Annotated in this window: 40 protein-coding genes; 28 read left to right on the forward strand and 12 right to left on the reverse strand. The window is 33.6% G+C overall.

The genetic code is table 11. The annotated features are described in order from the left end of the window. Nucleotides 1-247: 247 nt before the first annotated feature. The 7 genes from ACUSJC_RS15270 to rsfS all read right to left on the reverse strand — a co-directional run bounded on the left by ACUSJC_RS15270 (nt 248) and on the right by rsfS (nt 5,861). Nucleotides 248-1,021 (reverse strand): superoxide dismutase, encoded by a 774-nt coding sequence (locus tag ACUSJC_RS15270; protein ID WP_449270432.1) that lies wholly within the window; start codon nt 1,019-1,021, stop codon nt 248-250. Continuing rightward, nucleotides 1,018-1,317, reverse strand: a complete 300-nt coding sequence (locus ACUSJC_RS15275; protein ID WP_449270433.1) for an acyl-CoA-binding protein — start codon at nt 1,315-1,317, stop codon at nt 1,018-1,020. Before ACUSJC_RS15275 ends, ACUSJC_RS15270 begins: the two co-directional genes overlap by 4 nt. A 1-nt stretch (nt 1,318) precedes the next feature. Then, nucleotides 1,319-1,969, reverse strand: coding sequence for a phosphatidylserine decarboxylase family protein (locus tag ACUSJC_RS15280; protein ID WP_449270434.1), 651 nt, complete (start codon nt 1,967-1,969; stop codon nt 1,319-1,321). Beyond that, nucleotides 1,959-2,777 carry a phosphatidate cytidylyltransferase gene (locus ACUSJC_RS15285; protein ID WP_449270435.1) on the reverse strand — a complete coding sequence of 273 codons (819 nt, stop codon included), beginning with the start codon at nt 2,775-2,777 and terminating at the stop codon, nt 1,959-1,961. The genes ACUSJC_RS15280 and ACUSJC_RS15285 overlap by 11 nt, the downstream gene beginning before the upstream one ends. 1 nt (nt 2,778) lies before the next feature. Then, nucleotides 2,779-3,387 (reverse strand): lactate utilization protein B/C, encoded by a 609-nt coding sequence (locus tag ACUSJC_RS15290; RefSeq protein WP_449270436.1) that lies wholly within the window; start codon nt 3,385-3,387, stop codon nt 2,779-2,781. A gap of 111 nt (nt 3,388-3,498) precedes the next feature. Further along, nucleotides 3,499-5,487 carry an ATP-dependent zinc metalloprotease FtsH gene (gene ftsH, locus ACUSJC_RS15295; RefSeq protein ID WP_449270437.1) on the reverse strand — a complete coding sequence of 663 codons (1,989 nt, stop codon included), beginning with the start codon at nt 5,485-5,487 and terminating at the stop codon, nt 3,499-3,501. Between the two features lie 2 nt (nt 5,488-5,489). Further along, entirely contained in the window at nt 5,490-5,861 is a 372-nt protein-coding gene (gene rsfS, locus ACUSJC_RS15300) for a ribosome silencing factor (protein WP_449270438.1), read from the reverse strand. A gap of 95 nt (nt 5,862-5,956) precedes the next feature. On the opposite strand from rsfS, the gene ACUSJC_RS15305 reads away from it, so the two are divergent. Further along, entirely contained in the window at nt 5,957-6,688 is a 732-nt protein-coding gene (locus tag ACUSJC_RS15305) for a biotin--[acetyl-CoA-carboxylase] ligase (protein WP_449270470.1), read from the forward strand. Nucleotides 6,689-6,791: 103 nt separating this feature from the next. Beyond that, the gene (gene ccsA, locus ACUSJC_RS15310; RefSeq protein WP_449270439.1) at nt 6,792-9,929 is read left to right on the forward strand and encodes a cytochrome c biogenesis protein CcsA; all 3,138 of its coding nucleotides are present in this window, start codon (nt 6,792-6,794) and stop codon (nt 9,927-9,929) included. 272 nt (nt 9,930-10,201) lie between these two features. Here ccsA and ACUSJC_RS15315 read toward each other — a convergent pair whose 3' ends face one another. Next, nucleotides 10,202-10,576 (reverse strand): potassium channel family protein, encoded by a 375-nt coding sequence (locus ACUSJC_RS15315; protein ID WP_449270440.1) that lies wholly within the window; start codon nt 10,574-10,576, stop codon nt 10,202-10,204. A gap of 102 nt (nt 10,577-10,678) precedes the next feature. On the opposite strand from ACUSJC_RS15315, the gene ACUSJC_RS15320 reads away from it, so the two are divergent. Both ACUSJC_RS15320 and ACUSJC_RS15325 read left to right on the forward strand, forming a co-directional pair. Beyond that, nucleotides 10,679-11,266 (forward strand): glutathione peroxidase, encoded by a 588-nt coding sequence (locus ACUSJC_RS15320; RefSeq protein ID WP_449270441.1) that lies wholly within the window; start codon nt 10,679-10,681, stop codon nt 11,264-11,266. 6 nt (nt 11,267-11,272) lie between these two features. Further along, nucleotides 11,273-12,127 (forward strand): sulfurtransferase, encoded by an 855-nt coding sequence (locus ACUSJC_RS15325; protein ID WP_449270442.1) that lies wholly within the window; start codon nt 11,273-11,275, stop codon nt 12,125-12,127. Here ACUSJC_RS15325 and ACUSJC_RS15330 read toward each other — a convergent pair. After that, nucleotides 12,124-12,618 carry an N-acetyltransferase family protein gene (locus tag ACUSJC_RS15330; RefSeq protein ID WP_449270443.1) on the reverse strand — a complete coding sequence of 165 codons (495 nt, stop codon included), beginning with the start codon at nt 12,616-12,618 and terminating at the stop codon, nt 12,124-12,126. The genes ACUSJC_RS15325 and ACUSJC_RS15330 overlap by 4 nt on opposite strands. A 77-nt stretch (nt 12,619-12,695) precedes the next feature. Between ACUSJC_RS15330 and menD the strand changes: the two genes are divergently transcribed. The 6 genes from menD (at nt 12,696) to priA (ending at nt 19,847) form a co-directional block, all read left to right on the forward strand. Further along, the gene (gene menD, locus ACUSJC_RS15335) at nt 12,696-14,351 is read left to right on the forward strand and encodes a 2-succinyl-5-enolpyruvyl-6-hydroxy-3-cyclohexene-1-carboxylic-acid synthase (RefSeq protein WP_449270444.1); all 1,656 of its coding nucleotides are present in this window, start codon (nt 12,696-12,698) and stop codon (nt 14,349-14,351) included. 96 nt (nt 14,352-14,447) lie between these two features. Next, on the forward strand, nt 14,448-14,789 hold the full coding sequence (locus tag ACUSJC_RS15340) for a DUF2853 family protein (protein ID WP_449270445.1): 342 nt from the start codon (nt 14,448-14,450) through the stop codon (nt 14,787-14,789). Between the two features lie 108 nt (nt 14,790-14,897). After that, entirely contained in the window at nt 14,898-15,755 is an 858-nt protein-coding gene (gene nadC, locus ACUSJC_RS15345; RefSeq protein WP_449270446.1) for a carboxylating nicotinate-nucleotide diphosphorylase, read from the forward strand. Between the two features lie 3 nt (nt 15,756-15,758). Then, nucleotides 15,759-16,685, forward strand: a complete 927-nt coding sequence (locus ACUSJC_RS15350) for a YihY/virulence factor BrkB family protein (protein ID WP_449270447.1) — start codon at nt 15,759-15,761, stop codon at nt 16,683-16,685. Between the two features lie 21 nt (nt 16,686-16,706). Continuing rightward, on the forward strand, nt 16,707-17,270 hold the full coding sequence (locus tag ACUSJC_RS15355; RefSeq protein ID WP_449270448.1) for a chalcone isomerase family protein: 564 nt from the start codon (nt 16,707-16,709) through the stop codon (nt 17,268-17,270). 99 nt (nt 17,271-17,369) lie between these two features. Next, a complete protein-coding gene (gene priA, locus ACUSJC_RS15360; RefSeq protein WP_449270449.1) occupies nt 17,370-19,847 on the forward strand; it encodes a replication restart helicase PriA in 2,478 nt (825 codons plus the stop codon). Here priA and ACUSJC_RS15365 read toward each other — a convergent pair. Next, complete coding sequence (locus ACUSJC_RS15365; RefSeq protein ID WP_449270450.1) at nt 19,844-20,539, reverse strand: LytR/AlgR family response regulator transcription factor; 696 nt, start codon at nt 20,537-20,539, stop codon at nt 19,844-19,846. The genes priA and ACUSJC_RS15365 overlap by 4 nt on opposite strands. 153 nt (nt 20,540-20,692) lie before the next feature. Between ACUSJC_RS15365 and rpsF the strand changes: the two genes are divergently transcribed. The 7 genes from rpsF to ACUSJC_RS15400 all read left to right on the forward strand — a co-directional run bounded on the left by rpsF (nt 20,693) and on the right by ACUSJC_RS15400 (nt 25,842). Further along, a complete protein-coding gene (gene rpsF / locus ACUSJC_RS15370) occupies nt 20,693-21,034 on the forward strand; it encodes a 30S ribosomal protein S6 (RefSeq protein WP_449270451.1) in 342 nt (113 codons plus the stop codon). A gap of 2 nt (nt 21,035-21,036) precedes the next feature. Then, entirely contained in the window at nt 21,037-21,333 is a 297-nt protein-coding gene (gene rpsR, locus ACUSJC_RS15375) for a 30S ribosomal protein S18 (protein ID WP_072785428.1), read from the forward strand. A gap of 66 nt (nt 21,334-21,399) precedes the next feature. Next, entirely contained in the window at nt 21,400-21,843 is a 444-nt protein-coding gene (gene rplI / locus ACUSJC_RS15380; RefSeq protein WP_449270452.1) for a 50S ribosomal protein L9, read from the forward strand. 116 nt (nt 21,844-21,959) lie between these two features. Then, nucleotides 21,960-22,433 (forward strand): DUF6495 family protein, encoded by a 474-nt coding sequence (locus ACUSJC_RS15385; protein WP_449270453.1) that lies wholly within the window; start codon nt 21,960-21,962, stop codon nt 22,431-22,433. A 6-nt stretch (nt 22,434-22,439) separates the two neighbouring features. After that, nucleotides 22,440-24,437: an NAD-dependent DNA ligase LigA gene (ligA, locus tag ACUSJC_RS15390; RefSeq protein ID WP_449270454.1), complete on the forward strand. Its 1,998-nt coding sequence runs from the start codon at nt 22,440-22,442 to the stop codon at nt 24,435-24,437. Next, nucleotides 24,437-25,132 carry a hypothetical protein gene (locus tag ACUSJC_RS15395; RefSeq protein WP_449270455.1) on the forward strand — a complete coding sequence of 232 codons (696 nt, stop codon included), beginning with the start codon at nt 24,437-24,439 and terminating at the stop codon, nt 25,130-25,132. The genes ligA and ACUSJC_RS15395 overlap by 1 nt, the downstream gene beginning before the upstream one ends. Then, nucleotides 25,129-25,842 (forward strand): hypothetical protein, encoded by a 714-nt coding sequence (locus tag ACUSJC_RS15400; protein WP_449270456.1) that lies wholly within the window; start codon nt 25,129-25,131, stop codon nt 25,840-25,842. The genes ACUSJC_RS15395 and ACUSJC_RS15400 overlap by 4 nt, the downstream gene beginning before the upstream one ends. Here the strand turns inward: ACUSJC_RS15400 and ACUSJC_RS15405 are convergent. Both ACUSJC_RS15405 and ACUSJC_RS15410 read right to left on the reverse strand, forming a co-directional pair. Beyond that, nucleotides 25,832-26,746 carry a bifunctional metallophosphatase/5'-nucleotidase gene (locus ACUSJC_RS15405; protein ID WP_449270457.1) on the reverse strand — a complete coding sequence of 305 codons (915 nt, stop codon included), beginning with the start codon at nt 26,744-26,746 and terminating at the stop codon, nt 25,832-25,834. The genes ACUSJC_RS15400 and ACUSJC_RS15405 overlap by 11 nt on opposite strands. Before the next feature lie 7 nt (nt 26,747-26,753). Further along, a complete protein-coding gene (locus ACUSJC_RS15410) occupies nt 26,754-27,542 on the reverse strand; it encodes a 5'-nucleotidase C-terminal domain-containing protein (protein ID WP_449270458.1) in 789 nt (262 codons plus the stop codon). Nucleotides 27,543-27,585: 43 nt separating this feature from the next. On the opposite strand from ACUSJC_RS15410, the gene ACUSJC_RS15415 reads away from it, so the two are divergent. From ACUSJC_RS15415 to ACUSJC_RS15465, 11 genes are all read left to right on the forward strand, one after another. Continuing rightward, on the forward strand, nt 27,586-28,104 hold the full coding sequence (locus ACUSJC_RS15415; protein WP_449270459.1) for a DUF6913 domain-containing protein: 519 nt from the start codon (nt 27,586-27,588) through the stop codon (nt 28,102-28,104). Next, nucleotides 28,104-28,982, forward strand: coding sequence for a 4-hydroxy-tetrahydrodipicolinate synthase (dapA, locus tag ACUSJC_RS15420; RefSeq protein WP_449270460.1), 879 nt, complete (start codon nt 28,104-28,106; stop codon nt 28,980-28,982). The genes ACUSJC_RS15415 and dapA overlap by 1 nt, the downstream gene beginning before the upstream one ends. An 89-nt stretch (nt 28,983-29,071) precedes the next feature. Beyond that, a complete protein-coding gene (locus tag ACUSJC_RS15425) occupies nt 29,072-29,872 on the forward strand; it encodes an outer membrane protein assembly factor BamD (RefSeq protein WP_449270461.1) in 801 nt (266 codons plus the stop codon). Between the two features lie 3 nt (nt 29,873-29,875). After that, nucleotides 29,876-30,190 carry a DNA-directed RNA polymerase subunit omega gene (locus ACUSJC_RS15430; protein WP_449270462.1) on the forward strand — a complete coding sequence of 105 codons (315 nt, stop codon included), beginning with the start codon at nt 29,876-29,878 and terminating at the stop codon, nt 30,188-30,190. 11 nt (nt 30,191-30,201) lie between these two features. Then, nucleotides 30,202-31,413, forward strand: a complete 1,212-nt coding sequence (gene coaBC / locus ACUSJC_RS15435; protein ID WP_449270463.1) for a bifunctional phosphopantothenoylcysteine decarboxylase/phosphopantothenate--cysteine ligase CoaBC — start codon at nt 30,202-30,204, stop codon at nt 31,411-31,413. Further along, entirely contained in the window at nt 31,406-32,296 is an 891-nt protein-coding gene (porD, locus tag ACUSJC_RS15440) for a type IX secretion system protein PorD (RefSeq protein WP_449270464.1), read from the forward strand. Before coaBC ends, porD begins: the two co-directional genes overlap by 8 nt. A gap of 15 nt (nt 32,297-32,311) precedes the next feature. Further along, nucleotides 32,312-33,964, forward strand: a complete 1,653-nt coding sequence (gene recN, locus ACUSJC_RS15445; protein WP_449270465.1) for a DNA repair protein RecN — start codon at nt 32,312-32,314, stop codon at nt 33,962-33,964. 40 nt (nt 33,965-34,004) lie between these two features. Then, nucleotides 34,005-35,198, forward strand: coding sequence for an enoyl-ACP reductase FabV (gene fabV / locus ACUSJC_RS15450; RefSeq protein ID WP_449270466.1), 1,194 nt, complete (start codon nt 34,005-34,007; stop codon nt 35,196-35,198). Between the two features lie 172 nt (nt 35,199-35,370). After that, nucleotides 35,371-38,094 carry a choice-of-anchor J domain-containing protein gene (locus ACUSJC_RS15455; protein ID WP_449270467.1) on the forward strand — a complete coding sequence of 908 codons (2,724 nt, stop codon included), beginning with the start codon at nt 35,371-35,373 and terminating at the stop codon, nt 38,092-38,094. A gap of 206 nt (nt 38,095-38,300) precedes the next feature. Continuing rightward, entirely contained in the window at nt 38,301-41,906 is a 3,606-nt protein-coding gene (locus tag ACUSJC_RS15460) for a GEVED domain-containing protein (RefSeq protein ID WP_449270468.1), read from the forward strand. 216 nt (nt 41,907-42,122) lie between these two features. Further along, nucleotides 42,123-44,845, forward strand: a 2,723-nt coding sequence (locus ACUSJC_RS15465) for a GEVED domain-containing protein (RefSeq protein ID WP_449270469.1), incomplete at its 3' end; no start/stop codon positions are given.

Below are 44,845 nucleotides of genomic sequence, written 5' to 3' on the forward strand. Positions count from 1 at the left end.
AAATGCTTTTACAACTAGTAAATACAATACTTTAAGCGCTTTACTTTTACTGAAAAACATGCACAATTTGGCAATTTTTGCTCTTTTTTGAGGCTAAAAACCAGACTTTTTTCTAGTATTTTTAAGAACGTTTTGTTGTTCAAATTTATAAATAAATTATTTCAAAAAATTAGAATAGTAATTTTTTTTAGAATTTTGAAGAATATGCTATGACGATTGAAAAACATTAATAAATAAAAAAATCCGCTTAACGTTGCGGACTTATTGGAATAAATATTTCATATTTTTCAGAAACTTTTTCCCAATTGATATAATTGAAAAAAGAATTGATATAGTTTTTTTTGCTAGGCTTTTCATTTAAGAGATAAGCATGTTCCCAAAGATCTAAACAGAGTAGAGGAGTGCCTTTCGTTGCGCTGTGCTGCATCAAAGGATTTTCTTCGTTCAGGGTAGTTACAATTTCTAATTTTTGATTGTTATTTACAATAAGCCAAACCCAATTGGAACCAATTGTAGCAATACTTTTCTCAATAAATTGGTTTTTGAAATTAGCAAAAGAACCAAAGTCTCTAACAATAGCTGCTTCTAAATCAGTAGAACGCTTACTGTCTTTTTTAGGTGTTAGATTTTCAAAGAATAAAGTGTGATTATAAAATCCTCCTGCTGTATGAAGAAAAGTTTTATCCTCAGGATTTATTTCTCTGCAAATTTGGCTTACTTTTTTAGTTTCCCAATTTTTCTCTGTTACCCATTTGTTTAAATTATTGGTAAAATTCAAATACACTCGAGTATAATGAAATTCAAACGTTTTTCCATCTATAAAATCAGGAAAATCTTCAAAAGTATAGTCGATAGAAGTTAGTTTAAATGGAAGTCCTGTTGCTTTAAAGTCATTTGGATTGGCAAATTTAGTCTGTACAATAACTTCCGGTTCAGGAATTTGTACTTCTTCCAAATGATTGTTTTCTATACAAGAACACATTGCTAAAAGAGAAACTAAAGCAAGAGCATTTTTTTTCATAATAAACCTCTTTCTCGCATTAATTCGTTGATAATATCAATATATTGTTGTTTTGCCTCTTCAATGCTAAGATGCTTAACCTGCATCCATGCATTCAATTTAAAAGCATTGCGCAAGTCTTCACTTAAATCATTATTGTCATTATTAGTAGAAGACGCATTTATTCTTCCTGAAGTGGCATGCTTGTAAAGAGCATATAAAACCAATTGTACGTTTTGAGGTACCGATTCTTTAGGAACTAAATTGGCATTTTCAAATGCTTCGTCAAATAAAGTATCTAAATCTTTTAAACTCATTCTATTTTTTACAAATAACAGTTTTTGCTCCTATGGCTTTTTGTCCCAATTTTACATCAACTGGGGTGCCCAAAGGTAAATAAATATCAACACGTGAGCCAAATTTAATAAAACCGGCATCTTTTCCTTGAGTAGCACGCATGCCTTCTTCGGCATAATTTACGATTCTTCTCGCCAGAGCACCGGCAATTTGACGGTACATTACTTCTCCGTACACTCTATTATTAACAACAACAGTTGTTCTTTCATTTTCCTCACTGGCTTTCGGATGCCAAGCCACTAAGTATTTTCCTGGATGATATTTGCTATATTTTACTACTCCGTTTACAGGATATCTTGTTACGTGAACATTTAAAGGTGACATAAATATGGAAACCATCAAACGTTTGTCTTTGAAATATTCGGGTTCAAAAACTTCTTCAATAACCACCACTTTTCCATCAACTGGAGCCAAAATATGATTGTCGCTGTTGTCGACTTCTCTTTTAGGGTTTCTGAAGAATTGCAGAATCAAAATTAAAAACACAATAGCCAATAGAATTAAGCTATTTCTAAGCCATTGCAAAGTGATGAAGTAATCACTTAAAAAAATGATAGCTACAGTTAAAATGACTGCTCCAAGGATGATTTTTCCGCCTTCTTTATGAAACATAACTCCTTAAAAGATTTAAAGTTAAATAAAATAAATATATAAATGGTACAACAAAGATAATACTATCTAAGCGATCTAGTATGCCTCCGTGACCGGGCATTATTTTTCCGCTGTCTTTTACTCCTGCAATTCTTTTAAACTTGGACTCAATCAGATCGCCTAAAGTACTGAAAATACTAACAATTAGCGCTATGATAATCCAGAAGTAAAATTGCTCAGTTTTAATATAATATTTTGCCAGTAAATAACCACTGACTAGAGAAAATACTATTCCGCCAATAAAGCCTTCTATCGTTTTTTTAGGTGAAATACTGGGAAGTAATTTTAGCTTTCCGAAGTTTTTACCTACTAAGTAAGCGAAAGTGTCGTTAGTCCAAATAAGGACAATAATGGAAATTAATATTTTAGGATTATAGCCTTTTACGCCTAAAGGAACTTTGGTGAGCAAAACAAAAGGGAAAATAATGTAACCAAATAAAAAGTAATATTTTGAGAAAATAGATAACTCTTTAGCGTTTTCATTGAATAAGAACCGAATCAGTCGTAAGGAAATAGCAATGGTAAATCCGGTAATGATTGAATCTAAAATAGGATTGAATCGGGTATTGTAAAAAAAACTATAAATAAAAGTGGCTAATAATAAAGGAAGCCATTTTGAAATAGAAACTAGTTTACAGAATTCATAAACAGCAACAAGCAAAAAAAATCCAAATAGCAAATAGAAACTTTCTTCTGAGTACAAAACGCAACTTAAAAGCAGAGTAACATAAATGACACCTGTGATGCCTCTTTTTAAAGTTTCATTCATCCTAAAGATCTTCTAAAAGAAGCAGATACAAGTTTTTATGGCAACTTCCATAATGTAAAAAATCTTGTTCTTTTACTTCTTCAAAGTATTTAATAGTTGTAATGTTAGACGGGTATTCTCGATCGTATTTTTGTTTAATACCTCTTAAACCATCACTTTTATTAGCTACAATCTGACTAGTAGTGGCTAAAACAACCATGTTAGTTGGTAATTCTGTTGGTTTAAAATGTTTAAACTGATTGGAAGAGAATAGAATTGAACCTTCATCAGCAATGAGATTTTCACAAGAGGATAAGATGAATTCGGGGGTCTTTGGGGTGTTGTGAGGAAGCTTATTTTCGTCTAATAAATAGTTTAAACGATTATCAAAACACATGGCTTCTTTTTCAAACCAATCGTTTTCTTCCAGAATGTTCATGAAATTTTCACTAACTTCTTCCAAGTTTTCACAATAGATAAATTTTCCGCCATTTTTTTTAAAATGCATGATAAACATTTCATCAATAGGTAAATTCACCTCAGGAGTGTAAGGACTTTTTTCAGTTTCATTTTCCTTATTACTCTTAGATGTATCGCTTGATGTACCAAAAATTTTTCTAAAAAGACTCATTAATTTTTAGAGGGAATGTTTTATTCTTGTGAAGTGTCAAAGATAAAAAAATCTTGATTCAAAGAATAGCCTGAATCAAGATTTTTTTAAAAAATATAACTTTATTTTATATTATTCTGATTTTTCTGTGCTTTCAGAAGTGTTATCTACTCGGCTATTAATATCAGTCTCAGCAGAGTGTATTTCTTTTTCAAAAGGTCTTTTTCCAAAAATATTTTCCAAATCATCTTTAAATATCACCTCGCGATCAATTAAAATATCAGCAAGTTCTATTAATTTGTCTTTATTTTCAGTAAGAATAGCAATTGCTCTTTGGTATTGTCCTTCGATTACCTCTGAAATTTCTTTGTCAATCACTTGAGCGGTTTCTTCAGAATACGGTTTTGAAAAATTATAATCACTTTGTCCTGACGAATCATAATATGTGATATTTCCCAATTTATCGTTCAATCCGTAAATGGTAACCATGGCACGAGCTTGTTTGGTTACTTTTTCTAAATCACTTAGAGCTCCGGTTGAAATTTTATCGAAAACTACTTTTTCTGCAGCACGACCACCCATGGTAGCACACATTTCGTCTAACATTTGTTCTGGTCTAACAATTAAGCGCTCTTCCGGTAAATACCAAGCAGCACCCAAACTTTGACCTCTAGGAACAATAGTCACTTTTACTAACGGAGCGGCATATTGTAGCATCCAACTTACAGTTGCATGACCTGCTTCGTGAATGGCAATAGCACGTTTTTCATCCGGAGTAACAATTTTGTTTTTCTTTTCTAAACCACCAATAATTCTATCAACAGCGTCAAGAAAATCTTGTTTACCGACGGCTTTTTTATCTTTACGAGCAGCAATCAAGGCAGCTTCGTTACAAACATTAGCAATATCGGCACCGGAAAAACCAGGTGTTTGTTTTGCTAAAAATTCGCTATCAATATCTTCTGCTTTTTTGATTGGTTTCAAGTGAACTTCAAAAATTTCTTTACGTTCTCTGATGTCCGGAAGGTCAACATATATTTGACGATCAAAACGCCCGGCACGTAATAGAGCTTTATCTAAAATGTCAGCTCGGTTTGTTGCCGCTAATACAATTACATTTGTATTCGTTCCGAAACCGTCCATTTCTGTTAGTAACTGGTTTAGTGTGTTCTCTCTTTCGTCGTTAGAACCTGACATATTGTTTTTTCCTCTGGCACGACCTACAGCGTCAATTTCGTCAATGAAAATGATAGAAGGTGATTTTTCTTTCGCTTGTTTGAATAAGTCACGAACGCGTGATGCTCCGACACCTACAAACATTTCCACGAAATCAGAACCTGAAAGTGAGAAGAAAGGAACTTTGGCTTCGCCGGCAACAGCTTTTGCCAATAAGGTTTTTCCTGTTCCCGGAGGTCCGACTAATAATGCCCCTTTAGGAATTTTACCTCCAATAGAAGTGTATTTTTCTGGGTTCTTTAAGAACTCAACAATTTCTTGGATTTCTTCTTTAGCACCTTCTAGACCGGCAACATTAGCAAACGTAACTTTTACATCGTTCTTTTCATCAAAAAGTTTAGCCTTCGACTTTCCGATGCTGAAGATTTGACCTCCGCCTCCTCCGGCACCACCAGACATTCTACGCATCATGAATAACCACAAACCGCCAATCAATAAGAATGGTAATAATATAGAGAGTAATTCTCCCCACATGCTTTCCGGTTCTTTAGTGTATTCGGAAATTTTATGCTCGTCTAAAGCCTTTTTCAACGTTTCCTGAAAATCTTTTAAATCACCGATTTCTGTAATATAATGAGGTCCTTTAACATTTAGTTTGTTAAAAACATCCTTGCTAACTAATTTGTGAATTGTATCCTTAAGAGCTGCTTCTTTTAGATAGATTGTAGCTTTGCTATTAGTAAAACTAACTTTGTCAACCTGATTAGAATCTAAATATTGGTAGAACTTAGACAATGAAATAGGTCTTGGGTTACTAAAATTTAATCCGTTACTAAAAACAGAAATAAGAATAAAGAGACTAATAAAGAGACCGTAGAAAACCCACGGATTTATCTTAAAATTAAATCCCTGATTGTTATTATTTTTTTTATTGTTGTCTGCCATGATTAATATTTGCTTTCGATTGAAGTTATTTTTGCATCACCCCACAAACTTTCAATGTTGTAATATTCTCTAATGTGTTTTTGAAATACATGAATTACAATGTTTACATAATCCATTAATACCCACTCAGCATTTTCCATACCTTCAACGTGCCAGGGTTTTTCTTTTAACTCTTTAGAAACAACTTTTTGAATGGAGTTTGCAATTGCCGCAACTTGCGTATTGGAGTTACCGTTACAAATAATAAAATAATCGCAAACGGTGTTTTCTATTTCTCTTAAATCTAAAATATCGATATCGGCTCCTTTTACATCTTCAATGCCTTTTAAAATGGCTGCCAATAAATCGTCGTTACTATAATTTTGCTTCGTCATTTAAAATTTTTAAGTTTATGCAAAGTTATCATTTTTTGTATTTATTTTTGAAACTTAACATAAGATTAAAATAAAATCTTTACTTTTTGTATCCGATGAATATCATCAAACTCAATGCCACAGCTTCAACAAATACCTTCTTAAAGGAGTTAATCATAGAAACTAACCTAGAAAATCTGACCGTTGTCACTACCCGAAATCAGTTTCAGGGAAAAGGACAAAGAGGGAATGGATGGCAAGCTGAGGAGGGTAAAAACCTGACATTCAGTGTGTTTTTAAAAGATTTTATAAGTCGGTACAATGATTTGTTCTTGTTGAATATCATAGTTCCGCTTTGCATTTTAAAAGCGTTAAAAAAAATGACGGTTTCTGATGTGAGTATAAAATGGCCTAATGACATTTTGTCGGGAAATAAGAAAGTTGCAGGTATTTTAGTGGAGAATCTCTTTAAAGGAAATGGAGAAGTGTATTCTATTATTGGAGTCGGGCTGAATGTAAATCAGGAAAAATTTGAAAATCTGCCACAAGCTTCGTCTTTAAAAAATGTTACAGGTCAAGAATTTGTTATTGAAGATGTCTTAGATGCAATTCTAAAAGAAATGACCGTTTTTTTCTCAGAAGATTGTAGTGTAGATGAAGAAGAAATTTGGAATGAATATCACAAGTTTTTGTTTCGAAAAGGGATTCCGACAGTTTTTGAGACGCCCAATCAGCGTAAATTCATGGGAATAATCCTTGAAGTAAACCGAGAAGGGAAGCTGTGTATTCAATTAGAAGACGATTCTATTCGAACTTTCGATTTAAAAGAAGTGAAGATGTATTATTAATGCAAGCAAATCTTAAAACTTAGTAAAGCTTTGTTAAATTACCTGCATTTATTTTGTTTTTGAGTACATTTGCATCCTGACTAACTTTTCGAATTTCTCCAAAATGGATAAAAAAATATTTTCCTTTTTATTTTCTACTCGATTAATGGCTGTTTTATTTTTAGTTTTTGCAGCAGCCATGGCAGCAGGAACTTTTATTGAAGACGCTTACAATACGGATACTGCAAGAATTATTATTTACAACAGTTGGTGGTTTGAAACCATTATGGTACTTTTTGTAATCAATTTTATTGGAAACATTAAAAGATATCAATTATATAAAAGAGAAAAGTGGGCAACACTTTTATTACATTTGTCTTTCATCTTTATTTTAGTCGGAGCATTTATTACGCGTTACATCAGTTACGAAGGAATGATGCCTATTCGCGAAGGAGAAACGGAAAACCGCGTGTATTCGGATAAGCCTTTTTTAATAGCTTTTGTTGATGGCGATTATAAAGGTGAAATGAAACGTAAAACGTTTGAAAAACCACTTTATCTTTCTCCGGTAACCAATAATAATTTTACCATTAAGGGTGAATTCAGTGATATTCCGTTTACCATTGAATATGACAATTACATCATGAATGGAACTGAAATCATCGAAGAAGATGAAAACGGAGAATTGTTTATCAAAATGGTGGAATCCGGTGGAGGAAGCCGTCACGAACACTTTTTGAAGGAAGGTGATGTGCAAAATATTCACAATGTGTTATTTGCTTTTAATAAACCTACTAGCGGAGCTATTAATATTTCACTTCAAAATGGAGCTTATTTCATCCAATCGCCTTTTGAAGGAGATTTTATGCGAATGGCAGACCAATTTAAAGATAAAGTAGTCAAAGATACCACTCAAGTGTTGTTTTTACGTTCATTGTATAACTTGGGTGGAGCGCAATTTGTGTTTCCGGAATTGGCTAAAAAAGGAAAAATTGCCTATAAATCAAATGGTGATTTCAAAGATAAACAGTCAGATGATGTCTTGATGGTAAAAGTGAAATCGCAAGGAAAAGAAGAAAAATTCACTTTAGTAGGTTCACGTGGAAAAATGGGAATGCCTCAAACTGTCACTATTGGCGATTTAGATTTTACGCTTTTCTTTGGAAGTAAAGTGTATGAGTTACCATTTTCCATCAAATTAGAAGATTTTATTGCCGATAAATATCCGGGAACCGAAAAAAGTTATTCGGCTTACAAAAGTAAATTGGAAATTATCGATCAAGAAGATAGTAAAGTTTTTAAAGACAGTGTTTTCATGAACCATATTTTGGATTACAAAGGATTCCGTTTCTTCCAGGCAGGTTTTGATCCGGATGAAAAGGGAACAAATCTTTCGGTAAATCACGATTTTTGGGGAACTTGGTTAACATATATAGGTTATTTCTTGCTGTATTTTGGTTTGATGATGATCTTATTCGATAAAAACACTCGTTTTGGCGATTTAAAGCGAAAAATTCAAAAACTCAAAGAGAAAAAGAAAACTTTAGCTATCATAGCTGTTTCTTTCTTTACATTAGGAATGCAAGCTCAAGACTCGCACGATCATGCGCCTAATGATGAAACGAAAGTTTTAGAGTTTTTAAATAAATTTAAAGTATCACAAGAACATGCCGATGCTTTCGGTAAAATTGTAGTTCAGGATCAAGGCGGAAGAATGAAGCCTATCAATACTTTTGCTTCTGAATTGTTACGTAAAGTTCATCAAAGCGATAATTATAAAGGAATGGATGCCGATCAAGCATTTATTTCCATGACGCAGTTTCCGCAATATTGGTTTTCATTACCAGTGGTTTATTTGAAAAGAGGAAACGATAGTATTCGTAAGATTATAGGTGTTCCAAAAGAAGCGAAATATGCGTCGTTAATTGATTTCTTTGACGATAAAGGGAATTATAAATTGTCATCCTATTTAGATGTTGCTTATAGAGAACCGGTACCAAATCAATTCCAAAAGGATTTTATTGATGCCGATAGGAAAGTAAACTTGTTGCATTCTGCTTTAAGTGGCGATATTTTAAAAGTGTTTCCTGTTCCCAATGATGCCAACAACAAATGGGTTTCTTATTTAGAAGTGAGCGAACCAACAGGAACACAGTTAGATTCAATTAAAAACATTATTCCGTTTTATTTAGATGCTGTTAGTAAATCGGCAGTTTCTAAAGATTACAAATTACCCAATAGCTTATTAACCGGTCTAAAAGAATACCAAAAGCGTTTTGGAGGTAATGTGATGCTTTCTGATAAAAAAATAGAAACAGAGGTACTATACAACAAATATGACATCTTTAAAAAGCTACATTATTACTATATGTTAGCCGGGATTTTGATGTTGTTTTTTACCATTTTACAGCTATTTTCTACCAAAAGATGGGTAAACATGGGAGTTAATATGTTCCATGTATTTATTGCGATTTGTTTTGCGTTGCATACTGCGGGGTTAATTGCACGTTGGTATATTTCAGGGCACGCACCGTGGAGTAATGCTTACGAAAGTATGATTTATGTAGGTTGGGCCACTATGCTTTTCGGGTTGTTGTTCGGCAATAAATCAAAAATGGCAGTAGGAGCAACAGCTTTCGTAGCATCTATGATTTTAATGGTGGCACACTGGAGTTGGTTAGATCCCGAAATTGGAAACTTACAACCGGTATTAAATTCCTATTGGTTAATGATTCACGTAGCAGTCATTGTAGGAAGCTATGGGCCGTTTACTTTAGGTATGGTTTTAGGTTTAACAGCATTGTTCTTGATGATTTTTACGAATGAAAAAAATAAAGTCAAAACCAAATTAGCGATTGATGAACTAAGTTATATCAACGAAATGGCATTAACTATAGGTTTGGTCATGTTGACAATTGGTAACTTCTTAGGTGGACAATGGGCTAACGAAAGTTGGGGACGTTATTGGGGTTGGGATCCGAAAGAAACTTGGGCATTGATCAGTATTATGGTGTATGCTTTTGTAATTCATGCGCGTTTAGTTCCGGGATTAAGAGGAAGATGGGCATATAATTTCATGAGTGTATTAGCCTTTGCATCGATTGTAATGACCTACGTTGGAGTAAATTTTCACTTAAGCGGACTACATTCTTACGCTTCCGGAGAACGCCAAAACGTAACCTATTATTTCTACATTCTTACAGTAGTCATTATAATAGCCTTGTTAGCCTTGATGAAATATCGAAAATATTTAAAAAAATAAGAATACAGAAAAAGACAGCGTAGCAGTTGTCTTTTTTGTTTTATGAGCTTTTTTAGTTATTCTATTTTTAAGTAATGACGAAAAACTTAGTGATCTTAGTGCTTTCTTGGTGTACTTTGTGGTTAAAAAACTTCAAAATTCGTTTTTCAACATTCAACGTTCGTTATTTATAATTGAGACTTTGATAAAAAGATTATGAGATTCTTCACTTCGTTCAGAATGACAAAAAAAGAGTTTTTTTGGGTTAAAAATTAACATTTGATTTGGAATTTTTAATTTGAAGGCTTCTTTTTTCTACTGTCAGTAAAACCACTTCGCTTCATTTTACCAACGATTTCTCTTTTCTCTTGGTGTCGCATAACCGTATAATGGTGTTGTACTGTGTTGATAAAACTCAAAATCATTCCAATACCCATGACGATGTAAAAAATAGTAAAAATTTTTCCACCATCCGTTTTCGGAGTAAAATCACCAAAACCAATAGTGGTTAAAGTTACCACTGAAAAATAAAGCGAGTCTAATATTGTCCAGCCTTCTAAATAATGATAAGCAATAGTTCCCACAATAATAATGACCATAGTAGTTATTAATAAATCACGGTATTCATCGTCCTGTAGAAAAGAAATTAGCGTTTTAAAGAAAAACATAAGCTATCATTATTAAATTAAACTTCATTTCTTCACAACTTTTTAAGAGTTGTTTAGTAGGGTAAAATTAAATATTTTGATAAATTTGAGAAAAATAAAGTCATGTTTAGAAAAATAGCTCAATTATTTGTGTTTGGTTTAACCCTAATTGGTTGTAAACAACAAGAAAGTTTAAATAAGAAATTAACAGGACAAAGCGATATGGAAAAAGCATCAATTCATCAGTTTACGGTCGAAGATATTAGTGGAAGTGATTTTAAATTCAGTGATTTAGCAGGTAAAAAAATCATGGTAGTCAATACGGCATCTAAATGTGGTTTAACGCCTCAATATGAACAATTAGAAGAAATTTACGAAAAATACAAAGATCAGAACTTCATTATTGTTGGTTTTCCTGCCAATAATTTCTTAGAACAAGAACCCGGAACCGATTCTGAAATAGCTTCTTTTTGCCAAAGAAATTATGGTGTTTCTTTTCCTATGATGAGTAAAATTTCGGTAAAAGGTGATGATATGCATCCGATCTATCAATTTTTGACTCAAAAAGCTAAAAATGGAGTAGCAGACAGCGAAGTAGAATGGAATTTCCAAAAATATTTATTGAACGAAAAAGGAGAATTAGAAATGATTATTTCGCCTCGTACGTTGCCAAACGATGAAAAAATCATCCATTGGATTGAAGGAAAATAATTCATAATGATGTTGAGTCCAATTATCTCTGCAAGCGAACTATTGAAGCTCACTGCAACAGAAAAAAAACTGTTTATTGCTGATGTTTCCAATCACAAAGAGGCTAAAAGCAATTATGAAAGCAAGCATTTACACGGTGCTGTTTTTGTGGATTTAAATACCCAATTGGCTGATATTAAAACCGATTTGAGTAACGGTGGAAGGCATCCGTTGCCTGAAATTAAAGCTTTTTCAAAAACGTTAGGGCAATTAGGGATTTCCAAGGCGACTCACATTGTGATTTACGATGATAAGAATGGAGCCAATGCTGCAGCTCGCTTTTGGTGGATGCTGAAAGCTGTGGGGCACGAAAAAGTTCAGGTATTAGATGGTGGAATTCAAATGGCAGAAGAACAAGGTTTTACTCTGGATAACCAAAAAGTAATGATTGAGGCTGTAGAAGACTATCCGGTTTCACATTGGCAATTGCCTATCGCTTCAATGGACGAAGTGGAAACTATTAGTCAAAATAAAGATTTTTTGGTTATTGATGTTCGTGAAGAAAGTCGTTACCAAGGTATTGCCGAGCCTATTGATCTAGTAGCGGGACATATTTCGGGAGCGTTTAATGTTCCTTTCGTTAAAAACTTGAGTACTAATGGAACTTTTTTAAGTCCGGAAGTATTAAAACAACAATACATTTCAGTTTTGGAGAATCGACCGTTAGAAAATGTAGTAGTACATTGCGGTTCGGGCGTAACAGCTTGTCACACCTTATTAGCAATGGATTATGCCGGATTAGGAATACCTAAACTCTATGTAGGTTCTTGGAGTGAATGGTCAAGAAATGAAAAAGAAATAGCTACAGGAACAGCCAGTTAAAGCATAATCTGCATAAAAACCGAATGAAGCCAGCGGTCAAATTTATAGCCACTGTCTTTAATGGTTCCCACAATTTCAAAACCCATTTTTTCGTGAAAGAAGATACTTCCGGTATTTTCGGCATCGATAACGCCAATCATAGTGTGAAGTTTTTGTTCGCGTGCCAACATGATTAAGTGTTCTAAAATTCGTTTACCAATGGCTTGTCCCTGGTAATCTTTATGTACATAAACCGAATGTTCTACTGTGAATTTGTAGGCATCTCTAAAACGAAATTCGCTATAATATCCAAAACCAACCACTTCGTTGTTTTTTTCGGCAACCACAATAGGAAAACCTTTGGCTAATTTATCTTCAAAAATGTGTAATTGCGTCGCTAATGTTCGCGGTTCATAGTCATAAATCACCGTAGAATGTAAGATATTATAGTTGATGATGTCTAAAATAGCTTGACAATCGGCCGTAGTGTACTTTCGAATATGCAAAGACATAGCGTAATTATTTATACCGTAAATGTACTAAAAAGCAGGGCAACTTTTGTAAATTTGCTCTTTATACTGCATAAATTATGATGTACCCAAAAATTCCTTTGGCTCAAAGCATTTTAGAGATTTTAAAAAATAAAGGAGTTCAAAATATAGTAATTTCACCGGGTTCCAGAAATGCCCCGTTAACCATTGGTTTTTCCAATAATCCATTTTTTAATTGTTATAGTATTGTTGACGAACGTTGCGCAGCTTTTTTTGCTATGGGAATTGCTCAGCAAAAGAAAGAGCCGGTTGTGGTAGTGTGTACTTCGGGTTCGGCTTTACTCAATTATTATCCGGCGGTGGCTGAAGCTTTTTACAGCCAAATTCCGTTGATTGTATTGAGCGCTGATCGTCCGCATGAAAAAATAGATATTGGTGACGGACAAACCATTCGTCAGGAAAATGTATATGCCAATCATATTTTGTTTAACGCCAATTTATTAGAAGAAGCTTCATTTGAAAACGATACTATAATTTGCGAAGCCATTGATACGGCTGTGCAAAAAAAAGGTCCGGTGCACATCAATGTTCCGTTTGAAGAGCCTTTGTATGATACGGTAGAAGCGCTTTCGGTTTCGCCCAAAATAAGCGTTATTTCAGAACCTAATCGTAGTTTTGAACTTTCTGATGCTGTGGCTGATGTTTGGAACAATAGTACAAAGAAATTAGTTTTAGTAGGGGAGTTGTTTCCTAATGCTATTGAGGAAAAAATAGTAAACTTTTTGGCAAAAGATCCGAGTGTGGTTGTGTTTACCGAAAAGACATCCAATTTACACCATTCGTCTTTTGTGTCCAATATTGATACGATTATTACGCCTTTTACGACGGAAGATTTCGAGAAATTTCAACCAGAACTTTTAGTGACGTTTGGCGGAATGGTGGTTTCGAAACGAATTAAAGCCTTTTTAAGAAAATTTCAACCTAAAAAACATTGGCACATTGATCCATTACGTGCATACGATACGTTTGGCTGTTTGTCAAATCATTTTACGGTTTCGTCAAAATTGTTTTTTAATGAATTAATGACTAAAGCAATAGTTGTAGAGAGTAGTTATAAAACTGAAATTAGTCAAATTCAAGAACAGCGCGCTCAAAAACATTATGAATATGTAAATGCTATTCCTTTTTCAGATTTTAAAGTTTTTGATGTGTTGAGTCAAAAGTTAGCCGGGAAAATGCAATTGCAAGTCAGTAATAGTTCGGCAATACGCTATCTGCAGTTGGTCGATATTCATCCGGAAATCCAAGTGTTCTGCAATAGAGGAACCAGCGGAATTGACGGAAGTACTTCGACAGCCATTGGCGCAGCTACAACTACCGAACTGCCAACAGTTTTACTGACAGGAGATATTAGTTTCTTTTACGACAGCAATGCACTGTGGAATAATTACATTCCTAAGAATTTCAAAATTATTGTAATTAATAACGGCGGTGGCGGAATTTTTAGGATTTTACCAGGTCATAAAGAAACGCCAACATTCAACCGTTATTTTGAAACGTCGCATCAATTAACGGCTCAGCATTTAGCGGCTATGTATGGTTTTGAGTATCAAAAAGCAGCTAATGAAGCGGATTTTACACTTGGTTTAAACCAAATGTTGCAGCAAAACAAGCAACCGCAAATCTTAGAAGTTTTTACACCGGAAAAAGAAAATGACAGTATTTTGAAAGGCTATTTTAAGAAATTGTTATAAAGTAAATAAAGTCTCATATTTTGTGATTCTTTTATTGCGATTTAATTTTTGATTTATTATATTTGAAGAGTTAAACAACTGTAAACTTCTAAAAATATGAGTAAAAGAGATGAATTAATCGTAAAATATGCTGCAGATTTAAAAGATAAATGTGGTGTTACTCCAGATATGGATTTACTTACAAAAGTAACTATTGGTTGTGGCCCATCAATTTATAATGCAGATTCTTCTACTGTTTCTGGTACTGACGACAAAGAATTGGCAACAGTTAAAAATAATTTCTTGATTAAGAAGTTAGGTTTAAAAGATGGACCTGAGTTAGATGCTGCAATTGCAGGTGTAATTGATCAATATGGTAAATCAAATAAAAATAAATACAGAGCAGTGTTTTATTATTTGTTAACAAAACATTTCAAAAAAGAATCTGTTTACAAATAGGATTAATACAAGGCAATTATAGAAAAAAGCTCTTTGAACCACGTTTTACACGTGGTTTTTTTGTAAATGCTTTCTAATTGTTACCTTAGCAAAACTAATTACATTTTTATGATATCAGCCGAACAATTTCAAAAAGAGTTAGATATAATTATTACAAACGCTATTCGAGAGGATGTAGGAGATGGTGATCACAGTTCATTAGCATGTATTCCTGCTTTAGCACAAGGAAAAGCAAAATTATTAGTAAAAGATGAAGGTATTATTGCCGGAGTTGAATTTGCTAAAATGGTCTTCCAATATGTAGATCCTAATTTAAAAGTAGAAACCTTGATGAACGATGGTGATTCAGTAAAATATGGAGATATTGTGTTCACAGTTCACGGAAGTTCACAATCTATTTTAAAAGCCGAACGTTTGGTGTTAAATGCCATGCAGCGCATGAGTGCTATTGCTACAAAAACACGTTTCTTTGCTGATTTATTAACAGGAACAAAAGCTAAAATTTTAGATACGCGCAAAACCACTCCGGGAATTAGAGCTATCGAAAAATGGGCTGTTAAAATTGGCGGAGGTGAAAATCACCGTTTTGCATTGTACGATATGATTATGCTAAAAGATAACCATATTGATTTTGCCGGTGGAATTACTAAAGCTATCGAAAAAACACAGCACTATTTGAAGGATAATCAAAAGGATTTAAAAATTATCGTGGAAGCTAGAGACTTAAACGAAGTGAAAGAGATTTTACAGTCAAAAGGTGTTTTTAGGATTTTGTTAGACAATTTTGATTACGAAATGACCAAAGAAGCTGTAGCGTTAATTGGTAACCAATGTCAAACAGAGTCTTCTGGAAATATTAATGAAAAAACCGTTAGAGCGTATGCTGATTGTGGGGTGAATTATGTTTCATCGGGCGCTTTAACCCATTCAATTTATAATATGGATTTAAGTTTAAAGGCTTTTTAATCGATGTCTGAAAAAATAGAAAATAAACTGAATCAAATTCCGGTTGTCAAGCAATTGATAGCCATTGCCAAGCGAATTACACTGAAATCTTTGGAGGGACTTTCTCTTTATGATATCATTGAACTTTATGTTACTGGAATTCTAAAAGGAGCGTTTTCCTATCGCGCCAGTGCTATTGCGTTCAGTTTCTTTATGGCGCTGTTTCCATTTGCGCTGTTTATTTTAAACTTGATTCCTTATATTCCTATCGATAATTTTCAAGATGATTTTTTAGGATTCATTGCCGAAAACGTTCCTCCCAATACTTTTGAAGCTATTCATGCTACCTTAACAGATATTTTGAATAACAGTTACAACGGCTTGTTGTCATCGGGTTTTATTTTATCTATCTTTTTGATGACTAATGGAATAAATGCTATTTTAGGAGGTTTTGAAATGTCTACTCATATTACCATGACTCGAGGTTTCTTTAGGCAATATTTTGTAGCTTTGGCCATTTCCTTGAGTTTGTCTTTTATTCTATTGTTTACCGTGGCGGCTATTGTTACTTTTGAGATAATCATTCAAAAAATAAAAATGCAGGGTTTCATTAATGATGATGTCGATTTGATTGTTTGGGGAAGATATTTGTTCGTCCTTTTAATGGTTTTAATCACGACTTCTATTTTGTATAAATTTGGAACCAAAGAAACTTATACCATTTCTTTTATAAGCTATGGAGCAGCTTTTACTACGATTCTAATTGTTCTTTCTTCTTATGTTTTTGGTATTTATGTAGAAAAATTTGCTAGGTATAATGAACTCTATGGATCAATTGGTACGCTTCTTGTATTAATGTTCTATATATGGATCAACTGTATGGTTTTATTGTTAGGGTTCGAGTTAAATGCTACAATTAGTAAATTAAAAAGAAAAAATTTATATATTTAGCAAAAATTAAAATCAAAAATTATGAAAAAACAAATCGTATTCTTTTTGTTTGTGGCTTTGACTTCTTTAGTGTCAGTTGCGCAAACAACTATAAGTGGTGTAAAAGTAGATAATAAATTAACTATTGACGGACAAGATTTAGTGTTAAATGGTGCTGGTTTAAGAGAAAAAATGTGGATTGATTTATATGTAGGTTCTTTGTATTTACCAAAAAAATCAAGCAATGCCAATGAAATTATGGCAAGTACTGAAGGTGCCGCTATTAAATTAAACATCGTTTCGGGAATGATTACTTCCGAAAAAATGATTAATGCCGTTAACGAAGGTTTCGAAAACGCAACCGGAGGAAAAACAGCTCCTTTGAAAGCTAAAATCGATAAATTCAAAGCATTCTTCAAAGAAGAAATCGTAAAAGGAGATCAATTCCTTATCGTAAATGTTCCAGGAACTGGCGTTGTAGTGTATAAAAACGGAACGAAAAAAGGCGTTATTGAAGGTCAAGATTTCAAAAAAGCACTTTTCGGAATTTGGTTATGCGACAAACCGGCCGATAAAAACTTAAAAGCAGGAATGTTAGGAAAATAATTCCAAAACACTAAAAAATAAGCAAAAGCGTTCTTACTCAAGAGCGCTTTTTTATTTAAAGTCTTTTCACTTTTTCGTTTTTAAAACTACCTTTGTTATATGCTGTATTTTATAGAAGTTGTTTTACCATTGGCAGTAGCCAAAACATTTACGTACCAGGTTTCCGAAGCGGAGTTTAACTTCATGCAAATAGGAATGCGTGTTGCAGTTCCTTTTGGTAAAACCAAAATCTATACAGCGTTAACTATCGGGAAACACAATACGCCACCGCAGTTGTACGAACCCAAAGAAATTCATCAAATTTTAGACGAAAAACCCATTGTAAACGAATTTCAAATTCAACATTGGAACTGGATTGCAGAATACTATATGTGTTCTTTGGGCGAAGTTTTTAAAGCGGCAGTTCCGTCCGGATTTATTTTAGAGAGCGAAACTCAATTGTTGCCCAAAGCTATTGATGATTTACCGAAACATCAACTAAAAGATGACGAATATCTAATTGTTGAAGCGTTGCAACATCAGTCATCGATTACGCTGCAAGAAGTGGTAAAGATTTTGGGTAAAAAAACGGTAATTCCGGTTATAAATTCGCTTTTAGAAAAAGGTGCTATTGCATTGCACGAAGAAATCAGTGAGCAGTACAAACCTAAATTAGTTCGCTATATTAAGTTGGACGAGTTGTATTCGCAACAAGAAAAACTTTCCGAATTACTAGAAATTCTCTCACGTGCACCCAAACAACGCGAATTGGTTTTGCATTATTTTCAGTTGCAAGCAAGGGAACGAAAACCTATTCCGGTTAAAGAGTTGTTGGAAACATCAGGAACTACTGCGGCAACTGTAAAAGCCTTGGTAGAAAAGGAAATTTTTATCGAATATCATATCCATGAAGATCGGGTTTCTTTTGAAAAAGAAGACGATTCGGCATTCCAATTGAGTTTGGCTCAAGCCAATGCTTTAAAAGGAATTGAAACCGGTTTTGATGAAAATGACGTCATGTTGCTTCACGGTGTAACGGCTTCCGGAAAAACAGAAATTTATATAAAATTAATTGAACGTTTTTTAAGACACGAAAAACAAGTGTTGTTTCTGTTGCCGGAAATTGCTTTAACCGCTCAATTGGTACAACGTTTAACGGCTTACTTTGGGAACCAAGTGGCAGTGTATCATTCCAAATATACCAATAACGAACGCATTGAAGTTTGGAATAATTTGTTGCAATATGCAGATCCAAACGCCAGTGAAGAAGCAAAGCAAAAAGCCCGCGTGGTGATTGGTGTTCGTAGTGCGTTGTTTTTACCTTTTTCTGATTTAGGGTTAATCGTTATTGACGAAGAGCACGAACAAACATTCAAACAACAAGATCCTGCGCCGCGTTATCATGCGCGCGATGCGGCAGTAGTTTTGGCAAAATGGTATAGAGCTAAAGTTTTGTTAGGAAGCGCAACGCCTAGTTTAGAATCGTATTACAATGTGAAAATTGGAAAATACGGTTTGGTCGAACTCAAAGAACGCTACGGAAATGTAGTTTTGCCCGAAATTCAACTGGTCGATTTAAAAGATAAATATTTTAGAAAGCGAATGACCGGACATTTTTCGGATGTTTTGCTAGAAAATATCAAAGAAACAGTCAATAATGGTGAGCAAGTAATTTTGTTTCAAAACCGACGTGGATTTTCGCCTTACGTGGAGTGTTTAACCTGTGGTCACGTGCCGCATTGTCCAAGTTGCGATGTTAGTTTAACGTATTACAAATATAAAAATCAGCTAAAATGTCATTATTGCGGTTATCATATTGCTAATCCAACGCATTGTCATAGTTGTAATTCGTTGGATTTAAATACGAAAGGTTTTGGAACCGAACAAATAGAACAAGAATTGATTCAGTTGTTTCCGATGAAAAAAATTGGACGAATGGATCAAGATACTACAAAAGGTAAATTTGGTTTCGAACGAATTATCGATGCGTTTAAAAATCGGGAATTTGATATTTTGGTAGGAACTCAAATGTTAGCTAAAGGCTTGGATTTTGACAATGTAACTTTGGTAGGAATTCTCAATGCCGATAATTTGTTGAATCAACCTAATTTTAGAGCTTTCGAACGTGCGTTTCAGTTGATGACGCAAGTTTCGGGTAGGGCAGGACGAAAAGAGAAACAAGGAAGAGTTTTGATTCAAACCTATAATCCATATCATAACACCATTCAACAAGTGGTGCACAATGCGTATGAGGAAATGTTTAAGGAGCAAATTTATGAACGAAAGAATTTCAAATATCCGCCTTTTTACAGAATCATTCGTCTTACGTTAAAACATAGAGATTACGACAAGTTGAAGGAAGGTTCATTTTGGATATATAATGTAATGAAACAACACTTGGATTTGCCTGTTTTAGGTCCGGAAGAACCCATGATCAGCAGAATTCGAAATGAATATATCCGAACGATTTTGGTTAAAATTCCAACAGAACATCATTTGGGTAAAACAAAAAAAACTATCCAAAAAATATTGAATAGTTTTGAAGCGGTTTCGCAATACCGAAGTATTAAAGTTTCGGCTAATGTGGATTACTACTAAAGACTTTCGATAGCTTTAGCAATAGAATCTTTTTTGTTTCTACTTATTGGAATTTTTGTATTTCCAATTTCAGCAAATTTGCTGTTAAATTTGTCAATTCGTTCTACGTTTACAATGAAAGATTTGTGAACACGAATAAATTTTCCTTGTGGTAATTCGTTTTCAAAAGATTTCATAGTAGAAAGCACAAGATGGTTTTCGTCATCAGTAATAATTTTGATATAATCGCCAAAGGCTTCTATCCATTTAATTTTTGAAGTGTAAACTTTTAGTTTTTTTAAGTTACTTTTAATAATAATAGCTTCTCCCAAATCTTCTTGAGCGTCAGATCGTAGCTGATGTAGTTCTAATGCTTTTTTAACAGCTTTTAAAAAACGCTCTTTTGAAATAGGTTTTTGCAAAAAATCAGTTGCTTCATAATCGAAAGCTTTAACGGCATAATCTGCCTTAGATGTAATAAAGATAATCTGGGGTTTCATTTTTAACCCGTCCAATAAATCAAAACCGTTAATTAGCGGCATTTCAATGTCTAAGAAAATAAGATCAACTGTATTGTGATTGATACAGTTCTTTGCTTCAAGAGCATTAGCGAAGTCGCCTACTAAATGAAGATTAGGCGATTCGTTAACAAGTTTGGTAATAGTCATCCTCTGGATGGCACTATCATCTACAACGATACAGTTCAATTTCATAGGCATATAATTTTCCTGTTAAATATAAAGTATTTATTTGAAATAACGCGGGATTGCATAAAAAAATATACAAAAAGAAAAATAGGTTTTGATAATTAAATAGAAAGCATTACTTTTGCACCCAATTTTATAAATAACTTAATTGTATTTAGTATGAATCATTATGAATCTGTTTTCATCTTGAATCCCGTTTTATCTGAACAACAGATAAAGGAAACAGTAAGCAAGTTTGAAGATTTTCTTACGTCAAAAGGAGCTGAGATGGTATCAAAAGAGGATTGGGGCTTAAAAAAATTAGCTTATGAAATCCAACACAAAAAAAGTGGTTTTTATCACTTATTCGAATTCAAAGCACCTGGCGATATTATTGCTGCTTATGAAACTGAATTCCGTCGTGACGAGCGTATTATGCGTTTCTTGACTGTAGCGTTAGACAAACACGCTGTGTCATGGGCAGAAAGAAGAAGAGCAAAATTAAAATCTAAATCAAACTAATTATGTCAACTTTAGAGCAATCTGCAAAAGGTAAAAAAGAGGGAGATATCAGATATCTAACCCCATTAAATATTGAAACTAACAAACAAAAAAAATATTGTCGTTTCAAAAAATCAGGTATTAAATATGTAGATTATAAAGATCCTGATTTCTTATTGAAATTCGTTAACGAGCAAGGTAAAATTTTACCTCGTCGTTTAACCGGAACTTCTTTAAAATACCAAAGAAAAGTTTCTGTGGCTGTAAAAAGAGCTCGTCATTTAGCTTTAATGCCATACGTAGCTGATTTATTAAAATAATTATTAAAATATAGTTGTTGTCCCGATAACATCGGGACTAACTTCTACTAATATAAGGACAACAACATGGAACTTATTTTAAAACAAGACGTACAGAATTTAGGATTTAAAGATGATGTAGTAACTGTAAAAAACGGTTATGGTCGTAACTATTTAATTCCTCAAGGTTTTGCTATTTTGGCAACTCCTTCTGCTAAAAAAGTTTTAGCTGAAAATTTAAAACAAAAAGCTCATAAAGAGGCTAAAATTGTTGCTGATGCTAAAGCTATTGCTGATGCAATCAAAGCTCTTGAGATCAAAATTACAGCTAAAGCAGGTGGTGATAAATTATTCGGTTCAGTTACAAACGCTGATATTGCTGCTGTTTTAGAAAGTAACGGTCATGCTATTGAGAAAAAATTCATCACTAGCGGTATCGTGAAAAGATTAGGTAAATATAGCGCTACTGTAAGATTACACAGAGAAGTTATCGTAGATTTACCTTATGAAATTGTTGCTGAACAAGCTTAATTCATAGAAAAATATTGATTGAAAGCTCCGCAATTAGCGGAGCTTTTTTTATATTTACCTTTTTATTCTATAGAAGAGAAAGCTTTCTTGGCTTTCTTTGTATTTGTTTAGCTTATATGAAATACATCAGACTTACCAAAGAACAATTAGAGGAGTTACATCCTGAATTTATTACTTTTTTGGCAACCCAATCTATTGATAAAAAAGAATGGGATGTCTTAAAAGAAACCAAACCTCAAGTGGCAGAACAGGAAATAGATGTTTTCTCAGATATGATTTGGGACAGAGCTCTTACAAATGTGAATTTTATCGACCATTTTTCTAAAAACTATATTTTTTTGTTCAAATGTATTGGAGGAATCGTTTTTTCCTATGTAATTAATGCAGTTAATAGGGATGTTGATTTTTTAAGTGCAGAAGGGATTCATTGGTTAAGCGAAAACATGAGTTCAAAAGAAGTTGAAATACAAAAAGGAAAGAAGGATATTTCTGTTGACAGAAACGGTGCTTTGTTTGAAATTATTAAACAAGGCGGAATCATTAGCAAAGGAGAGTTGTTTACTAAATTAGAAATTCTATTAAATCAATAAATTAGTATGGATGCTTTGGCAACTATTAAAGCTTTACGCGAAGAATTAAATCAGCATAATTATAATTATTATGTTTTAGATAATCCAACAATTTCAGATTTTGAATTTGACCAGAAATTAAAACAATTACAAGAATTAGAAACGCAGCATCCTGAGTTTTTTGATGAAAATTCACCAACGCAACGTGTTGGGGGCGCTGTGACTAAGAATTTTGAAACCATTCAGCATGAATATCGAATGTATTCTTTAGATAATTCGTATTCAAAAGAAGATTTAATAGACTGGATTTCACGTTGTCAAAAAATATTGGGAGACGTTCAGCTAGAATTCACTTGCGAATTAAAATATGATGGCGCTTCTATTAGTATTTTGTATGAAGACGGAAAACTAAAACGAGCTTTAACTCGTGGTGATGGTTTTCAAGGGGATGATGTAACCAATAATGTAAAAACGATCAAATCGGTTCCTATTCAGTTAAAAGGGGATTATCCGAATAAATTTGAAATAAGAGGTGAAATTATTTTGCCTTTGGCAGGTTTCGAAAAAATGAATCAGGATTTGATTGAAATAGGAGAAACACCATATTCAAATCCAAGAAATACAGCATCAGGAAGTTTAAAATTACAAGATTCAGCTGAAGTTGCCAGACGACCTTTAGATTGTTTGTTGTATTCTATTGTAGGAAATAATCTTCCGTTAGACAGTCAATTTCATGGACTGGAAAAAGCCAGAGAATGGGGGTTTAAAGTACCTAAACAATCCAAGTTGGTTAAATCGGTAGATGAAGTGTTTGAGTTCATTAATTATTGGGATGTTCACCGACACGATATGCCGTTTGAAACCGATGGAGTGGTAGTGAAAGTCAACCAAATTCAATATCAGGAAGAATTAGGATATACCGCTAAATCCCCTCGTTGGGCAATTGCTTATAAGTTTAAGGCAGAACAAGCAGTTACGGTTTTAAATTCTATTTCTTATCAGGTAGGAAGAACCGGAGCGATCACGCCAGTTGCCAATTTAGAACCGGTGCAGTTAGCCGGAACTATTGTTAAAAGAGCTTCATTGCATAATGCTGATCAAATAGAGAAATTAGATATTAGAGTAGGAGATACTGTTTTTGTAGAAAAAGGAGGCGAAATTATCCCGAAAATTGTAGGTGTTGATGTGACTCAAAGAAGAGTTGATTCTCAAAAGACTGTATATATTACGCATTGCCCGGAATGTAATACGGAATTGATTAGAAATGAAGGTGAAGCACAACATTATTGCCCTAATTTTTATGGATGTCCCCCTCAAATTATTGGTCGTGTTCAGCATTTTATCACGCGTAAAGCAATGGATATTGATGGTTTAGGAGGTGAAACAGTGGCTTTATTATATAATAATGGTTTGATTGAAAATTACGCCGATTTATACGAACTGAAAAAAGAACAGATTGTTCCATTGGAACGCATGGCTGAGAAATCGGCTGAAAATTTAATCAATGGAATAGAAAAATCGAAAGAAATTCCGTTTGAAAGAGTATTATATGCTTTAGGAATTCGATATGTCGGAGAAACAGTAGCTAAAAAATTAGCGAAACATTATAAAAATATCGATGCTTTGACTTCGGCTTCTTTAATGGATCTGGTATTGGTAGATGAGATTGGTGAAAAAATAGCGCAAAGTGTTCTTCAGTTTTTTGAGAACCCTAATAATGTGTTGTTAATTGACCGTTTAAAAAAATATGGAGTGCAATTAGCTGTCGATGAGAGCAAATCAACTTCGGTTTCCAATAAACTAGAAGGAAAGGTTTTTGTGGTTTCCGGAGTGTTTGAAGTGTATTCTAGAGACGATTTGAAAAAAGCTATTGAAGATAACGGAGGAAAAGTCGGAAGTTCTATATCGTCTAAAACGGATTATGTAGTAGCGGGAGATAATATGGGACCTTCTAAACTGGAAAAAGCAAATAAATTAGGAATTCCTATTATTTCAGAATATGAATTTAATGATTTATTAGAATAATGCTTAAAGTAGAAGTTTCCATACTATTGTATGCTATAGCGGCAATACTATTTGTGGGAGCTTCTATTTTTGATAATTATGAATTAGAGTTGTTAGTAAAACCTGTAATTATTCCGTCTATTTTCTTTGCTTATTTTACATTTTCAAAAGAAAAAGTGAACACAATGTTTTTTCTCTCGTTGCTTTTTTTCTTTGTAGGAGACATGCTCTTTTTGATCGGTGGAGAAGAAATTTATGAGTTATCATTATTCGTGCTTTTAGTTCCTTACATCTTGGTGCTTTGTTTTATATGGAAAGACTTTAGGATTTTGGTTAAAGAAGTAGATGAAAATATTATTGATTTTTCTTTTTTTCTGGTTTTAGCAGTGTTAACAACGCTTATTCTTTTAGTGTTAGATTTTTTAGAAGTAAAAACAAAAATGGAGTTCTTGGCTTATTTGCTTTTTGGAATAGAGCTTGAAATTATGGGATTGCTAACAACGATAATTTATTATAATTCAGCAAACAAGAAGAATTTTTATTTAACTTTGGCAGTATCAACATTTATATTTTCTGATTTATTTTTTGTTTTGTATAAAAATTTTGAAGAAATAAAGCTATTCAGAATAACAAACATAGCTACCCAAACGTTATCATACTACTTCTATCTGATGTATTTTGTGGAAAGAGAAAAGACTGTTAAAAACCTGGTATGATATCAAATTTTAAAAATCCTGCTTTAGCCTTGTATTTTTTATCGTATGTACTATATCTTTTTTTCTTTAAGATATATGACGATAAAGAAATTTCGCTGCTTTTTAAGCCCATGATTGTAACATCAATATCGTTTTATTATTTTTTTAATAATGGTATTGACGGGTATAAAAATAAAATGCATTATGTGGTGTTTTTGTTACTTTTTGTAGCTGATAATCTATCTTTAATGCTCGAAGATGTCTTTACAAAAGGAGCTCTTTTTGTTTACTCATTTATAATGATTATTTTATTCTACTTTTTATTAGAAGATTCCAGAATCTTTAAGAAACAGAATAAGCTGGTTGTTTTGAGAGTTATCTTATTTATGTGTGTTATGTTCTCTATACTAATAAAATTGATTTCAACATATTGGTTGACAAAAGATTTTAGTGTATACTATAATGTTTTGTTTTATACAACTATGGCTATAGGTATACTAATAATGAGCGCATATAATTTCTTCAAGAAAAAAACGATGAGTTCAAAGTTTTTATTAATCACATTTGTATCGCTTTTTGGTTCAGATACATTGTATGTGATGTATAAATATTACAGCCAACATGAAATTTGGCTGTATGCGAGTTGTTTAATTGAAATTCCGAGTTATTTCTTTTTGGTGAAATATTTTATGTTTAGAGATCAGGAAAACTCAGTTGTGACTATACAATAATATTTCTTGTACTTCCGTCAAATGTTTTGTCATTAGTAAAGTAAAAATCTATTCTTCCTAGATTGATTCCATAACACCCAACCTGATTTACCGGAACCGGTTTTCCATCCAAATTAGTTTCAATAACAGGTTTGTCCAAAAAAGTATGTGTGTGCCCGCCAATAATCAAATCAATATCTTTGGTTTTTCGAGCTAATAAAGTATCACAAACCTTATTAGGATCGTCTTTATATTTAAAACCAAGGTGCGATAAGCAAATGATTAGATCACATTTGTGCTTTTCTTTTAGTTCTTGCACAATATCGGTGGAAATCTCTATCGGGTCATTATAGACTGTTTCTTTAGAAAGTTTTTTGTCTACCAAACCTTCTAATTGAACGCCTAAACCAAAAATTCCGATTTTGATTCCGTCGCGAACTAAAATTTTATAAGGTTTTACAATGCCGTTTAAAATAGTGTTTTTGAAATCATAATTAGCAGAAACGAAGTCAAAATCAGCATGCGGTAATTGAGTGTAAAAACCGTCAATTCCATTGTCGAAATCATGATTTCCCATGGTAGCCAAATCGTATTTCATCATACTCATTAGTTTAAACTCTAATTCACCGCCATAATAATTAAAATAAGGAGTTCCTTGGAAAATATCACCGGCATCTAAAAGTAAAACATTCTTTTCTTCACTTCTTATTTTATCGATAAGAGCAGCTCTTCTGGCAACACCCCCAATATTCGGGTTCTTAGGATGGTCAGCAGGAAAAGGGTCAATGTGGCTGTGAACATCATTAGTGTGAAGAATAGTTATCTTCTTAGTTTCAATTTTGTCAAAACTACTTAAAGATAATCCGCCAAGTGATAAAAGAGCCGAACCGGTAACTGTTTTTTGTATAAAATCTCTTCTTTCCATATTCTCCTTATTCTATAATGATTTTTTCTTCTGTTAAATTAGGTAGTGTATCTACACTTTTAAAATAGTCAATCAATAAGTTTCGCAACTTGTAATCAAGATCGTATTTTTTTTGACTTTTGGTAAAAAATGTCATATTATCTCCGCCATTTGCTAGGTAATCAGACGTAGCTACATAGTAAATTTTATCGTCTTGAATGGGTTGATCTTGAATTAAGATTTTATCGACTGATTTTTCGTCTTTCGACAAGTAAATTTTAATTCCGGCCAGCGGATGCGGTTTTTTGTTTTCCAAAAGATAAGTCGCTATTTCTTTGACTTGACTTCCTTTTAATTCGGCAACAATTAAACTGTTCTCAAAAGGCATTACTTCGTATGCAGTTCTACTGGTTACGTTCCCTTGAGGAATAATAGCGCGAATTCCGCCATGATTTAGGATGCAAAAATCAATATTTTTGTGTTCTCTTTTTTGAAATATGGGATTTCCTAAACTCAGAGTTGTTTCAGCTAATAAATTTCCGATATTGGTTTGCCATCTTCCTTTACTTTTATCTTGGTCTACCGGATTATAGGCTAAAATGCTATCTAAGTCTTTGTTAATGTGCTCTCTGTAAGGTGTTACAAAATTTTCAATGTCTTTTCTACTACCCGTATTTTTATTAATATTGATTGTGTTAGACTTGACTTCATAAATCTTTCCTTTATAAGATCCGCAAGAAGTAAAGGATAAAAATGTTAATAATATAACAAAATAGATAGACTTGAAAGTATTCTTTTTTACTTTTACCATGTTCATGATAGGGTTAAATGCTTAATTTTGCCGAAATTGTAAAATTACTATGTTTTCTAAAATTATTAACCGCTTTTTTTTAAAAAAAATAATTAATAAAAGGTTAAATTTAATTAAAAATGATTCGTTAGAGGGAAAGGTAGATACAATTGGAATTATAATTGACGAAACAAGAAAGAGTTATATACAACAGGTATTGAAAGAAATTAAAGCAGAAGGAATAGCTTTGGATCAAGTTTCAGTTTTAATCTATAAAGATACAGCTAAAAACAAAGAGGTTATAGAAGAGCCTTTTTTTACTGCTAAAAATGTGAGTTTAGCAGGAGGAATAAATAAAAAAGAAGCTGCTGATTTTTTAGAAAAGCCTTTTGATGTTTTGATTAATTATTATGATGAAAATAAACCGTGTTTGCTTTTAGCTACGACACAATCAAAAGCTAAGTTTAAAGTGGGGTTTGATGAAGTAGATTACAGAGCAAATCATTTCATTGTTAAAACAACTGTAGATCAAGTAAAATTGTTTGCTAACGAATTGTTTAAATATTTAAGAATACTAAAAAAACTATAATGCAAAGATTTTTAGGAACAGGTGTGGCATTGGTAACACCTTTTAAAAAAGATTTTTCGGTAGATACCGAGGCTTTAGTTAAAATTGTAGATTATGTTACTGAAGGCGGAGTAGAATATCTGGTAGTTCTTGGAACTACTGCGGAATCTGCAACATTGAATAAGGAAGAAAAAGAACTTGTTATAAAAACAGTTGTTGAAGCTAATAAAGGAAGATTACCTTTGGTTTTAGGTATTGGCGGAAATAATACTTTGGCTGTTGTTGAAGAATTAAAAAGCAGAGATCTTTCTGAATTTGATGCTGTTTTGTCAGTTTCTCCTTATTATAACAAACCTACACAAGAAGGCATCTACCAGCATTTTAAAGCTATTGCGGAAGCTTCTCCGTTGCCTGTAATTCTTTATAATGTTCCGGGTAGAACAGCAAGTAATATGCTGCCGGCAACAGTAATTCGTTTAGCCAATGACTTTAAAAACATAATCGGAGTTAAAGAAGCCGCCGGAGATATAGTTCAGGCAATGCGATTGATTCAGCATAAACCGAAAGATTTCTTGGTGATTTCAGGCGATGATATGATTGCATTACCAATGGTTTTAGCAGGAGGATCAGGTGTTATTTCGGTAATAGGTCAAGGATATCCCGAAGAATTTTCAGAATTAATCCGATTGGGTTTACAACATAAAGTAGACGAAGCGTATACTTTACATTATAAATTAGCCGATAGTATTGATATGATTTTTGAACAAGGAAATCCGGGAGGAATTAAAGAAATCTTTAAATCTTTAGGTTTGGCAGAAAATACCGTTCGTTTACCTTTAGTAAATGTTAGTGAAGATTTGGCTAAAAGATTAGATGATTTTACTAAAAGACTACAATAAAAAAAGATTTTTGTAGTATATAAATAATGTCTAAATTTGCAGTTGCTTTTTTAGATGCTCTATTTTTTAAAAAAGTTAAAACAAAATAAATGAAAAAAATATTTAGTTTAGTATTGGTTTCCGTTTTGCTAGTTTCTTGTGGCGAATATCAAAAAGCTTTAAAAAGCGAAGATGTTGCTGTAAAAACGAAAGTAGCAGAGAAGATGTATGAAAAAGAAAAGTATGGTAAAGCTATTCGTTTATATGAACAAATTGCTCCTACTGTAAAAGGAAAGCCTAGTGCTGAACGTATTTTTTATTATTATGCGAAATCGTATTATAATGCAAAGCAATACTATTTAGCAGGATATCAGTTTGAGAATTTTGCAGCGACTTACCCTAAGAGTGAAAAAAGAGAAGAAGCCGCATTTTTAGGAGCAGAATGTTACTATAAATTGTCTCCGGTTTTTAGTTTAGATCAAACGGATACAGAAAAAGCATTGACTAAGCTTCAAAAATTTATCGATATGTATCCTAATTCTGAGTATTTACCGCAAGCAAATGCTTATGTAAAAGAATTGAATGAAAAACTGGAGAAAAAAGCTTTTGAAATTGCAAAACAATACAATACTATTTCCGATTATAAATCAGCTTTAAAAGCATTTGATAATTTTTTAGGTGATTTTCCCGGAACAATTTACAAAGAACAAGCACTATATTACCGTTTGGATTCAGCATATAAATTAGCTGTTAATTCAGTGCCAAGTAAAAAAGAAGAACGTTTAAATTATGCTAAAGTTACTTATACCAGCTTGGTGAAATTTAAATCAGATTCTGAATATAAAGAACAAGCGGATAAAATGTTAGTGGTTATAGAAAAAGAGTTACAACAATATTCTAATATAAATTAAATCATGGATTTAAAAAAGACAACTGCTCCTGTAAATACAATTACGTATAACAAAGCTAGAATTGAGGCGCCGACCGGAAATATTTATGAAGCTATAACTATTATAGCTAAAAGAGCAGGTCAAATCAATACTGAGATTAAAAAAGAATTGTTAGAAAAATTAGATGAATTTGCTACTTATAATGATAGCTTAGAAGAAATTTTTGAGAACAAAGAGCAAATTGAAGTATCTAAATTTTACGAAAAATTACCTAAACCACACGCTTTAGCAGTTCAGGAGTGGTTAGAGGATAAAATCTATTATAGAGAAGCAAAATAATTTAATAGCTTATGTCTGTTCTGTGCGGTAAAAAAATTATTCTGGGTGTATCTGGAGGTATAGCTGCGTACAAAACAGCACATTTGGTAAGACTTTTTATAAAAGCAGGTGCTCATGTAAAAGTTGTCATGACGCCTGCTTCTAAAGATTTTGTTACTCCTTTAACACTTGCAACCTTATCTAAACATCCCGTCGTTTCAGAATTTTATAACGAAGAGGATGAAAATGCTGTTTGGAATAATCACGTAGAATTAGCACTTTGGGGAGATTTGATGGTTATTGCTCCGGCAACAGCTAATACATTAGCGAAAATGGCTAACGGGAACTGTGATAATCTACTTATTGCGACTTATCTTTCTGCTAAATGCCCGGTTTATTTTGCTCCTGCAATGGACTTGGATATGTATAAGCATCCTTCAACTTTAGATAGTTTTACGAAATTACAAAAATTTGGAGATACAATAATTCCTGCCGAAAAAGGGGAATTAGCCAGTGGGCTTTCCGGAGAAGGAAGAATGGCAGAACCCGAAAATATTGTTTCTTTTTTAGAAAATGATCTACTTCAGAAACTTCCTTTACGCAATCAAAAAATATTGGTAACCGCAGGACCAACCTACGAGGCTATAGATCCTGTTCGTTTTATCGGGAATCATTCCTCCGGTAAAATGGGATTTGATATAGCTCAAAAAGCAGCAGAACAAGGTGCAGAAGTAATTTTGGTTACAGGACCTACACATTTGCAGTTAAAAAACAGCCAGGTACAAATTGTTCGGGTGCAGTCAGCTCAGGAAATGTACGAATCATGTCATCGGTATTTCGATGAAGTAGATGCGGCAATAGCAGCGGCGGCAGTAGCAGATTATCGTCCGAAAATTGTTGCTGATCAAAAAATAAAAAAGAATGATGCTACGTTTACAATAGAGCTAGAAAAGACAAAAGATATTCTTGCGTCTTTAGGCGAAAAGAAAAAAAATCAGTTTTTGGTTGGGTTTGCATTAGAAACAGAGAATGAAATTGAACACGCAAAGCTTAAAATTCAGAAAAAAAACTTAGATTTGATTGTGTTAAACTCTTTAAATGATTCTGGTGCCGGTTTTGGACATCCGACCAATAAAGTTACTTTTATTAATTCGATGTTGGAAATTGAGCCTATGGAATTAAAATCAAAAGAAGAGGTGGCACAAGATATCATCAACAAAATTATAGAAAGAAAGCATGCGTAACGTTTTAGCTATATTATTTTTGGTTTTCAATTTTGCTGTAAGTTCTGCACAGGAACTTAATGCTACAGTTTCGGTAAATTATGAAAGAATGACCGATGTGAATCCTCAAATTTTTAAAAACTTAGAAACAAAAGTTCGTGAGTTCTTAAATAATACGCGCTTTACAGATTTAGATTTTAAACAACATGAAAAAATTGAGTGTAATTTCTATATCAATGTAGCTGAGTTTAATTCAAATAACATACAAGCAACACTTCAAGTACAATCATCTCGACCGATCTATAATTCAAGTTATAGTTCACCGGTTTTAAATATCAATGATAAAGATGTGGGATTTCGTTTTTTAGAGTATGAACAGTTGGTGTACGACCAAAACAATTTTACCTCTAATTTAATTTCAGTTTTAGCTTTTTATGCTAATATTATTATTGCAGTTGATCGGGAAACTTTTGAAGAAAACGGAGGGACAAAATATTTACAGTCTGCATTGACTATCATGAATTTTGCTCAACCTCAAGGATATAAAGGATGGTCTCAAAATGAAAATACAAATACAAATCGTTATTTTTTGATTACTGATATCATGTCTAATACTTATAGTGCTTATCGAAAAGCGATGTATGAGTATCACGCTAAAGGTTTAGATATAATGGAAAGTAATCCGGCGAAAGCTAAAGAAGAAATAGAGAAATCAATAGAAACTTTGTCGGCTATTCAAAAATATAGACCTAATGCTTTTCTAACCCGAGTGTTTTTTGATGCAAAGGTTGATGAAGTAGTTGCTATATTTTCAGGAGGACCAACTTATAATACAGTTCCATTAAGAGAAACTTTGGATAGAATTTCACCTTTGAATTCAGCAAAATGGAATAGAATCCGCTAAAAATAAGTTTATGATATGCTTTTAACTTTAGCAATAAAAAATTATGCACTTATCGATTCGTTGGAAATTAATTTCTCGAATCGATTTTCAATTATAACCGGTGAAACAGGTGCCGGAAAATCCATTTTACTAGGGGCTTTAGGTTTGGTTTTAGGAAATAGAGCTGATTTGAGTTCGCTGAAAGACGAAGAACAAAAATGTGTAGTTGAAGCTCATTTTGATGTCAGTAAATATGGTTTAAAAGCTGTTTTTGAAGCTGCCGATTTTGATTATGAAGAGGTAACAATTATCAGAAGAGAAATTTTGCCTTCAGGAAAATCACGCGCTTTTGTCAATGATAGCCCTGTAAATCTTCAGGAATTACAAGGATTGGCTAACTTTCTTTTAGATATTCATTCACAACATCAAACACGCGATTTGATTGATGAAACCTATCAGATTCAAATTTTGGATGCCGTAGCTCAAAATAAAGAGCTTTTAGGGGAATTTAAAGGCGAATTATCAAATTTTAAAAAGCTTCAAAAAGCACTTCAAAAATTGCAAACCGAAAAGCAATCACTTCTTAACGAGCAAGAATACAATTTGTATTTGTTTAACGAACTTACTCAAGCTAATTTGAAAGAAGAAGAACAAGAAGAATTAGAGTCGGAGCAAGAAGTATTGAGTAATATTGAATTCGTAAAAGAAAATATCGATAAAGTTTTGGCTTTAGCCAAAGAAGAAGAAATAGGGATTTTAGCTAGTAGTTTAGAAGCTAAAAATAGCTTACAAAAATTAGCATCACTTTCTAAAGAGTATCAAAATTTAGCCGAACGTTTCAATAGTGTTTTTATTGAACTAGATGATATTATTGAAGAGTGTGTGGTTAAGCAAGAACAGATTGTTGATGATCCGGAGCGGTTGATTTATATCAACGAAAGGTTACAATTGATCTATAATTTGCTGAAAAAACACAATGTTTCTACAATTGCGGAATTACTTGCGATTCAAAACCAATTGAGTGAAAAAGTAACCAAATTTGATGGTATAGATAGTGAAATTGCTGAAATAGAAGCTCAAATTGAGAATCAGTTGGAGAAATTAAATAGCATTTCAGAACAGATAGCAAAAGCGAGACAAGAAACGGCTCCTCAATTAGAAAAAGCATTATTGGAAATCATTGCACCTTTAGGAATGCCAGATGCACAAATAGAATTTGCGATCGAACCTTTGGAACAATTTACAGAAACCGGAAAGGACAAAGTTTCATTACTGTTTTCGGCTAATAAAGGAATGAAGCCGGGCTTGATTAAAAAGATGGCTTCCGGTGGAGAAATGTCTCGAATTATGTTGGCAGTAAAAGCTGTTTTAGCACAATCGGTTCACTTGCCAACCATTATTTTTGATGAGATTGATACCGGAGTTTCCGGAGAAGTAGCTTTAAAAATGGGCGAAATTATGAAAGAAATGAGCGGGAAAATGCAAGTGTTTGCCATTACCCATTTACCTCAGATTGCTGCTAAAGGAAACCAACATTATAAAGTGTTTAAAAACGAAAGTAACGGCATTGTGTCTTCTGAAATTAAACAATTGTCAGAGGAAGAAAGAGTTCTGGAAATTGCTGAAATGTTGTCGGGTAAAAATATTACCGACTCGGCATTGGCTCATGCCCGAACATTGTTAAATTAAAATAGTATTTTTGTTTATTAATTACGTAAAAGAATAAATTATGATTATAGAGCCTAGAATGCGTGGTTTTATCTGCTTAACAGCTCATCCGGAAGGTTGTGCACAAAGCGTGAAAAATCAAATTGAATACGTTAAATCTAAAGGAAAAATTGACGGAGCAAAAAGAGTATTAGTAATTGGAGCATCAACCGGATTTGGATTGGCGTCAAGAATTGCAAGTGCTTTTGGAAGCGATGCAGCTACTATAGGAGTATTTTTTGAAAAAGCACCTTCGGAAGGTAAAACAGCAACTCCGGGATGGTACAATTCAGCGGCTTTTGAAAAAGAAGCAGCAAAAGCAGGATTGTATGCTAAAAGTATTAATGGAGATGCATTTTCAGATGAAGTAAAACAACAAACCATCGATTTGATCAAACAAGATTTAGGTCAAGTTGATTTAGTGATCTACAGTTTGGCTTCGCCAGTAAGAAAAGATCCGAAAACAGATACATTATATCGTTCAGTCTTAAAGCCAATTGGGAATAAATTTACAGATAAGACCGTAGATTTTCATACAGGTAAAGTATCAGAGGTTTCAATTGAACCTTGTAATGAAGAGGAAATTGCTAATACGGTAAAAGTAATGGGTGGTGAAGATTGGATGTTGTGGATAGAAGTTATGAAAAAAGCAGGAGTTCTGGCAGAAGGTGTTTTAACTTTGGCGTATTCTTACATTGGACCTGAAGTTACAGAACCGGTGTACAGAAAAGGAACTATCGGTAGAGCAAAAGATCATTTGGAAGCTACTGCATTTGAAATCACGGATGTTTTAAATGATATTCAAGGTAAGGCTTATGTTTCGGTGAACAAAGCATTGGTAACACAGGCGAGTTCTGCAATTCCGGTTATTCCTTTATATATATCATTATTGTATAAAACCATGAAAGCAAAAGGATTGCATGAAGGATGTATTGAACAAATGCAACGTTTGTTTCAAGATCGTTTGTATAATGGAGGAGAAGTACCGACAGATGACAAAAATAGAATTAGAGTTGACGATTGGGAAATGAGAGAAGATGTTCAGGAAGAAGTGAAAAAGCTTTGGGCAATTGCTACAACTGAAAACTTATCTGAAATAGGAGATTTAGCTGGTTACAAACAAGATTTCTTAAATTTATTCGGATTTGGTTTTGAAGGCGTAGATTATTTGGCTGACACTAATGAAGTTGTAAATGTTCCAAGTATAATTATCTAATAAAGTGTATTATTTTGATTATTTAATCTGTTAGTAATTTAACTTTTAAATATAATTTAGTTAAAAACCTGTGATTATTCACGGGTTTTTGTATTTTTTGTATAAAGTAACTGTAGGGTGTATGTTAAAAAGTGCTAAATTAGCGATTACTTAACAAAATAATAATTATAAAATGAGAAAAATTACTTTATGGCTATTGCTATTTTTTATCTCGTGGCAAATGAATGCTCAAAGTACATGTACCCAAACGTTTACTACGGAGGGTTATGATAATTCAGGAGCTACTCTTACTATTAATTCAGCAGATCTAACGTGCTATGGAGGAGGGACTGTAACAGGTATTCAAACGGTTAATGCTTCTGGTTCTTTGACAAGTGGCTTCTGTTCTACGAATCAAACTAGTTGGTTTAGTTTTCTAGTATCAATTGATGGGGCAGCCGGTACTTATATGTGTGGTCCTGATTTTAATAACATCGATTTGACAGGTTTTTCTAGTTTGACTATAACTGCGCAAGATGATGATGGTTGGAGTGATTATGTGACATTGACTTTAAGTCTGGAAGCAACATACACTCCTGTGACACCTCCTTCATGTGTGTCACTTTCAAGTCCGCTTGAAGGAGCTACGGTGTCCTCTTCTATTGTTTCTTGGCCGGCAGCAGACGGAGGTCCGACAGGGTATAAGTTGAATGCAGGAACAACTCCCGGAGGAACAGATGTTTTAAATATGTTTGATGTAGGTGATGTTTTGTCTTATAGTTTAGGAGTGTTATCGCCTGAAACTACATATTATGTAACAGTAATCCCTTATAATACTATTGGAGATAGAACGGGTTGTTCAGAAGTTTCTTTTTCTACTTGTGGAGTAATGACTGTTCCTTTTACAGAAGGGTTTAATTCAGATTCGATAACAAAAGGTTGTTGGAGTATCCTTGATGAAAACGGAGATGGAGATGCGTGGGATTTAAATTATACCAATAATCCTTATGAAGGAGATCAAGTTGCAGTTATCTATACAGACTATAATTCAGGAGATAATGATGACTGGTTGATATCGCCGGCTATAGCCTTGACAGGAAATCAGAGATTAAAGTTTCATTATAGAGTTCAATCTTCAGGAGAACCTAATGATTTTGAGTTATTATTGTCGACTACAGGAAATACACCGGCAGATTTTACAAATACTTTAATTACAAATACAAGTCATTCTAATACTGATTATGAAGAAGCTTTAGTAAACTTGAATGCTTATTCAGGGAATGTTTACATTGCTTGGCATGTTCCTTCAGGAGGACTAGATGGTTGGAGATTATATATAGATAATGTAATTATTGAAGAATTGCCCAGTTGTGTAGAGCCGGAAAACTTAATAGTATCAAATGTTACTCCAAATTCAGTTCGATTGGAATGGGGTGATCCTACAGGAAGTCAATTTGATTTTGAGTATTTAATTTTGCCAACAGGAAGTGATGCTCCTGATAATACTACATCGGGTATTTCTGTTGGAGATCTTACGGTAACAGACTCATCATTATCTCCTGCAACTACTTATGATGCTTATGTTAGAGCGTATTGTTCAACTTCAGATCAGAGTTTATGGGTAGGACCGTTAACTTTTTCTACTCCTGCGTTGGTTGTTTGTGGTACGCCTGTTAATACAACATATTGTTATGGGAACTATGATACAACTGGTTGGATATTTATTTCGAGTGATGGAAGTCCGCTAAGAGTTACATTTAATTCAGGAGAGATAGAAAGTTGTTGTGATGATATTCTTATTTATGATGGAACAGATTCAACAGGAACATTGTTGTATCAAGGAAATAATGGAGGGGATTTATCAGGGTTGACTTTTGACTCAATTTCAGATGCTATTTATATCCAAATGGATACAGATGTTTCTGTAAGTTGCTCTTCTGGAAGTTTTTCTAATCAAATAGATTTTACAGTTTTTTGTGCAACATGCATAAATCCTACAGCTACATTTGCTACAGTACCCAATTGTGTAAATAATGAATTTAGTATTGATGTTGATTTAACAAGTTTAGGTACGGCGACTTCTGTGTCAATATCTGATGGGACAACTACTTTGACCAATGTTGCGACAACAGATGTTTATACTTTTGGACCTTATGTGAATTCAACTTCTGTGTCTATTGTTGTTTCTAATGAACAAGATAATTCTTGCTATTTGAATCTAAATAGTATTAGTTATTCTTGTCCTCCGGCAAATGATGAATGTGTAAATGCTATTGCTTTAACGGTAGGTGGTGTGTTTGCGGATTATCCTGTTACGGGAATTAATTTAGCTGCAACAGCTAGTTCTTCAGAAATAGATCCGTCAGGATGTAATGGTTATTCAGGAGGAGATGTATGGTATACAGCAGTGGTTCCGAGTTCTGGTAGTTTGACTGTTGAAACAGGAGCACCTTCTGTAGGTTCAGGTATTGATACTGTGGTTACAATATATACAGGAGTTTGTGGAGCTTTAACAGAGGTAGGGTGTGATGATGATGGAGGAACAGGTGCATATTCGTTGACAGAATTAACAGGTTTGACTTCTGGAGAAACAGTTTATATTAGGGTTTATGAGTATGCTAATGATAATACAGGTAGTTTTGACTTAGCAGTTTATGATGCTTCATTAAGTAATGTTGATTTTAGTGTTGATGGTTTCAAGGTATATCCTAATCCTGTAAAAGATGTCTTAAATTTAGAATATTCTTCGGATATTACAGAAGTGAGAGTAATCAATCTTTTAGGACAAGAAGTGTTGAAGCAAAAAACTAATGCTACTTCAGCTCAGTTAAATATGGCTCCTTTAGCAACAGGGACTTATATTGTAAACGTACAATTAGGAGATGTAGTTAAAACTTTAAAAGTTATCAAAGAATAATTGATATAAATATCTTAATTTAACAATTTAGAAGGCTTTACTATATAGTAAAGCCTTTATTTTTTTAACGCTTATTGTTAGTATATTTCTGCTTTTTAATAAAAAAAATATATTAATGTTTGTTTTTGAGTTAATATTGATTGTTTTTGAGTCTTTTTTTTGTGAAAAGGTTAATTTGCAGTTAGTTTTAACTTAATGTAAAATAAATGAAAAAAATTACTTTATGGCTATTGACACTTTTTGCATCATGGCAGATGAGTGCTCAAAGTACATGTACGCAAACTTTTTCGGCTTCAGGATATGATTATTCGGGGGTTAATCTTACTATTAATGCTGCAGATTTAAATTGTAATGGAACAGGTACAATTAGCAGTATCCGAACACTTAACGCTTCTGGCGAATTAACAAATTCTCATTGTTCAACAGATCAGACTAGTTGGTATAGTTTTTTGGTTTCTATTGATGGAGGTGCAGGAACTTATATCTGTGGGACTGATTTCAATGATATTGATCTAACAGGCTTTTCTAGTTTGTCTATTACGGCACAGGATGATGATGGTTGGAGTGATGATATAACATTGAATTTAGATGTTGAAATTACATATACGGCTGTTGAAGTACCTTCTTGTACTTCTCTTTCAGTACCGGCTAACGGAGCAAGTAGTGTAATGTCATCGTTAGTTTCGTGGCCTTCTGCGGCGGGAACTGATGGTTATAAATTAACTGTAGGTACTGTTTCTGGTGGGGTAGATGTTTTAAATATGTTTGATGTTGGAAATGTATTGTCTTATGATTTAGGAGCTTTATCAGGAGCAACTACTTATTATGTTACTGTTACTCCTTATAATGTTATTGGTGATGCAACTGGTTGTGTAGAAAGTTCGTTTACTACTTGCGGGATTAATACTATTCCGTTCTTTGAAGGTTTTGAAACAGGATATGTAGATGCTGAAAAAGTAGAGAATTGTATATCTCAAGAATCTATTGGGGGAACAGATGTTTGGAGAGCAAATAATTCTGCTGTAGATTACAACAGAGAGCCTAGAACAGGAAATTGGAATTCTTATTTAGAATATGGAAATGAAGATTGGTTATTCATTCCGATCCAATTAGATGGAGGTACTCTTTATAGTGTAGAATTGTATGCTCGTCAAGATGGAGGTAATAATGCAAATGCTAATATAGCTATTAGTTATGGAACAACTCCTGATGCTACGGGTATGACTGAAACTATTGTTCCGGTTGTAGGATTAGTTGATGGAGAATATCAAAGAGTATCAGGGACATTTACAACGGCAAGTACAGGAACTTATTATGTTGGTATCAAAGGATATTTGAATTATTCTCCATGGTATATTTCTTTAGATGATATAACTATTGATTTAGCACCACCTTGTGTTGATCCTAATAATTTAGTAGCATCAAATATTACTTCTGATTCAGTACAGTTAGACTGGAATGATCCTTCTGGAAGTCAATTTGATTTTGAGTATTTAATTTTACCAACAGGAAGCACTGCGCCTGATAATACAACATCAGGAGTTTCTATCGGGGATATTACAGTAACAGACTCATCATTATCTCCTGCAACTACCTATGATGCTTATGTTAGAGCGTATTGTTCAACTTCAGATCAAAGTATGTGGGTAGGTCCAATTACTTTTACTACTGCTTGTGTTGCAGTTTCTGAGTTTTCTGAAGATTTTGAAGGTGTTTCGGCTCCGGATTTACCTATTTGTTGGAGTAGTGTTGTAGAGAACGCTTCTGATTATGCATATGTTAGAACTTATGCTTACGCTAGTAATTCTGGATCTAATTCTGTAGATATTTATAATAGTGATTCAGGTTCTACAGCAAATATAATATTAGTATCTCCGGTAGTAGATAATTTAGGAGCTGGTACTCACAGACTTAAATTTTTTGCTTCTAGTTATTATTCTGATATAGAAATAGGAACAATGACTGATCCGTATGATGCATCTACGTTTACTCTTTTTGAATCAGTTAGCTTAACAAGTGATTTTGAACAATATGTTGTGAACTTTGATACCTATACAGGTTCTGATAGTTATATTGCTTTCCGTCATCCGAATGAAAGTTCTTATTCAGATATTTATGTTGATGATGCTATTTGGGAAGCTAATCCAACAGTAGTTCCATCTTGTGCTACAAATGTAGTTTCCACTGTTGATAATTGTGGTAATTTTGCTACGGCTATTTCTTGGGATGCTGTATCTGGAGCTGAAGGATATAAAATTACAATCGGTACAACTTCAGGCGGAAATGATGTTGTAGATAATCAGGATTTAGGTGTAACGTTGAACTATAGTTATGAAGGTGCATTAAATACGACATATTATTTTACGGTAGTTCCTTATAATGTTGTTGGAGATGCGGTAAGCTGTTCAGAGCAAACATTTACAACTTCTCCAAATGGTTGTTATTGTATGCCGTCTTCTACATCAACAAGTACTTATATAGATAATTTTACAACGACTAGTGGTTCAGGGACAAATATTTCAAACTTGTCATCAGGATATACAACAGGAGGTTATGCAGATAATTCAGCGTCAATGAGTGTTGTAGCTTATTCTGGGTTGAGTTTTGACTTTAATGCTGAAATAGTTGGAGGTACGGTAGGATGTTCAGTTTGGGTTGATTGGGATGGTAATTATTCTTTTGATTCTACAGAAAGAGTATATAATACGACATCTTATGGAGATGGTCCTTTTACAGGGGCAATAACTGTTCCTTCTTCAGTGGCTAACGGAGATTATAGAATGAGAGTTTTAATTCATTATAATTCATCGAATCCATCAGATCCATGTGCGTCTAATGCTAGATTGGAAGCTGAAGATTATACTTTAACTGTTGAAACAGGATCTTGTGCTCCGGCTACTATTGAGTCTAATGATATTGTAGCAGATTGTGCAAATGAACAATATAGTATAAGTTTTGAAATAACAAATCTTGGAGATGGTACACCATCTATAACAGATGGTACAAATTCTTGGCCGGTAACGCTAGGGACTGTAGTGGTAGGTCCTTTTGCTTCTGATTCTACAGTGTCTTTATCATTATTACATGGGGTTAATAGCTTATGTGATTTAAATTTAGGAGATTTTACTTATGCATGTCCTCCGGCAAATGATGAATGTTCAGGCGCTATCAGTTTAACAGTAGGTGGAGTTTTTGAAGATAATTCTGTAGATGGAACTAATATATCTGCAACAACTAGTTCTTCTGAAACAGCCCCAACAGTATGTAATGGTTATTCTGGAGGAGATGTGTGGTTTACAGCAATAGTTCCAAGTTCGGGTAATTTGACTATTGAAACAGGAGTTCCTTCAACAGGTTCTGGTATTGATACTGTGATTACTGTATATACAGGAACTTGTGGCTCTTTATCGGAAGTGGACTGTGATGATGATGGAGCGGGTTCAAGTTATTCTTTAGTAGAATTGACAGGTCTTACTTCAGGAGAAATGGTTTATATTAGAGTTTACGAATATAATAATGATGATGCAGGAGATTTTGCAATATCGGCTTATGATGCATCATTAAGTAACTCTGATTTTGGTATTGAAAACTTCAGAGCTTATCCGAACCCTGTAAAAGATATTTTGAATTTAGAATACTCTTCTGAAATTGCAGAGGTTAGAGTGATCAACTTATTAGGTCAGGAAGTATTAGTACAAAAAAATAATGCAACTTCGGTTCAAGTTAATATGTCGAACTTGGCATCAGGTACTTATATTGTAAATGTACAAATTGAAGGTGTTATTAAAACATTAAAATTCATTAAGGAATAGTGGGATAATTAATGTTAAAATTTTAAACCCGCTCTGTTTTAGAGCGGGTTTTTTAATTTTTATGAAGTTGTATTTTATCTTTTTTACAGATAAAAGTACGAATAATTGTTAATTTAGTAGGTTTTGCTTTTGAAAATAAGTTAAAATTTAGTGAAATTGATTTTGTTACACTTTTTAGTATTAATTTGGCAGTGTTTTAATTTAAAAAAATAATACATGAAAAAAATTACGTTAATGTTAACTTTAGTTTTTTCTGTTTTTATTAATGCACAAACATTTAATGGAACAGGAGGAGCGATACCGGATAATAGTTGTGGTACAGCCCATGAATTTCCGGTGACGGTTTCGGGAGTTGGAGTCTTAGGGGCTGCCAATGTTCTGGATAATATTGCATTGGACATTACTCACACATGGGATGCCGATTTAGATATCTATATCATAGCTCCAGATGGAACATCTGTAGAATTATCTACGGATAATGGTGGTAGTGGAGATAATTATACAGGAACTATATTTAGTGCTTCTGCCGCTACTTTAATTACATCTGGTACAGCTCCTTTTACAGGAGTGTATAAACCAGAGGGAGATCTTTCTACTTTGATGGGAATTGATGCTGATGGAATTTGGATATTAAGAGTATGTGACGATGGTGTTGGGGATACAGGAACACTTAATTCTTGGTCTATTTCTTTCACTGTTGCACCAACATGTGTAGAACCTAATCTGTTAGCTGCATCAAATATTACTCCATATTCAGTACAATTAGACTGGAATGATCCTTCTGGGAGTCAGTTTGATTTTGAATATTTAATTTTACCAACGGGAAGCACAGCACCTGATAATACTACATCAGGTATTTCTACAGGGAATCTTACAATTACAGATTCTTCTTTATCTCCTGCGACTACATATGATGCCTATGTTAGAGCATATTGTTCAACTTTAGATCAGAGTGAATGGGTAGGGCCTGTTACTTTTACAACAAATTGTGTTGCTGTTTCTGATTTTGTACAAGATTTTGAGGGTACTACGGGAACAAATTTCCCTACGTGTTGGTCAAAAGTGGGTACATCAGGAGCAACTTATCCTCAATCTAGCACTGGTATTAGCGGTTCTAGAAATTTATATATGTATAGTTCTTCGACAACTAGTAGACCGGTAGTGGCTATGGTACCTGTAAATAATGCGGCCGATGGAACTCATAGAATGAAAATGAAAGTTAGAGCAAATTATACTGCAGGTGAAACATTGGAATTAGGATATTTAACGAATCCGTCTGATGCAACAACATTCGTAGCGATATCTTCTATCGTAACTAATAGTACAACTGTTGCTCAAGATTTTATAACTGTACCAACAGGAATGCCGTCAGGAGATGTTGTTTTTGCCCTTAGAACAGGAACAGTAACATATAGTGTATTAGTCGATGATATTATATGGGAAGAAATTCCAACAGTAGCTCCGTCTTGTGCTACAAATGTAGTTGCTGCTATTGATAATTGCGGTAATTTTGCTACTGCTATTTCTTGGGATGCTGTATCTGGAGCTGAAGGATATAAAATTGTAATTGGAACAACTTCAGGAGGAAATGATGTTGTAGATAATCAAGATTTAGGTGTAGCGTTGAACTATAGTTATGAAGGTACATTAAATACGACATACTATTTTACGGTGATTCCTTATAATGCTGCAGGAGATGCGGTAGGTTGTTTGGAGCAATCATTTACAACTTCTTCAAATGGTTGTTATTGTATGCCGTCTTCTACATCAACAAGTACTTATATAGATAATTTTACAACGACTAGTAGTTCAGGGACAAATATTTCAAACGTGTCGTCAGGATATACAACAGGAGGTTATGCAGATAATTCAGCATCAATGAGTGTTGTAGCTTACTCTGGTTTGAGTTTTGATTTTAATGCTGAAATAGTTGGAGGAACTGTAGGTTTTGCTATTTGGATCGACTGGAATAACGATTATAACTTTGATTCAACTGAAAGAGTATTTAATACTACAGCTTATAGTAATGGTCCTTTTACAGGTTCTATTGCTGTACCAAGTAGTGTAGCAGACGGAAATTATAGAATGAGAATTTTGACACACTTTAATTCATCGAATCCATCGGATCCGTGTGCATCGAACACTAGGTTAGAAGCTGAAGATTATACTTTAACTGTTGAAACAGCATCTTGTGTTCCGGCAACTATTGGAACTGCTAATATTGTGGCAGATTGTGCAAATGGTCAATATAATATTGATTTTGATGTAACAAGTTTAGGAGATGGTACGCCATCTATAACAGATGGTACAAATTTTTGGTCAGTAACGCTAGGAACTGTTACAGTTGGGCCTTTTACTTCAGGTTCTGAAGTTTCTTTAACATTGTTACACGGATCAGATAATACATGTGATTTAAGTTTAGGGGATTTTGTTTATACATGTCCTCCATCAAATGATGAGTGTGACAATGCAATAGCATTGACAGTGAATTCAGATTTAAACTGTGGTGTAGTAACAGCAGGAACAACAGTTTCCGCTACAGATTCAGGAATAGAGCCAGGTATAGCTGTTACAGGAACTCCAAATAATGATGTTTGGTTTAGTTTTGAAGCAACAGCTACTTCTCATCAAATAGCATTGTCTAATGTCGTGGCAGTTGTTGGAACAGCTACGGATATGGGAATGGCAGTATTTAGCGGTTCATGTTCTTCATTTGCTTTAGTAGCAGATAGTGATCCTAACAGTTTTACAGTATCAGGATTAACAATAGGAGATACGTATTATGTGTCTGTTTACGGTTGGGCATCAGGAACAGGAACAGCTCAAACAAATTTTGATATTTGTGTTGGAACTTCACCGGCAGCTCCATCAAATGATGAGTGTGACAATGCAATAGCATTGACAGTGAATTCAGATTTAAACTGTGGTGTAGTAACAGC

This window comes from Flavobacterium sp. U410 (assembly GCF_053570605.1).

Excerpts from the sequence above, each read along its gene's own strand:
- ACUSJC_RS15270 (WP_449270432.1), bottom strand. The coding sequence starts at position 1,021 with ATGAAAAAAAATGCTCTTGCTTTAGTTTCTCTTTTAGCAATGTGTTCT.
- ACUSJC_RS15275 (WP_449270433.1), bottom strand. The coding sequence starts at position 1,317 with ATGAGTTTAAAAGATTTAGATACTTTATTTGACGAAGCATTTGAAAAT.
- ACUSJC_RS15280 (WP_449270434.1), bottom strand. The coding sequence starts at position 1,969 with ATGTTTCATAAAGAAGGCGGAAAAATCATCCTTGGAGCAGTCATTTTA.
- ACUSJC_RS15285 (WP_449270435.1), bottom strand. The coding sequence starts at position 2,777 with ATGAATGAAACTTTAAAAAGAGGCATCACAGGTGTCATTTATGTTACT.
- ACUSJC_RS15290 (WP_449270436.1), bottom strand. The coding sequence starts at position 3,387 with ATGAGTCTTTTTAGAAAAATTTTTGGTACATCAAGCGATACATCTAAG.
- ftsH (WP_449270437.1), bottom strand. The coding sequence starts at position 5,487 with ATGGCAGACAACAATAAAAAAAATAATAACAATCAGGGATTTAATTTT.
- rsfS (WP_449270438.1), bottom strand. The coding sequence starts at position 5,861 with ATGACGAAGCAAAATTATAGTAACGACGATTTATTGGCAGCCATTTTA.
- ACUSJC_RS15305 (WP_449270470.1), top strand. The coding sequence starts at position 5,957 with ATGAATATCATCAAACTCAATGCCACAGCTTCAACAAATACCTTCTTA.
- ccsA (WP_449270439.1), top strand. The coding sequence starts at position 6,792 with ATGGATAAAAAAATATTTTCCTTTTTATTTTCTACTCGATTAATGGCT.
- ACUSJC_RS15315 (WP_449270440.1), bottom strand. The coding sequence starts at position 10,576 with ATGTTTTTCTTTAAAACGCTAATTTCTTTTCTACAGGACGATGAATAC.
- ACUSJC_RS15320 (WP_449270441.1), top strand. The coding sequence starts at position 10,679 with ATGTTTAGAAAAATAGCTCAATTATTTGTGTTTGGTTTAACCCTAATT.
- ACUSJC_RS15325 (WP_449270442.1), top strand. The coding sequence starts at position 11,273 with ATGATGTTGAGTCCAATTATCTCTGCAAGCGAACTATTGAAGCTCACT.
- ACUSJC_RS15330 (WP_449270443.1), bottom strand. The coding sequence starts at position 12,618 with ATGTCTTTGCATATTCGAAAGTACACTACGGCCGATTGTCAAGCTATT.
- menD (WP_449270444.1), top strand. The coding sequence starts at position 12,696 with ATGATGTACCCAAAAATTCCTTTGGCTCAAAGCATTTTAGAGATTTTA.
- ACUSJC_RS15340 (WP_449270445.1), top strand. The coding sequence starts at position 14,448 with ATGAGTAAAAGAGATGAATTAATCGTAAAATATGCTGCAGATTTAAAA.
- nadC (WP_449270446.1), top strand. The coding sequence starts at position 14,898 with ATGATATCAGCCGAACAATTTCAAAAAGAGTTAGATATAATTATTACA.
- ACUSJC_RS15350 (WP_449270447.1), top strand. The coding sequence starts at position 15,759 with ATGTCTGAAAAAATAGAAAATAAACTGAATCAAATTCCGGTTGTCAAG.
- ACUSJC_RS15355 (WP_449270448.1), top strand. The coding sequence starts at position 16,707 with ATGAAAAAACAAATCGTATTCTTTTTGTTTGTGGCTTTGACTTCTTTA.
- priA (WP_449270449.1), top strand. The coding sequence starts at position 17,370 with ATGCTGTATTTTATAGAAGTTGTTTTACCATTGGCAGTAGCCAAAACA.
- ACUSJC_RS15365 (WP_449270450.1), bottom strand. The coding sequence starts at position 20,539 with ATGAAATTGAACTGTATCGTTGTAGATGATAGTGCCATCCAGAGGATG.
- rpsF (WP_449270451.1), top strand. The coding sequence starts at position 20,693 with ATGAATCATTATGAATCTGTTTTCATCTTGAATCCCGTTTTATCTGAA.
- rpsR (WP_072785428.1), top strand. The coding sequence starts at position 21,037 with ATGTCAACTTTAGAGCAATCTGCAAAAGGTAAAAAAGAGGGAGATATC.
- rplI (WP_449270452.1), top strand. The coding sequence starts at position 21,400 with ATGGAACTTATTTTAAAACAAGACGTACAGAATTTAGGATTTAAAGAT.
- ACUSJC_RS15385 (WP_449270453.1), top strand. The coding sequence starts at position 21,960 with ATGAAATACATCAGACTTACCAAAGAACAATTAGAGGAGTTACATCCT.
- ligA (WP_449270454.1), top strand. The coding sequence starts at position 22,440 with ATGGATGCTTTGGCAACTATTAAAGCTTTACGCGAAGAATTAAATCAG.
- ACUSJC_RS15395 (WP_449270455.1), top strand. The coding sequence starts at position 24,437 with ATGCTTAAAGTAGAAGTTTCCATACTATTGTATGCTATAGCGGCAATA.
- ACUSJC_RS15400 (WP_449270456.1), top strand. The coding sequence starts at position 25,129 with ATGATATCAAATTTTAAAAATCCTGCTTTAGCCTTGTATTTTTTATCG.
- ACUSJC_RS15405 (WP_449270457.1), bottom strand. The coding sequence starts at position 26,746 with ATGGAAAGAAGAGATTTTATACAAAAAACAGTTACCGGTTCGGCTCTT.
- ACUSJC_RS15410 (WP_449270458.1), bottom strand. The coding sequence starts at position 27,542 with ATGAACATGGTAAAAGTAAAAAAGAATACTTTCAAGTCTATCTATTTT.
- ACUSJC_RS15415 (WP_449270459.1), top strand. The coding sequence starts at position 27,586 with ATGTTTTCTAAAATTATTAACCGCTTTTTTTTAAAAAAAATAATTAAT.
- dapA (WP_449270460.1), top strand. The coding sequence starts at position 28,104 with ATGCAAAGATTTTTAGGAACAGGTGTGGCATTGGTAACACCTTTTAAA.
- ACUSJC_RS15425 (WP_449270461.1), top strand. The coding sequence starts at position 29,072 with ATGAAAAAAATATTTAGTTTAGTATTGGTTTCCGTTTTGCTAGTTTCT.
- ACUSJC_RS15430 (WP_449270462.1), top strand. The coding sequence starts at position 29,876 with ATGGATTTAAAAAAGACAACTGCTCCTGTAAATACAATTACGTATAAC.
- coaBC (WP_449270463.1), top strand. The coding sequence starts at position 30,202 with ATGTCTGTTCTGTGCGGTAAAAAAATTATTCTGGGTGTATCTGGAGGT.
- porD (WP_449270464.1), top strand. The coding sequence starts at position 31,406 with ATGCGTAACGTTTTAGCTATATTATTTTTGGTTTTCAATTTTGCTGTA.
- recN (WP_449270465.1), top strand. The coding sequence starts at position 32,312 with ATGCTTTTAACTTTAGCAATAAAAAATTATGCACTTATCGATTCGTTG.
- fabV (WP_449270466.1), top strand. The coding sequence starts at position 34,005 with ATGATTATAGAGCCTAGAATGCGTGGTTTTATCTGCTTAACAGCTCAT.
- ACUSJC_RS15455 (WP_449270467.1), top strand. The coding sequence starts at position 35,371 with ATGAGAAAAATTACTTTATGGCTATTGCTATTTTTTATCTCGTGGCAA.
- ACUSJC_RS15460 (WP_449270468.1), top strand. The coding sequence starts at position 38,301 with ATGAAAAAAATTACTTTATGGCTATTGACACTTTTTGCATCATGGCAG.